The sequence below is a fragment of the Cyclobacterium jeungdonense genome, from assembly GCF_010994275.1.
In the GTDB taxonomy this organism is placed as follows: Bacteria; Bacteroidota; Bacteroidia; order Cytophagales; family Cyclobacteriaceae; genus Cyclobacterium; species Cyclobacterium jeungdonense.
This window is the reverse complement of record NZ_WMCD01000002.1, coordinates 287,876-345,546: the sequence shown is the minus strand read 5'-3', so window position 1 is coordinate 345,546 and position 57,671 is coordinate 287,876. Positions and strand designations below refer to the sequence as shown.

The following is a 57,671-nucleotide window of genomic DNA, read 5'->3' as shown; positions in this document are numbered from 1 at the left end:
GATGTGGTCACTATCAACGCGGAGACCCTGGAAATCAGCTGCAATGTGTCTGAGGAGACCTTTGCAGAGCGAAAGAAATCCTGGGTAAACAAAGATTTAAGCCATTTAAATGGAACGCTAAAAAAATATTCTCAGTTAGTTTCTACGGCATCCGAAGGATGCGTGACTGATAAAAGTTAACGATTATGAATGATTCGCAAATAAGAGGGGCCGAAATTGTCATCAAGTCATTGGTGGCAGAAAATGCCAGGTATATTTTTGGCTACCCGGGAGGTGCTATCATGCCCGTTTACGATGCCCTCTACGATTATATGGATCAAATCCAGCATATTCTGACCCGGCACGAGCAGGGAGCCATCCATGCAGCCCAAGGTTATGCGCGCGTATCTGGCCAGGTAGGTGTTTGTATGGCTACTTCCGGACCTGGGGCCACCAATTTGATTACAGGTATTGCTGACGCGCTGATAGACAGTACCCCGTTGGTTTGTATCACCGGACAGGTGGTCTCTCCGCTTTTGGGTACGGATGCCTTTCAGGAAACCGATGTGGTGGGGATATCCATGCCCGGCACCAAGTGGAACATTCAGGTCAGAAAAGTGGAAGATATAGCACCGGCTATTGCCAAGGGCTTTCATATCGCCAGATCGGGACGGCCGGGACCTGTTTTGATAGATATTACCAAAGATGCGCAAATAGCACTTGGAGAATTTAATTACGTTCCCTGTTTGAACATTCGGTCTTACCGGCCTTATCCGAAAGTAGAGGATCATATCATCGAAAAAGCAGCCGCCCTGATTAGCCAGGCCGAAAGGCCTTACGTACTCTTTGGACAGGGTGTAATTTTAGGAAATGCAGAAAAAGCATTGCATGCCTTTTTGGACAAAACAGGCATACCGGCTGCCTGTACCTTGTTGGGAACAGGGGCACTTCCAGAGAGCCACCCTAATTTTGTAGGAAAGCTGGGAATGCATGGCAACTACGGCCCCAATTTGCTTACAAATCAGTGCGATGTACTTATTGCCATTGGTATGCGTTTTGATGATCGGGTAACCGGGGATGTCAAGCGCTATGCCAAGCAGGCTAAAGTAATTCACCTGGAACTGGATCCAGCCGAGATAGATAAAAATGTAAAATGCGAGCTAGCGGTTTTGGGAGATTGTAAAGTTAGTTTGGAAAAACTTACTGAAAAGGTGGAAAAGGGCAACCATTCTGAGTGGATCATGAAATTCAGAGAGCTCGAGGCGGAGGAAAGGCGGGTAGTAGTGGGGAACGACCTTTCGCCTACTAAGGTAGGTTTGACCATGGGGGAAGTAATCCGGCACATCAACGAATTCAAGGCGGATGATGCCATTCTGGTGACAGATGTAGGTCAGCACCAAATGGTGGCCTGGCGGTATTTTGAATACAAAACTACCCGTACTCAGGTAACTTCCGGAGGACTGGGAACCATGGGTTTTGCCCTTCCGGCTGCTTTGGGTGCTCAGTTGCATGATTACAACCGCCAGGTTGTCTGCGTAGTAGGAGATGGCGGCATCCAAATGACGATCCAGGAATTGGGCACCATCATGCAGACCAAGGCACCAGTAAAAGTGGTGTTGTTGAATAATAATTTCTTAGGAATGGTAAGGCAATGGCAGCAATTGTTCTTTGATAAGCGTTACTCCTTTACCGAGTTAGATAACCCGGATTTTATTAAAATTGCAGAAGCGTATAACTTCAAAGTCCAGAAGGTGGATGAGCGGACGGATCTGAGGCAAGCTGTTGCCGAAATGTTTGTCCACGAAGGGCCTTATTTTCTGGAAGTAGTCGTAGAAAAAGAAGACAACGTGTTTCCAATGATTGCCACGGGAAGTTCAGTAGAAGAAGTAAGACTTAGTTGATTCAAATGAATAAGAGATACACAATTTCTGTTTTTACAGAAAATTTCATTGGTATACTCAGCCGGATTACGCTGATATTTACCCGAAGAGGCATCAATATTGATGGGTTTACGGCATCGGAAAGCCGGGAGGAAGGTATCTACCGGATTAGCATCGTCGTGACCACGAGCGAGGAGCAGATCATACAGTTATCCAAGCAGATAGAGAAAATCATTGATGTGATCAAGGCCTTTTATTACCTGGACGATGAAATGGTTTTTCAGGAGATTGCCCTGTATAAAATCCCCATTGACTCCATTGATTCCGGATTGGAAAAAGTGATCCGTCAACACAATGCCCGGATTATCTCTGCGGAGAAAGATTTTGTGGTTATTGAAATGACAGGCCATAAAGAAGAGACCCAGGAGCTGTTGGAAGTTTTGAAAGATTTTAATGTCTTGGAATTTGTACGCTCGGGCAGAGTGGCTGTGGCCAAACCTATGGAAACGATCGATAAATATTTGTAACCTATTTACATTAAATTTTAATATATAATTATGAAACTGAAGTTCGGTACAGTTGAAGAAAATGTAGTAACAAGGGAAGAATTTCCACTTGAAAAAGCCAAAGAAGTACTAAAAGATGAAGTAATTGCCGTGCTTGGGTACGGAGTACAGGGGCCGGGACAGGCTCTTAATCTCAAAGATAATGGGTTCAACGTCATCGTAGGACAGCGTAAGGGTTCAAAAACCTGGGATAAAGCAGTTGCAGATGGCTGGGTTCCCGGAGAAACCCTTTTTGAGTTGGAAGAAGCCTGCGAGCGAGGTACCATACTTCAGTTTTTGCTTTCGGATGCTGGTCAGATTGCTTTATGGCCAACGGTCAATAAACACCTCAAACCTGGAAAAGCCTTGTATTTCTCTCATGGTTTTGGGATCACTTACAAGGATCAGACGGGAATCATCCCTTCAAAGGATGTAGATGTAATTTTGGTAGCTCCGAAGGGATCAGGAACTTCCTTGAGGAGAATGTTTGTTGAAGGGAGAGGTTTAAATTCATCGTTTGCCATCTATCAGGATGCTACAGGAAAAGCCAGAGACAGGGCTGTGGCCCTTGGAATCGGGGTAGGATCCGGGTATTTGTTCGAAACGGATTTTTATAAAGAAGTAACTTCCGACCTTACGGGTGAAAGAGGAACCTTGATGGGGGCCATTCAGGGAATCTTTGCTGCCCAATACGAGGTGTTGAGGGCCAATGGCCATTCCCCTTCGGAAGCATTTAACGAAACTGTTGAAGAGTTGACCCAAAGCTTGATGCCTTTGGTAGCTGAAAACGGAATGGATTGGATGTATGCTAATTGCTCAACTACAGCCCAGCGTGGAGCCCTTGATTGGTGGAAACCTTTTCGAGACGCAACCAAGCCTGTTTTTGAAGAATTATACAACAGTGTAAAAACCGGAAAGGAAGCTGCTAAGTCTATTGAATCGAACAGTAAGGCTGACTACCGGGTAAAACTGGAGGAAGAGTTGAAAGAACTGAGAGAATCAGAGATGTGGCAGGCAGGGTCTACTGTCCGTAAATTAAGACCAGAAAATAATTAATCAATTTTATGTCAGATAAGCTTTGGATATTTGATACCACCCTTAGGGATGGTGAACAGGTACCGGGATGTCAACTCGATACCCGGGAAAAGATTGTAGTAGCCAAGGCTTTGGAGGCATTGGGAGTTGACATCCTCGAGGCCGGGTTTCCAGTATCCAGCCCCGGGGATTTCAATTCTGTTGTAGCGATTTCCAAGGCGGTAGAAAGACCTACCATCTGTGCCTTATCCAGGGCAGTGGAGAAAGATATTGAAGTGGCTGCAGAGGCCTTGCGTTTTGCCAAGAGAAGTAGGATTCACACCGGTATTGGCGTGTCGGGCTACCATATTCAGCACAAGCTGAGAAGTACGCCGGAAGCTGTTTTGGAAAAAGCCGTTAGGGCCGTAAAATTTGCCCGGAATCTGGTGGAGGAAGTGGAGTTTTATGCAGAGGATGCCGGAAGGGCATCACCGGAATTTCTGGTACAGGTTTTGGAAGCAGTAATTAAGGCCGGTGCCCGGGTGGTAAACATCCCTGACACGACTGGCTATTGCCTTCCGGAGCAGTATGGAAAAATCATCCGGCATCTCAAAGAAAATGTTTCCAATATCGATCAGGCAATCATTGCTACCCATTGTCACAACGACCTTGGCTTGGCTACAGCCAATAGCCTGGCCGGTGTCATGAATGGGGCCAGGCAAGTTGAAGTTACCATGAACGGTATCGGAGAGCGGGCAGGGAACACCTCCTTGGAAGAGGTGGTAATGGCCATCAAAAGCCATCAGGAAATCCCTGTTTACACCGATATTAATACTAAAAAGATTTACGAGACCAGTAGGATTATTTCCAAGTTGATGAATATGCCCATTCAGCCAAATAAAGCGATTGTGGGTAGGAATGCTTTTGCTCACTCCAGCGGCATCCATCAAGACGGTGTGCTTAAAAACAGGGAGAACTATGAAATCATTGATCCCAAAGATGTAGGTGTAGAGGAGTCCTCCATTGTGCTTACAGCCAGAAGTGGCAGGGCCGCACTAAAACACCATTTAAAGTTACTTGGGTTTGAGTTTGAAAAAGAAAAGCTGGACGAAATCTACGAAGACTTTCTGGTATTAGCGGATTCTAAACGAGACATCGGAAGGAAAGACCTGCTCTCTCTTTTGGGTGAACACCTGGAACATTCACCTTTTATTTCCCTCGAAGAAATTTCCTACCAGGGAAAAGAAGGAGAAGAAGCGCATGCAGAGGTTTCCTTGAATATTGGTGACGAAGTAAAGAAGGGGTCCTCCAGCGGAAATGGCCCGGTGGATGCGGTGATTAAGTCCATCAAGCAGCTGATACCCCATGAAGTGATTCTGGATGAGTTTCTGATTCAGGCCATGACCAAAGGCAGTGATGATACATGTAAGGTGCACATGCGTCTGATGCATGAAGGGAAACCGTATCATGGATTTGGTTCCGAAACAGACATTGTTCTGGCCTCAGCGAAAGCCTTTTTAGATGCGTTAAATAAATTACCTGTCAAGGCAACTTGACAAAAACATAACATAATGGAGAAGAAAACATTATTTGATAAGATTTGGGACGCTCACGTGATCAAATCTATCCCAAATGGTCCGGACGTTTTTTTCATTGATAAGCATTTTATCCATGAAGTGACCAGCCCGGTAGCATTTCTTAACCTCGAGAAACGAGGTAATAAAGTCATGTTTCCGGAAAGAACGGTAGCCACTCCCGATCACAATGTGCCTACCATCGATCAGGACAAGACCATCAAAGACCAACTTTCCAGGATGCAGGTAGAAAAGCTCCGCGAAAATTGCGCCAAACATGGTATTGAACTTCATGATTTGGGAACAGATCATCATGGTATTGTGCATGTAATCGGGCCGGAATTAGGAATTACCCAACCCGGAATGACCATCGTATGTGGGGATAGCCACACCTCTACCCATGGAGCCTTTGGGACCATTGCATTTGGGATTGGTACCTCTGAAGTTGAGATGGTTTTTGCCACGCAGTGCATCATGCAGGCAAAAGCCAAGAAGATGCGCATTACGGTAGATGGTGAGCTAGGTCCGGGTGTTTCTTCCAAAGACATTATCCTATATATCATTTCTCAGATTTCTGCCAGCGGAGGTACCGGGTATTTCATTGAATACGCGGGTAGCGCTATTCGTGCCTTAAGTATGGAGGCCAGGATGACCATTTGTAACATGAGCATCGAAATGGGTGCCCGGGGAGGATTGATTGCTCCGGACGAAACCACCTTTGAGTATCTTAATGGAAAGGATTTTGCGCCCAAAGGAGCAGCCTGGGATGAGGCCGTGGCTTATTGGAAAACCCTGAAAACCGATGAAGGGGCAGTGTTTGATCTGGAATATCATTATAACGCAGAGGATATTGAGCCCATGATTACCTACGGGACCAATCCTGGTATGGGTGTAAAGGTGAAGGATCATATTCCTACCACGGAGGGAATGAAGGAAAGTGTAAAGAAATCTTACATCAAATCGCTGGATTACATGGGATTCAAGCCCGGTGAGCCAATGAAGGGTAAGAAGATAGATTATGTGTTTGTTGGAAGCTGTACCAATGGCCGGATAGAAGATCTTCGGGCCGTAGCCAATTTTGTAAAAGGCAAAAAGAAGGCGGACAACATAACCGCATGGATAGTTCCGGGATCCAGGGAAGTAGAAAAGAAAGCCATCGCCGAGGGATTGGTTCAAATTCTGGAAGAAGCGGGCTTTAAATTAAGGCAGCCGGGTTGCTCTGCCTGTTTAGCCATGAACGATGATAAGATTCCTTCGGGTAAGTATGCCGTGTCTACCTCTAACCGTAATTTTGAAGGCAGGCAGGGACCAGGCAGCCGAACGCTTTTGGCTTCGCCCCTAACAGTAGCGGCGGTAGCAATAACGGGCGAAATAACGGACCCCAGGGATTTGATTGAGGAATTAGCTTTAGAAAAATAAGACCATGGCATACGATAAATTTGATATATTGACCAGCAGGGTGGTACCCCTTTCGTCCGAAAATGTGGATACGGATCAGATCATACCGGCCCGATTTTTGAAAGCAACTGAAAGAAAAGGTTTTGGCGATAACTTATTCAGGGATTGGCGGTACGACAGCGAAGGTAATCCAAAGCCGGATTTTGTATTAAATGACCCTACTTATGAAGGAAAAATCCTTTTGGCAGGTAAAAATTTTGGATCCGGATCCAGCAGGGAACATGCCGTTTGGGCAATTTACGATTACGGATTTCGCTGTGTTGTATCCAGTTTTTTTGCAGATATATTTAAAAACAACTGTCTGAATATCGGAGTATTACCGGTGACAGTATCCCCGGAATTTGCGGATGAACTATTTGAAGCTGTGGAGGCGGATCCTGCTACAGAGGTGGAAGTGGATATTAACAAGCAAACGATCACACTGCTATCAACGGGTAAATCAGAGAGTTTCGATATTAACTCATACAAGAAGCAAAACATGAAAAACGGATTTGATGATATTGATTATTTATTAAATCTGAATGATGAGATCCAAGCCTTTGAGGCCAATAGGTAATGTAAGCGTGTTCAGTTGTGAAACACCGAAGGACTGATTAATGGAAAGGGAATGAGTAGAGAAACGAAAATAGAAATCATGGACACCACCCTGAGGGATGGTGAACAAACCTCAGGTGTATCTTTCCTACCTTCGGAAAAGTTACAGATCGCAAAACTTTTATTGGAGGAGTTGCGCGTAGATCGTATAGAAGTGGCATCTGCGAGGGTTTCGGAAGGGGAGCTGGAAGGCGTTAAAAAGATTACTCATTGGGCCTATGAAAAGGGATTTTTGGACAGGGTGGAGGTTCTCGGTTTCGTAGATACGCCAAAATCCGTGGACTGGATCGTAGATGCAGGGGCAAAAGTCATGAATCTGCTCACCAAAGGTTCACTCAATCACCTAACTCATCAGTTGAAAAAAACGCCGGAGACTCATTTCGAAGAAATAGAGGAAGCCATCCGGTATGCTCAGGAAAAAGGAATAGCGGTAAACGTATATCTGGAAGATTGGAGTAATGGAATGAGAAACTCCAGGGAGTATGCCATGTCCATGATCCGGTTTCTATCCAAGTTACCTGTAAAACGCATCATGCTGCCTGACACGCTGGGACTTTTATGCCCGGAAGAAGTGCAGGTGTTTTTGGAGGGAATTTGCAGGGAATTTCCCGATGTTCATTTTGATTTTCACGCCCACAACGATTACGACTTGTCGGTAGCCAATGTGCTGACCGCTGTAAAGGCCGGTGCCCGGGGATTGCATACCACTGTAAATGGCCTGGGTGAAAGGGCAGGAAATGCACCTTTGGAGTCGGTAGTGGCTGTAATTGAAGATTTTACTGATTTTGAATTAAATATCCAGGAAAATAAAATTTACCGGATAAGTAAATTGATTGAGCAATTTGCTGGTTTGCGTATTCCTGCCAATAAACCCGTGGTTGGTGAAAATGTCTTTACTCAAACGGCCGGTGTCCATGCAGATGGGGATAATAAAAAGAATCTTTATTTCAGTGATTTGCTGCCGGAGCGTTTTGGAAGAACGAGAAAATATGCCCTGGGAAAGACCTCCGGTAAGGCCAATATATTGAAAAACCTGGTGGAACTTGGGATATCCCTTGAGCCTGACGAATTGGCCAAAGTGACTCAAAAAATCATCGAGCTTGGTGATAAAAAGGAAAGGGTGACGACAGAAGATTTGCCCTATATTATCTCCGATGTATTGCAAAACAATTCCATCCACAAAGATATCGTGATCGATGGGTACCACATGGTCCATTCCAAAGGATTGAAACCGTCGGTCCAATTGCGTGTAAAAATTTTCCACGAATTTTATGAACAGAATGCTTCCGGCGACGGTCAATACGACTCGTTTATGAAAGCGCTGAAGAAAATATACAAATCTCTGGATAAAGAACTCCCAAAACTAACTGATTTTCAAATCAGCATTCCACCGGGCGGGAAAACAGATGCCTTTGTGGAATGCGTAGTCACCTGGGACCTTGGCGGAAGAATTTTCAAAACCAAGGGGTTGGACAGTGATCAAACGATTGCTGCCATGAAGGCCACTGAAAAAATGTTAAACATCATCGAACAAATCAAGAACAATAACAAAACAGAAAAAAAGAATCCATATGGAAATGAATATAGCCCTATTGCCTGGTGATGGTATCGGCCCTGAAGTCATTGCGCAGGCAGTAAAAGTGGTTCATGCAGTTGGGAAAAAATTTGGACATCAAATTACATTTAAGGAGGCCATTACTGGTGCTGCAGCCATAGACGCGGTGGGTCACCCCTACCCTGAAGAAACGCATCAGGTATGTTTGCAATCAGATGCCGTACTTTTTGGAGCCATAGGCGATCCTAGATTTGACAATGACCCCAGTGCAAAGGTACGCCCGGAGCAAGGCCTGCTGGAAATGAGAAAACGGCTGGGGCTCTTCTCCAATGTACGACCTACGTTTACCTTTCCTTCCCTTGTTCATAAATCGCCCCTCAAGCGAGATAGGATTGAAGGAACAGACCTGGTTTTTCTCCGCGAGCTTACAGGCGGGATTTACTTCGGAGAACCCAGGGGAAGAAACGAACAAGGAACAAAAGCTTTTGACACCTGCATGTATTCGGTGGAAGAAATCGAACGGCTAGCCCGAATGGGGTTTGAATTTGCCCAAAAGCGAAGGAAGTTATTGACTTGTGTGGATAAGGCCAACGTGCTGGCCACTTCCAGGCTATGGAGGGAAACAGTACAGCGATTGGCTCCTGAATATCCCGACGTCAAAGTAGAGTACGAATTTGTAGATGCGGTAGCCATGCGATTAATTCAGTGGCCCAAAGCATATGATGTCTTGATAACGGAAAACCTGTTTGGAGATATCCTTACCGATGAGGCTTCGGTAATCAGTGGCTCTATGGGGTTGATGCCTTCGGCTTCGATTGGTGTTAAAACCAAGCTTTTTGAACCCATTCATGGTTCCTATCCACAGGCAGCAGGTAAAAACATTGCTAATCCATTGGCAACGATATTGTCTGCTTCCATGATGTTTGAGTACGCCTTTGGCTTAATGGATGAAGCAAAAGCCATATCGGATGCGGTGAACTTATCGCTGGAAAAAGGAATGGTGACAGAAGACCTTGCAGATGGCGGCACCTCCTATAAGACTTCCGAAGTAGGGGATTGGGTAGCAGAGCAGGTAGGAATGGCCTGATAGGCTAAAGCTTAGTCCAAAAAACCCGCCTTGGAAAATTTTCCATGGCGGGTTTTTTTATAGGACTTATTTTTTACTTTTTTCCACAAAGATATCAATCAATTCCTGTGTGATTCCACTGGAGGAATAGCCGCCGTCATGGAATAGGTTTTGCATGGTCACCATTCGGGTGAAGTCAGAAAACAAGCTGACTATGTATTCTGCGCACGATTCAGCAGAGGCATTTCCCAGTGGGGAAGCCACATCAGCAAAATCAAAGAAATCGTCAAATCCTCCAATGCCTGACCCGGCAGTGGTTTTGGTTGGAGATTGGGAGATGGTATTGACCCTTACTTTCCTTAGTTTCCCATATCTTAATCCATAGTTTCTGGCAATACTTTCGAGTATGGCTTTTGCTTCGGACATATCGGAATAAAAAGGGAAGGCCCGCTGTGCCGCAATATAGCTCAAACCCACCACAGAGGCCCACTCATTTAAAATGTCCTTTTTCTCGGCTACTTGAAGCATTTTATGAAAAGAGACCGCTGAAACGTCGTACGATTTTTGAACCCATTCGTAATTCAAATCCCCGTAGGCTTTTCCTTTCCGAACATTAGGAGACATCCCAATGGAGTGCAAAAGAAAATCAAAATTTCCTCCAAGGTATTCTTTCGCTTCATCGTAAAGGTTTTCTATATCTTCTACGGAGGTGGCATCGGCAGGAATGATGATGGTATCGCAGGCCGCTGCCAGGTCCTTGATAGCACCCATTCTCATGGCTATGGGAGCATTTGTAAGTACAAATTCTGCCCCTTGTTCTTTTGCCTTTAAAGCCGTTTGCCAGGCGATGGAATTTTCATCAAGGGCACCTGTTATTATTCCTTTCTTTCCTTTTAATAGATTCTCAGGCATATTTTACTTTTGATTTTCTGACTTAAATTAAATATTATTCTATAAAATTAAATAAATTTAGCTGAAACTTTTTGTGTTTTTAATAAATACAGCGAATAATAGCTGCTAATTGGCCAACAATTCCCTGGCATTCTCATAAGCTGTGGCAGAAGGGTTGGATCCCGAAATCATTTTAGCGATTTCCAGGAGCCTTTCCTCCTCATTTAGCAGCTTGATCTTGCTTACCGTCTTTTTGGCACTGTTATCTTTAAACACAAAATAGTGTTTTTCTCCCTTAGCGGCTACCTGAGGGAGGTGACTGATGCAGATAACCTGATGATTTTCAGCTATTTTTTGCATCATTCGCACCATCTGCAAGGCCACTTCTCCAGAGATACCCGAGTCTATTTCGTCGAAAATCAACGTGGGCAAGGCCATTTTATCTGCCATAACATACTTTATGGCAAACATCAATCGTGAAAATTCCCCGCCCGAAGCCACCTGCCCAATAGGTTGGGTGGCGATGCCTTTATTGGCGGAAAATAAAATATCAATTTCGTCTATCCCGGAGGAAGTTGGCGGTATTTCGTTTCTCTGGATTTCTATTTTTGCATTTTCCATTCCAAGCTGGGACAGAAGTACTTGAATTTCCTTGCTGAAACCGCCAAAAATTGCAATTCTCTTTTTGGAAAGTTGAATCCCCGCTGCTTGTAGCTCGTTCTCTGCTTTTTCCAATTCTCCTTTTTGCCGGTTTAGTTCTTCTTCCAGGTGATCTGCCCGAAACACTTTGTCCGCCAGTCCGGAAGCCAATTCCAGAAGCTCACTGTCGGTTTGCACACCGTGTTTTTTTTGAAGTTGGTAGATTTTACTGAGCCGATCTCGGATCCACTCGGATTTTTCCATGTCCACTTCCATGCTTTCCTCTTCGGCTGACAAGCTTTCCATGATGTCCTTCAGCTCGATCAGAATGCTATTAAACCGTTGGGATAAGTCTTCGAAGGGCTTTCCAAACCGGCTCAGGTATTGAAAGTGTTGTTTTGCGGATCCAAGACGTTGAAAGGCCCCCATTTCTTCATTGTCCAGTAATCCCAGTGCTTCAATTGCCCGGGCTTTAATTTCCTCGGCGTGGTTTAGGATTTCTTCCTCTGATTCCAGTCGTGTCTGTTCCCCCTTTTCCAGGTTAAGCGTGGATAACTCCTCCAACTGAAATTGATTATAATCCGATTCCTGCTGCAAGCTTACCATCTCCTGTTCCAGCTCCCGAACTTTTCGTTTCAGTACCTGAAAATTGTTGAATTTTTCTCTAAACAGTTGCAGTTCCTTTTTGCTGTCGGCAAACGCATCTACCAGCGACAATTGGTAGGCAGAAGCCCCGAGAAGTAAATTTTCATGTTGGGAGTGAATGTCCATCAGGGTTTTTCCCAAGATCTTCAAGGTATCTAATTTTACAGGCGTGTCGTTAATAAACGCCCTGGATTTTCCGGATGGGGCGATTTCCCTTCTGATAATGCAGGCCTGCTCGTAATCGAGTTCTTCGTCCTCAAAAAAAGATTGCAGGCCATAATTCTGGATGGCTATGACTCCTTCGATGACACATTTTTTGGTTTCGTCGAAAAGTGATTTCGTATCGGCCCTGTTTCCTAAAAGTAAGCCAACAGCTCCTAGCATGATGGACTTGCCAGCACCCGTTTCCCCGGTAATCATATTCAATCCCGGGCAGGGATTCATTTCCAATTTCTCTATCAAAGCATAGTTTGTTATGCTTAGGTTGGTTAACATGGTGCTTTGGTTTCGTTTAGGAAATCAAAATTAACCAAAAAAACAGGATTATCCTTTCAAAATGTCGTTGTATTTTCGGGCGTTGTTCGGGTCTACCTTTAGCAAAACTTCCACGGCTTCCTGCTTAATATTATCAGGGGCTGTCTTTAATAGTTTGCTTATCTCATCTGATTTGGCATCCATAAAGCTGATAGTGAGGATGCTATTGGGCTGGGCCTGATTTGCTTCCTCTACCATTTTGATCGCCTCGAGAATGTTTTCAAAACCTTCTTCCGGTTTTGTAGTCAAAAAGTCCAAGCCTTTCCGGTGATACAAGTAATAGGCATCGCGTACGGGTACCATCACCTGTGAGTTGTACAATTCATTGGAAAGCCAGTATCGGTTTCTTTTGTCGGAGGGGTTTTGGTTCCAGCCAGGCCTGGCAGATTGCTGTGCATTGGACACAATGTTATTGGCTGTTTCAAAATAGGGGTCTCCTCCCCTCGGAGCAAAAGAGTCATAGTCCAACCCAATAGCAATGTAAGCATAGTAAGACAATAGGGAGGTGATGTTGTTTAAAAATGAATATTGGTTAAACTCCAGTGGTTGAGATTCTACGTATTCAAAGGTCCAGTTCCGATCGGCGAAATTCAACATCAAACTCTCGTAGTTGGAACCGTAGACCGGTCGGACAGTTTGAATCTGAACGGTGGCGGTAAAAAGCCCAACCTGGGGCATGTCATTTATGGTAATCAATAAATTTCCTTTGATTCTTTCTTCCGGCTTGAATTCTTCGTCCGTCCAGTTCCGTCCGTTCAAAAATTGCTCAAAGGAGGATTTCATTTGCTCAAATATATCCCTGTCCTGTGTTCTTGCCCGCTCGCTATTAATCGTAACAGTGAAATTCAACTGTTGAGAGATTCCAGTTTGGGGCATGGAAACCAGTACTAATAAACCAAAAAGAACTAGGTATCGGGACATTTTTTACATTTTAAAGCGCACCTTCTTTAACGGTTATTCTATGATTCTGTTGTTTGAAAAAAGCTTTCTATTTTATCCAGAATAATAGAGGCCAATTCCTCTTTTCTTAATACAGGAGATTTCTGGCTCTTCCCTTTTTTATCAATGAAGGTAACCTGATTGGTGTCTTTTTGAAATCCGGCTTCGGGATCCAGCAGCGAATTCAGTACGATAAAATCGAAGTTTTTAGTTTTTAGTTTTTCTTCTGCACTTCCGAAGCCCTCATCGGTTTCCAGTGCAAAACCCACGTGCACTTGTACGGTTTTTTTTTCCTGACCCAGATTTCGGGCAATGTCCGGGTTTTTTACCAGGGTAAGATTAAGTTTCCCATCCTTTTTTTTTATTTTTTCGGGAGACGGGTTTTCGGGACGGTAATCCGACACTGCTGCTGTAAAAATAGCGATATCTGATTGGGGATGACTTTTTTTTGCTTCCGTAAACATTTCTATCGCAGTAGACACGGGGATCGTTTGTATAGAAGGATGCGTGGGAGCCAGGGAAGTAGGCCCCAAAATAAGCGTAACTATTGCACCTCGTTCGGCTGCTTTCTCGGCAAGGGAAATACCCATTTTTCCACTGGAATGGTTACTGATGTACCGTACCGGGTCCAAGGATTCCCGGGTTGGTCCGGCGGTAATCATTATTTTTTTTCCCTTTAATGAACTACTTGATGGAAGAAAAAAGCTAAAAACTGCCGAGAGGATATCCTCGGGTTCGGGCATTCGTCCTTGCCCACTGAGGCCACTGGCTAATTCCCCGGTGGCGGCTTCCATTACCACATGGCCATACTGTCGTAAGGCAGCAAGGTTTTGACTAACGGCTGGGTGTCGATACATGTCCAGGTCCATAGCCGGAGCTACCAATACCGGACATGTACAGGATAAATAGGTGCAGAGAAGCAAATTATCACTTTGGCCACTGGCCATTTTTGCTAATGTATTGGCTGATAAAGGAGCAATCACCATCAAATCGGCCCAGTTGCCTAGCTCTACATGGTTAGTCCATTCTCCCGTGTTTTTATTAAAAAAATCATGAAATACAGGCCCTTTCGAAAGGGTGGCCAAGGTTAACGGTGAAATAAAAGAAAGGGCAGAAGTTGTCATGATGACCTTTACTTCTGCCCCTTTTTTGATCAATAACCGTATCAGATGCGCCGTTTTGTAGGCAGCAATCCCTCCGGTTACCCCCAATAGAATTCGTTTGCCTGATAGTGGCATTTAGGATTCTGTTTCTTCTTCCGGATACCTGAACATTACCTTGTCTTCCATAAACTCTTCCATCGCCATGGTACTCGGTTTGGGCATTCTTTCGTAAAACTTGGAAATTTCTATCTGTTCCTTGTTTTCAAATACCTCTTCCAGATTATCCACGGTGGAAGCAAATTCGGAAAGTTTGTTGTTAAGTTCCTCCTTCATCGTGGAAGAAATCTGTTTTGCCCTTTGGGAAATCACAAATATGGATTCGTAAAGATTGCCTGATTTTTCGGCTACTTTATCCAGGTCTCTGGTAATGATTGACGGATTAACTGCCATGATTGTTTATTTGATTTAATTTTCTGTGTTTCGTAATGCTTCCGTTGCCTGCTGATTCCTTTCTTCTTCTTCACGTAGCCTTTTAGCCTCTGCAGACCGGGATTCGTATTGCTCTTTTAACCTGTAGTGCGCCTCCAATTCTGTTTTGGTTTCACTCATGAGGTTTTTGACTTTTGAGTCATAACTGCTATCCGGATATTTCTGCGCAAAATCCTGCGCAAATTCGATGGATTGCTTAAGCCGCTCTTCTTTTTTATCGAAAACACTTCTTTCAGCATAGGCATTGCTCACCTCTACTAACTTGAAGGCCAATTCTTCATTGTATTCGCTGTCTGGATAGTCCTTGGCAAAATTCTGAAAGTTTATAATACATGCCCGGTAGAATTCCCCGGGAAAAAGTCCCTCGGTCAGCCGGTAATACATCTTGGATTCTTCATAGGCTTTTTCCTCAAACCTTTTCTGCAGATCATCTATCATGGAAATGGCTCTTTCGTACGAGTCGGATTCCGGATAACGATTCATGAATAGTTGTATCGCATTTACCGCTTCCCTTGAACTTCTTTGGTCCAGATTGTAATCCGGCGAGTCGAGGTATAAGGAATAGGCATGCATAAACAGGGCTTCCTCCGCTAAAGGGGATCGGTTATAGGTATCAAAAAAGGTTTTGAAATAACCGGCAGATTCAATGAAACGCTTTGTACGGAAGTGTGCATACGCATAGTTAAATTCCGCCAACTCCGCTTTTCCACTACCTTTGATTACCGGAAGCACTCTGTCATAGAGAATAATGGACTTATTATACTCTCCTTCATCGTAGTAGCGGTTGGCTGCTTCGTACAACTCGTCCCAATTGGTGCTCTTTTCTAATTTGTAAAACTCGCCACACCCGGTAAACACTAAGGTGAATAGCAACAGAATACTAATATATAATGGGGTTGTTTTCTTCATTTAGCCTGCAAATATAAGGGATTAATAATTGGTTATCAAGGGAGTTTATCCGAGACCAGACAAACCTACCTTTTGACGTAGAGTTTTTTGGTGACAATGTTCTTATTGTCGACGATCAGGGTGTAAAAATAGGTTCCGGGGTTTAGATCGGTTACGGGAATAACCAGTGTTTCCTGAACTGGATCTAAACGGAAATCATAAATGGGGTTACCAATAAAGCTGTTGATAACGACCCTTACGTTGGCATCCGGGTTTTTAATTTTGTAATCCAGCTGGGCCGACCGGACACTCGGGTTCGGATAGATGCTTCCCATATCCACGTCTTTATGACTAACTTGCTCAGATGGATTATCTCCCGTTACATTATACACGCTCTCAATCACAAACGCGTCGCGGGAATTGGAACTATTGAAAAAATGCAGATCAAACGTACCTTTGGTTGGCGTGATACCCAATTCAAACTCTATGTAAAGATCAGTGAAGATTTCTCCAGGTTCCAGGTCTATTTTTATCTGAGAGAGGTCTTCTCTAGGGTCAAAGCATGTCTCACCCAAACAGACCAAGATGTTTTGAGAAGAACCTATGTTTCCTCTAAGATACCTCAGATAATAGGAAGTTATTTCTTCGGATTCATTTTGAAGGATCAGCGATTTTCGCTGTGTGGTATTTACTTTACCATTAAACTCCACTTTCTCACTCAATACACGCACTTGTCTCGCTTCGGCATGCTGCTGAGCGTACAAGGCAAATGTGATTAATAGCGAAAGAAAAATTTTCATGTAAAGTTTAAATCAATAATGACTGCGGTTTCGTTTCATTCCTAGTATATACGGATAAAAATACCAAATTGGTTCCACTTTTCACCTATTTTACGGTTAAAAAATGTTAACCTTTACAAAATTTTTTTTCTTGTCTACCGTTAGAAAATGGTTTTTAAACCAACAGGTTTTCATAAAAATGTTACTTAATAGATAAATAATATTAATTATCTATACGTTTTTGTATTTCATCATCGGAGGGAAACGGTAAAGCTACGTTTGGCTCGTCGAAAAAACTGTACCTGTTTTTTTCCCTTTTTCGGGGTGTTCTCCAGTCGTCAATTAGCTTTTGGTCAGGTCTTTCTTCAGATCGCCAGCTAAAACCCTTCAATTGTGTCTGATCCTCTTCTATGAGGTGGGGCGGGGTAAAAGAGGCTTCAGGTTTGATCGAATGGCTAATTCTGGAAACGGTCCCTTCCTGAAACTCCATGATAATTCGACCGCAAAGCAATTTATTTAGGCCCTTAAAGGTGGTGTCGTTCTCCATTGCAAAATACAACGATTCGCCGTTGCCCTCCACATCCAACAAATCCATGTCTCCATCAACAAAATAGCCTGTCATTTTTCGCCCTTTAATTTGGTTGAAATTAGCCACGGTATCCTGGGTGATCGCAAAAGCGTTGTCAAGCAGCAATGCCTGGTCTATTTCCTGATTTGCTATTATAAACCGGATACTATCCGCTGTTATCTGACTTTTGTTATTCCATAATACGGGGTCTGAGTATAGGTAAACCGTAGAATCGGCATACATATAAGCCATGGAGTCTGCCCGGCCGGCAAGGTCCGACTTGATCATCCGCATATTGGGATAGGCCAGCGTGAACCGGTCCTTCGGAACTTCACTGTCCTGGGAGATCAAGGTGTCAGCAATCATATATAAGGTATCCGCATCAAAATATTTCCTGACCAGTGCTTTTCCATACACTTTCGAATACTGACGTTCCTCCCAATACTTGCCCTCTTCACCAAATACCTCTACATTCCTTTCCTTATTAAAAATGCTCACATTTTCCCTTGCTTCGTAATACTGCTCATTCTCGTCGTAGTACAGGATTTCCCCGGACACGATGCTATTTTCTGACTCCATATCCCCATCGTAGAACCTAAAAATTTTATTTTGAGTATCGTAAAAACTACCTCTTTGGGCATTTAATTTGTTACCTTCTTTCGAAAGTATATTGGTTAGCTTTTCGGTTTCCGCAATCTTTGTTTGCGTATAATATAGAAGGCTTTTGGACTTCATGGTGTAGTCAGGGTTTTCCAAAACCACCTTTTCTGTAAAAGTTATTTTTTCTTGTTGGGTTTCATAGGTCCCTTTTACGCTTGTAAGTGTATTGGTGCTGTCTTTGACCATTCCCGAATTAAAATAGTTGGCCACACCAGTTCCCCGATTGTAGTCTAAAAAGTCGGTGTACAATGTAGTTCCTTCATTTACCAGGACCACGTTATTGCGCAGGCGGGCCATCTGGGTGTCTCCATCATATTCTGCATAAAGACTAGTGACGGTAACCGAATCCTCCTGATTCTCAATTTTGACACTACCGAACAATTTGGCGAGGTTATCCTGAACGTAAAAATGCGCTGAATCACAATAAATAAGAGAGTTTTTATGCTTCATGATCACATCTGTCAGCAAGCGGTCAAAACCCTTTCCTCCCTGCAGTTCATCGGCATGAAGGATTTCCAGCCGGCTTTTTTCTTCCTGACCTTTTACCTGGAGCGTTGCCAACAGGAAGCAAAGTCCCAGTAAAAGTAGTTTGTTTCGTATCATTCGCGTCTAATTCCAGGTCAAAATTAATAGAAAATGGTATTTTTGGGATATGCTAAGGAGATTTATCCAACATGTACGGGAAAATAACATTTTAGATGTCAAAAACCGGTATCTTTTGGCGATTAGTGGGGGAATAGACAGTGTGGTATTAGCTCACCTCATGTATCGGGCAGGGTTTAAGTTTAGTTTCCTTCATTGCAATTTTCAGTTGAGAGGAGAAGAAAGCGATGCGGATGAGGCTTTTGTCCGGCAGTTGGCACAAAGGCTAGGCTGTGCGATCCATGTCAAGTTTTTTGAACCACAAACCTATATGAAAGCCCAGGGTGTGTCTTTGCAAATGGCGGCGAGGGAACTGAGGTACGACTGGTTTGAGCAGATGAACAGGGATAACCAAACAGATGGAGTGGTGGTAGCTCATCATGCCGATGACCAACTTGAAACCATCTTGCTTAATTTATTGCGAGGGACAGGTATTGAGGGCCTGTATGGCATGGCCGAAAGAAGGGGCTGTATCATCCGGCCGCTGTTGCCATTTAGTAGGGCTGCTATTCAAGAGTATCTTAGAAATGAATCTCTGGATTGGAGAGAGGATAGCAGCAACCTAAAAACGATCTACAAACGAAACTTTATCCGCCACGAGCTGTTTCCGCTGCTGGAAAAATTTGATCCCAAAGGACCGGAACTTATGAGTTACAGTTTTGAAAGGGTCAAGGATACCGGGAAGGCTTTTTTTTATTTTTTTGAACAATGGTTGGGCGAGCATGTGGTTCAGGTTTCTTCCTATGAGTATCTGGATTTTAAAAGTTTGGAAGGCGTTCCGGGAAAGACCTCCCTGCTTTTTTACTGGCTACGTCCAAGGGGGTTCGTTTATGCACAGGTGAAGGAAATGGCACAAGTCATGGCCAATCCGGAATCTGGGAAATGTTTTTTTTCTGAGCGCTGGATGGTAAACATTGACAGGGAAAGGTTAATTTTAGGCAAGAAACGATCGGATAAGGTATCCCTGTCCGTTGAGAGTCATGCAATATCTTTCCGAACAGATGATCAAACGGGCTATGAAATTATCCATCTTAAGGAAGGGTGGCAGGTGGACCGGTCTTCAGAAAATGCGCTATTGGACAGGCAATTGCTGGAATATCCCCTACTGATAAGGACCTGGGAGCAAGGGGATAAGTTCAGACCCCTGGGCATGGGGCAGTTCAAAAAAGTAAGTGATTTTCTGATCGATTCGAAGATACCTGTAATTTTGAAAGAACGAGTCCAGGTACTGTGTTCGGCCGGTGAGATAGTGTGGGTGATAGGTCATCGAATAGATGATCGATATAAAGTGACTGAGTCTACCGAAGAAGTAGTGTATTTTAAAAAAAATGACAATGTTTAATCCTTTTAAAAAGAAATACAGCCCTTCTGAGCTGAATCAATTTGCTTTTTTAGGTAAAGCCCGGTTTTTCCAGGAGCTTAGTTTTGATGAATTATCTCGATTTTTACCTGCGATTCATCAAAGAAAATACGAACGAGATGAAGTAGTATTTTTCAGAAATGATCCCAGTCAAGCCCTTTATATCCTGGAAAAAGGGGAAGTCACATTGAACATAGATATTCATAACACCTTTGAAACCATCATTAAATTAAAGGAGGGAGGGCCTTTTGGAGAAAATTCCATGTTGGCAAATTCGAAAAGAATCTACACAGCCATCGTAAGCACCGAGGAGGCCATTTTGTGGGTGATCCCAAATTATGCGATCCTGGACATTTTTAAAAATAACCAAAAAATAAAAGCCAAGATGATGACTGCATTGGCCAACTTTTATAACCAAACCAATCAGCAATTATTCTCTTCCTACCGAAATTCCTATGGGTTTTTTAACCTGGGGCAGATGTTTGAATAATTCGCGATAATCCTTCATAAAAAGCGCATTCTTTAATACCTTAGCGCATATTTTGAGAAATTACAATCTAAACCGATTATAAATAATGACAAAAGTAACCGTAGTTGGAGCTGGAAATGTAGGCGCAACCTGTGCAGATGTTTTAGCTTACCGAGAGATTGCCGAGGAAATTGTTTTAGTGGATATCAAAGAGGGAGTGGCAGAAGGAAAGGCGTTAGATATCTGGCAAAAAGCCCCTATCAATGCATACGATAGCAGAACGATTGGAAGTACCAATGATTATTCCAAAACGGCGGGGTCCGATGTAGTTGTCATTACCTCCGGATTGCCCAGAAAACCTGGGATGACACGGGATGATCTCATTGAGACAAATGCAGGAATTGTAAAAATGGTTACTGAAAATGTGGTCAAGCATTCCCCGGAGGCCATTATTATTATTGTTTCCAATCCCTTGGATGTAATGACCTATCAGGCTCATATTACTTCCAAAAAACCCAAAACAAAAGTAATTGGAATGGCTGGAATACTGGACACCGCAAGGTACAGGGCATTTTTAGCTGAGGAATTGGATATTTCTCCCAAGGAGATTCAGGCCATACTGATGGGGGGACATGGAGATACAATGGTTCCCCTACCAAGATATACTACCGTGGCTGGAATTCCCGTTACCGAACTCATTGCAAAAGATAAATTGGACGCCATCATCGAACGCACCAAATTTGGAGGTGGAGAGCTAGTCAAATTGATGGGTACATCTGCCTGGTATGCACCAGGAGCAGCGGCAGCTCAGATGGTAGAATCCATCGTCAAAAACCAGAAAAGAGTGTTCCCGGTTTGTATCAAACTGGATGGTGAGTATGGAATTGACGATTGTTACCTTGGCGTACCTGTAATTTTGGGTAAAAATGGCATCGAAAAAGTAATTGAACTGGATTTGAATAATGAGGAAAAAGCGCTGTTGGAAGTTTCCAGAACGCATGTCAAGGAAGTTATGGCTGTTCTTGATAAATTAGCTGTAAAATAATTAATAGACATTGTCTGTTTTTTTGAAATCCCAACTTTTTTCCGTTGGGATTTTTTTGTTGTTTTGGGTTAAACATTATTTGTGGTGAGCCAATTAAAAAACCTGCTGGTGGTGGTAGTGATCCTGGTCCTGGGGGTCACTGCATTTCTAATATTTCGAACGGACTATTTTGAAGACCAATGGGATGGTATAGAAATGGTATCACCGAATGCCGTATTTTTATTTGAAACAGAAGATCCCGTTGGTTTCTGGAATTCATTGGTGGGGCAGCCGATATGGGAGAAATTGAATCAGTTACCTGGACTAGAAGAACTAGAATCCCAATTGATTTTTTTAGACAGTGTTTCCGGAAAGCAGGGTAATCTTCAACAGTACCTGAAAAACCAGCGGTTTAGGTTGTCCTTACACCCGCTGGGGAAAGAGGCTTATGGATTTTTGGTGGCCATCGCCTTCGACAACCGGGAATTTATCCGTTTTACTAAAAATCTGGAAAAGAAATTTGAAAATCAGGGAGGGTCTGTTAAAAAAAGAACCTACAGCGGCATTTCACTTTCTGAGGTTGGCCTGGACGAGGGAGAAAATCGGTTTACCTATGCAACCTTTGATAATGTTTTGCTGGGAAGCTACCACTCCTTTCTGGTAGAAGATGCCATACGCTATGCCCAGTCCGAAGGGTTGGCTAGTTTCAAAGCTACTTTTCCGCATTTATTTGATTCTCAAAATGCATTACCGGCAAGTGGCATGTTGCGGGTTTCTGGTCACGGATTGGCGGGCTTTATACAAGACCTTACTACCGGTGATACCGATAAATTTTCTTCAGAGTTGCGTGGAAATGATTTTTCTGCAAACCTAACCCCACAAATTTCCGGGGAAGAAATCTCCTTCAAAGGTGAGCTATATACCAATGGGCGTTTATACGAGGTAGATTTGGTGAACGATGGTGGAAATTCTCAGCTCTTTTCTTCCCTGATCAGTAATCGGGCGGTATCCGTTTCCCGGTATTTATTACCGGAGCCGGCTGATTTTAAATCGATTCCCAATGCCGAATTTTCACCCATTGATGTTATTCAAGCAGAAATAGAGGATAATGCTGCCATCCAGGAATTTCTTCGTGCAATTACTGGCCAGGTGGCGTTGGTTTCAGAGGATGGTCTGCTGGATGACATATCTCAACAGGTGCTTATCGTCCAAGCCGACAATCCGGACAGCGCTTTTGAAAACCTAAAAATATTTGCACTTTCCCAGGTTCAAAATGACACCTCAAAGCTATTCATGGATTACTATCTGGGGAATGAACTGTTTTTACTGGACCTGGAAGATTTCCCAGCTCATGTATTTGGCGGCAATTTTACCGGGTTTTTAAAAAGTTACCTTACGGTGGTGGATGACAAGCTGGTTTTTTCTAACAGTTTGCGAACCCTGAGAAACTTGCTGGAAGACGTCTATCAAGATAATACCTGGGGAAAATCCATTCGCTATCATGACATGTTGAAACAGCGGGAAAGTTCAGCTCCCATCCAATTTTTTCTCAACAATGATCGGTTTTACCCTATATTGACACGAAGCAGCCATCCTTCCTGGAATGCCTTATTTCAAAAGTATTCCGGAGTTTTTGGATCGTTTGATTGGTTGGACATATCGTTTTTTGAAAATGGAAGAATGGAGGCAAATCTTGGAATAGATTTAGAGGATAAGGTTGGCGATAAGAGGCTTATTTTAAGTGAAAGCAGGCGTACGAAATTTGAGAGTCCGCTACTATTTGGACCCGTTGGATTACAAAACTATAATGATAGAAGTACTGATTTTTTAGTTCAGGACGAGGACTTTTTCATTCATTTGCTTACTTATGAGGGGGAAACTATTTTTTCTCAGCGAGTCCCCGGGGAAATCATTTCGGATGTATTTCAGATAGATTATTATAAAAATGGAAAGCTTCAGCTGGTATTTGCCACACGAGACCTGATTTATGCGTTGGATAGGTTTGGGAACCTTCTTCCAGGCTTTCCCATCCATTTTGCAGAGGGCAGGGACATCGAATTTTTAAATGTGTTGGATTACGACAACAACAAGGACTATCGGTTTTTTGTATCGGATCAAGACGGCAACTTATACCTTTATTCGAGAGAAGGGGAGTTGTTTCCTGAATGGGGGCCTAAAATAACCAATCAGGGGAGGCTGTCGAGCCCTCCGGCCCATCACAGAATTCCTGGACTGGGGGATTTTATGGTGGCAATGCATGCCAATGGCAGTTTAGGTTTGTACAATCGCAGAGGTGAATCTAAAACCGGGGTACCGATCATATTGGGAGAAAGTGTATCCACTGCCTATGGGATAGAAGAAGGAATTTCGGAAGGGCTGGCAAAATTGGTTACTATTAACGACGCAGGAGAGGTGGTCAAAATGAATTTTAAGGGAGAACTTACGTATCGAAATCAGCTGCTTCGGCCAGATCGGGATACGCGCTTTGCACTTGTAAACGATCAAACGGAGGGGGGGTTTGTATGGGTAATCAAGGAGTACAATAAAGTAAAGGTGCTGAATTCTCAAGAACGATTACTCTTTGAAATGAGCATACTCTCTGATGAATTGGATTACAGGTATTTTTCTTTTGGTCCGGACAATACCATTTTTGTAGTTTTGGATAGGGTGCAGGAATTTGCATATTTGTACAACCAAAAGGGGGATCTTATAAACCAAAAGCCTATTAATGTAAGTGGAGATCTTTGGATTCGTTTTTCGGGAAGCCGCAACGAATATACCCTTTTAACGGTATATATGAACCAGCTGAATGAATATATAATACCTTTGTAATCCCTAGTCCTCGTCTTTTACAACTATGAAAAAAAGTTTGTTACTTCTTATAAGTTTCTTTTGTGTTCAGCTTTATTTTTGCACTGCCGCTTCCTTTGGACAGGTCTTCGATTCAGAGATTTCCTATCTGCCCGACACCACGGATATTCATGATTACAGCACTCCCTACCATACCACCTACACGTTTTTTTACCATCTGAATGAACAAAACTTCGATCCATCTATCGCAGCGGAGGCGCTGAACATGGATGGAAGCGAAGGGCAAAATGCAGAGGCCCTGGCTGTAATGTTAAAACAGGTATTTGATGGAAATGGCGTTTACGTATATATGAATGATGTGCCCAATACGCCTAACTATCGGGATACAGTGCGTAATGGTAAACAGATTTACGTCTTTGACGAAATTATCCTGCCTGCTGTTTATCTGGAAAAAGTAGGAAATCAGTGGCTATTTTCATCTGCCACGGTACAGAACATTAAATCGCTGCATAAGGAAACCTACCCTTTTGGTACCGATAAATTACTGACCTTATTACCCAAGCTGGGCAGTCAGGTTTATTTCGGTCTTCATCTCTGGCAGCTTTTCGGCTTGTTCTTTTTACTACTAATGGTTTTCATAAGCCATAAGCTGTTTACCTTCCTTGTCGATAGAGGGCTTTATTTTATGCTCGTCAGGTCGGGCTATGGAAAGATTGCTAAAAAATACCTATTACCAGTCGCTCGGATTGTGAGTATTTACCTGATTGTTTTATTCCTTGCCATATTTATACGTGTACTTCAACTCCCCATTTCCATTGTATCCTGGGTGACCATTTTACTTAATGCAGTAAAACCGTTTATAGTGACGGTTATCTTTTACAAACTGGTGGATGTTTTTTCCGGGTACATGGAACGGATGGCGGAGAAGACCCGATCCACATTGGATGATCAGCTGGTGCCTTTAGTGCGGAAAACGCTGAAGGCTTTTGTCATAGTGGTTGGTTCCTTGTTTGTGCTCAAGTATGGCCTGCGAATTGACATCGTCCCCTTTTTGACTGGACTTTCCATCGGAGGCTTGGCTTTTGCATTGGCGGCACAGGATACAATAAAGAATTTTTTTGGATCAGTCATGATCTTCGTAGACAAGCCATTTCAGGTTGGAGACTGGATTACCAGCGGCGATGTGGATGGCACCGTGGAGGAAGTAGGATTCAGGTCTACCCGGGTGCGGACATTTAGAAATTCGCTGATGTATATTCCAAACGGTAAAATTGCAGATGCCACGGTAGATAATCACGGCCTTCGGAAATACCGACGGTTTTACAGTACCATTACCATTACCTACGATACCCCTCCGGAACTGGTGGAAGTATTTTTGGAAGGTCTGCGAAGAATAGTTCAGAATCATCCCAAAACCAGAAAAGACTATTACAATATCTACCTGAACAACCTTTCTGCCTACAGCCTGGATATCATGTTCTATGTGTTTTTTGAAGTGCCCAGCTGGCCCGAAGAACTTAAAGCCAGGGAAGATTTAATTTTAGCCGCCATCCGATTGGCCAATAAACTGGAAGTGCGCTTTGCATTCCCTACGCAAACGCTGCACATGGAGAGCTTTCCTGAAAAACAGGGGTTTACGCCTGTTTATGAAGGCGAAAAGGGAGGTTATCAAAAAAAACTGGATCAGTTTATTAAAGGGGAAATAAACGGAGAACAGCCTTCCTAGAAAATGATAATCAGATAGAACAGCTGTTTAAACGATCAGCACTTCGACTCCCTTATCTTCCAAAACCTGTACATAATGTTGGGGAAGGGACTGGTCCACAATTATGGTATCGATGTCTTCGATGTTGGCTATTTTTCCAAAACTCTTTTTTCCGAATTTACTACTGTCTGCTAAAACAATGGTCTTTTGAACCGATCCGATCATGATGTGGTTTAGGTGAGCCTCCATCATGTTGGAGGTGGTCAGGCCGAATTCAGAATCAATGCCGTCCACACTAATGAAAAGTTTGCTGCAGGCAAAATCCCTGATCATGGACGCAGCAAAATGACCGACTACCGAACTGCTGCTTTTTCGAACTACCCCTCCCAATTGAACAATTTCAACTTTCGGATAATCCAGTAGTGTCATACTTACGTTCAAAGCTCCTGTAAGTACGGTTAAAGGCAGTTCTTTTGGAATGGCGCGTGCAAATGCGAGCACCGTAGTGCCCGAGCCTATGATGATGGCATCTTTTTCTTTTAACAGTTCGATGGCTTTTCGGGCGATGGCCCTTTTTTGGTCTACCTGTACCAGTTGTTTTTCATAGACGGGTTTGTCATTTACATAAGGTGCTACCGGCGTAGCGCTGCCATGAGACCGAAATAGCAACCCTTTATCCTCTAGGATCTTCAGGTCTTTCCGAACCGTCACCATGGTCACATTCATTTCTTTGCTCAGGGCAGCTACGCTTACGTAACCGGCTTGATCCAACTTGTCCAGAATGTATTTATGTCTCTCCGCTATTACCATATTGAAGCTATTTCTCATTAAAGATATAAAAAATATTTCTTTTTGTTTCTTTTTGTTTCCTTTTGACTTACTTTAGTAAGGTAAAAGGTAGGTAATGAAAAGAAAAGATAATTTATCCAGGGTTGAAAATGCTGCTAAAGCGGAAGATATATGGGATTTGGTGGTCATAGGAGGCGGTGCTTCCGGATTAGGAGTGGCGCTGGATGCCTTGTCTCGAGGCCTGACAGTTTTATTATTGGAAAAATCTGATTTTGCCAAAGGTACTTCCAGTAGGAGCACCAAACTGGTGCATGGAGGGGTCCGATATTTGGCTCAGGGAGAGTTGGGGTTGGTATTGGAAGCGCTGAAAGAGAGGGGCAGACTATTAAAAAATGCACCCCACCTTACGGTCAACCAGTCATTTGTAATTCCCTTATATACATTTCTGGATCGTTGGAAATATTCCATAGGGCTGAAAATATATGACTGGATGGCAGGAAGCCTGCGATTGGGAAAGTCCAGCTTTGTGTCAAAGGAAGAAACCTTAAAAAAACTCCCCAGAATTCGAAAAAAGGGATTGAGAGGGGGTATTGTCTACCAAGACGGACAGTTTGATGATGCCAGGCTTGCCTTGATGGTAGCCCGTACCTGCAATGATATGGGGGGCTGCATGGTGAATTACGCCAAAGTAAACGAATTGAGCAAAGATGAAAAAGGAAAAATCGAAGGGCTGACATTCCGGGACGTAATCGAAAAGAAAAGTTATCAGGTAAAAGCCCGCACTGTGATCAACGCGACGGGAGTTTTTGCAGATAAAATACTCCAGATGGATCAGCCCGGAACTCCGAAAATGATACAGCCCAGTCAGGGAGTTCATCTGGTAATGGATAGCTCTTTTTTGGGGGCAACAGATGCGTTGATGATTCCGGAAACTTCAGATGGAAGGGTCCTTTTTGCGGTACCCTGGCAGGGAAAGCTAGTCGTCGGTACTACGGACACGTTGAGAAAAAAGCCGAAAATGGAACCCCAGCCCCTTTCCTCGGAAATTGATTTTATTTTAGAAACGGCCGGACAGTATTTGGAAAAGGCCCCTACCCGGGATGACGTCCTTTCGGTATTTGCTGGTTTAAGGCCTTTGGCAGCACCCAAGGAAGGCAGTACAAAGACCAAGGAAATATCCAGAAGCCATAAAGTTATCGTTTCCGATAGCCAATTGATCACGATTACCGGAGGAAAATGGACGACGTTTCGCAAAATGGGAGAAGATACGGTAGACGCACATTACAAAATGCATGCATTGAAAGCTGTGGAAAGCAAGTCAGCCGACAAGCGATTGCACGGTTATACCGATACATTGGTGAAGGGCCACCTGCAGTTATATGGTTCCGAAGCAAAGGAGATACGACATCTACAGGATACAAATCCAGAATGGTCCAAGCCCATCCACGAGAATTATCCCTATACTGGTGCGGAAGTTATTTGGGCTGTACGTGAAGAAATGGCACAGAAGATAGAAGATTTTCTTTCGAGAAGGTGCCGGATTTTACTGCTGGACGCGAAGGCTGCATTGCATATGGCGCCGAAAGTTGCTGCCCTTATGGCATCGGAGCTGGGAAAAGATGAGGCTTGGATCATGTCAGAACTCGAAGAATTTTATAAATTAGCCAAGAAATATTTAATTCATAAATAAACCCAATGAACCAAAATAACCAATATTTGATGGCGATGGATCAGGGAACTACCAGTTCCAGAGCCATCATTTTTAATAAAAAGGGACAGATTATAGCCTCTGCTCAAAAGGATTTCGAGCAGCTATTCCCACAATCGGGATGGGTAGAGCATGATCCCAGAGAGATATGGACTTCACAGGCTTCGGTAGCGACAGAGGCCATCACCCGGGCGAATATTAGTGCCCATCAGATCGCAGGTATCGGTATCACCAATCAAAGGGAAACCACTATCTTATGGGATAGAGCGTCAGGAGAACCCATTTTTAATGCCATTGTATGGCAAGACCGGCGAACAGCTGCCTTTTGCAATTCCCTGAAGGAACAGGGCTATGCCGATAAGGTACGGGATAAAACCGGATTGATCATTGATGCCTACTTTTCGGGAACGAAAATAAAATGGATTTTGGACCATGTAGAAGGGGCAAGAGAAAGGGCAAAAAAGGGGGAGATTTGTTTTGGTACGGTGGATAGCTGGCTGGTTTGGAAAATGACCGGTGGGAAAGAGCACATTACCGATATTACCAATGCCAGCAGAACAATGATTTTCAATATTCATGATAAAGCCTGGGATGATGAATTATTGGAGCTTTTGGATATACCCAAAGCTATTTTGCCTGAAGTGAAATCCAGCAGTGAAGTATATGGCACCACATCCGGAGATCTGTTGTCTGCAAAGATCCCTATTGCCGGAATAGCAGGTGATCAGCAGGCCGCTTTGTTTGGTCAATTATGTACCGAACCGGGAATGGCAAAAACTACCTATGGAACCGGGTGTTTCTTGGTAATGAATACGGGAGAAAAACCCGTTAAATCCAACAATCAATTGCTGACTACCATTGCCTGGCAAGTGGGAGATCAGGTGCAATACGCGCTGGAAGGGAGCGTGTTTATAGGTGGGGCAGCTATTCAATGGCTAAGGGACGGCATTTCCGTTTTAAAGGACGCAAAAGACAGTGAGGAAATGGCTAAAACCCTTCCTGATAACGGAGGCGTCTACTTTGTGCCTGCGCTCACGGGATTGGGAGCACCCTATTGGGACCAGGATGCCAGGGGTGCCTTTTTTGGAATTACCCGAGGCACCACCCGGGCACATATGGTGAGGGCTGGATTGGAAGCCATTGCCTATCAGGTGTACGATGTACTAAAGGCTATGGAAAAAGATGCGGGAGAGGATGCCAAAGAAATGCGTGTAGATGGGGGTGCTACCGCCAACGATTTCTTAATGCAGTTTCAGGCAGATCTTACTCAATGTGCCATAAAAAGACCGGAAATTATCGAAACTACTGCCCTGGGAGCGGCTTATCTCGCAGGATTGGCGGTCGGATATTGGAAGGATATGGAAGAAATCAAAACCCTGTGGAAGGCAGATGAATCGTTTTCACCCAAACAGGATAAAGCGTCTATGGAAAAAAACCTTGAATACTGGCACAAAGCGGTAGGAAGATCTCTCAACTGGTTAACGGACTGAAAGTATGAACGTATTTGTAGCTGAATTTGTCGGAACATCCCTGCTTTTAGCCATGGGCTCAGGTGTTGTAGCCAACGTCGTTTTAAATAAAACCAAGGGATTTGATTCCGGGTGGATCGTAATCACCACGGCGTGGGCGTTGGGTGTTTTTATAGGAGTTGTGGTGGCAGGTCCCTACAGCGGTGCCCATTTGAATCCCGCAGTTAGTATTGGGTTGGCAATAGCAGGTGATTTTGAATGGAACCTGGTACCCAAATATGTATTGGCGCAGGTCCTGGGAGCCATGTTTGGTTCTGGCATCGCCTGGCTGGTTTATAAAGATCATTTTGATGCCACGGAAGATCCTGGATTGAAGTTTGCTCCTTTTGGTACAGTACCGGCTATTCGGAATTTGCCCTCCAATCTGTTATCGGAAATCATTGGCACCTCAGTGTTGATCATTGTGATCCTTTATTCTACTGGCCCTGTTTTACAGGACGGCCGCAATATTCCAATCGGACTAGGCTCGCTGGGTGCGCTCCCGGTAGCCTTTTTAGTATGGGTAATTGGTTTATCGTTGGGCGGTACTACGGGGTATGCGATCAATCCCGCTCGGGATCTGGGGCCCAGAATCATGCACCAATTGTTACCCATAAAAGGGAAAGGAGGTTCGGATTGGGCTTATAGCTGGGTCCCGATAGTGGGTCCAATATTGGGAGCAGCCGTTGCAGCGGGAATTTACCTGCTATTGGGAGTAGGGGGAATGGTTTGAAGTTAATAGCTTCTCCCTAATATCTGAATCCGATGAGAATCCAGCTTAATAAAGATAAAAAGGAGTAAGGTAAAGGACCAGAGAGAAGAGCCTCCATAACTAAAAAAAGGTAGGGGAATACCAACCACTGGAAACAAGCCAATGGTCATGGCAATGTTGATGGAAAAATGAAAGAACAAAAGACTCAATACACAGTAGCCATAAATTCTTGAAAAGCGGGTTTTCTGCCTCTCTGCCAGGAACACAAGTCTGAGTAGCAAGGCAACGAACAAGGAAATCATGACCAGGCTCCCTATCCAGCCAAACTCTTCTCCAAGCGTACAGAAAATGAAATCCGTATGTTGTTCCGGAACAAAATCGAATTTCGTTTGGGTTCCCTCCAGATATCCTTTGCCAAGCAATCCTCCCGAACCAATGGCAATTTTTGATTGGGTGACATTCCAGCCCACCCCCAGTGGATCTACATCCGGGTCGAAGAGCACCATGATTCGGTTTTGTTGATGGGGAGGTAATTTTTCTACCACCCTGTCCAGACTATAGGCATAACCGACCATCAAAATACCCAGAAAGAAAATACCTAACAGGTTTTTCCAGGACTTTTTACTGGCAAGCACCAGTAGAATTACTACCACAGCCAATCCTCCAAAAAGGTACCAGTTATTATTTATTGCCAGGGTGAGTACGGAAAGGCCAATAAGGCCCAGTGAAAAAATATAGTATTTTTGAGGCATTCCCTCCCGGTATAGCATGATGAAAAATGCGCTGTAGACCATCGCAGTGCCCGTATCTGGCTGGAGCATGATCAACGCAACTGGAAGGAGAATGATGCCCAGCGCCTTGGCCTGATGACTCAATTTACCCAGATCAAACGTGGGGTTTTCCATGAGTTTCGCAAGAGCCAGGGCCGTTGCAAACTTAGTAAATTCGGCTGGTTGGAGCCGAAAAATACCCAATTCAAACCAAGCCCGCTGCCCGTTTATCTCTTTTCCAATAAATGGTGTTAAAAATAAAATCACAATAAAAACCAGGTATAATACCAAGCTTAGGTTCTGAAAAAGCCGGTAATCCGCCACCATTATCAGGGTAATTAATACCACCGCAGTCCCTATCCAAATTAACTGTTTTCCTGAATTGATGGAAAAGTCAAAAATAGAGGTACCGATTTGCCCGTCGTAGACTGCTGCATAAATATTCAGCCAACCTACCAATACCAGGGCGAAATACAGGGCAATGGTTACCCAGTCTATTTTGTGAAAATATGTGTCTTTCTGTCTCAATTAATAAATGAATTCACCCTTTAACACGTACTCTTCCAGTTGTGGTCTGTTTATTTCCCGGGTGAGATATTTCTCAATAAGCAAACTGGCGGTGCTTGCCGCAGCCCGGCCTCCCCATCCGGCATTTTCCACATATACGGCAATCGCAATTTTAGGATCTTCTTTTGGAGCAAAGGCGATGAAGACGGAATGGTCCTCTCCTGCAGGATTTTGGGCAGTGCCGGTTTTTCCTGCGATGGCGATGTCCTTCATTATGGCTCTTGCTGCAGTTCCCGATAACGCGGCGGCCATGGCATCCTGAACCATGTTAAAATGCACCGAATCAATTCCCGTGTACTGTTTGGTTTTGAATTTCTCCGGGATCCTGGAAGGATCTCCATTAATGGCTTTAATTAAATGAGGGGTATAGTAATATCCCTTATTAGCAAATATTGCAGCCAGATTTGCCATTTGAAGGGGAGTTACCAGCATCTCGCCTTGCCCGATAGAGAGGGAATAAATGGTGGAATATTTCCAACGACCTTCACCATAAATCCGGTCATATAGCTGGCTGGAGGGGATGGAACCGCCCTTTTCCCCATGCAAATCGACTCCAAGGTCGGAACCTAAGCCGAATCTCATCACCGACTCCCTCCATTTATCCAATCCTATCTGCGTGTCCGTGTAGGTGTTTTGAGATATTTCGCGATTGATTATTTGTCGAAATGCCTGGTGATAGTAGGGGTTGCAGGAATTGCGGATAGCCCCGAAGAGGTTTACAGGACTTGGGTGGTTGTGGCAATTTACCAATGATCTGTTACACGCAAAGGTGGTATTTGGCGTTAGAATTCCCTCCTGCAATCCGATCAGGGACTGGACAATTTTGAAAATGGAACCCGGAGGATACATGGCCATGATAGGCCTGTTAAACAACGGTTTTTCTGGGTCAAGATTCAACATTTGATAATTTTCACCAAATTTTGCTCCAGTGAGAATATTAGGGTCGTAAACTGGGGCAGAAATCATGGTCAAAATTTCTCCTGATTTTGGCTCGATGGCTACCACCGAACCGCGTTTTCCGGTCATGAGTTTTTCACCGTATACCTGTAGCTCCAGGTCCAGCGTAGCCTGGAGGTTTTCCCCAGGTATGGATAGGGTGTCCAGATCCCCATTTTTAAAGGCACCCTTATCGATTCCCCTGACGTTTACTAACTTGTATTTAGCACCTTTTTTTCCCCGTAGTTCCGGTTCGTAATAGGATTCAACACCACTTAAACCTACGTAGTCTCCCTGGCTGTAATACCCGGCACTATCCCGCGCCAGTTGAGGAGCGTTGATTTCTCCGATGTAGCCAAGGGCATTAGATGCTGCAGATTGTGGGTAGGCCCGTACGGACCGTGTCATCACAAATAGTCCTTTATAATCAATTAGAAAGTCTTGAATCCGGGCAAATTCTTCATTGGAAATTTGCTTGATCAAAGGGGAGGGTTTTACCCAGGAATAATTTTTAGCGGCCGTAAAATTGGCTACCAATGACTGTTTTTCAATACTAAAAAGCTCGCAAAACCGGGTGGTATCCTCCAAATGAAATTCTCTGGGTATCACCATCAAATCAAAAACCGGATCGTTAAAAACCAGTAGTGAATTGTTTCGGTCATACACCAGGCCTCTGTAAGGATGGTCAACTACGCGTTGGATGGCATTTCTTTCCGCTTTCCTCAGGTAACTGTCGTCGGTGACCTGAATCAAAAATAACTTCCCCAAAAGTACGAACGCTATCAGTCCAATAGTGACTGCTACTACCAACGACCTGCCTGTATACATTTAAATTACCCTTTCTTTTTTATAAAACACTGCTTGCACGATGGTACCTACTATAAAGGTAAATGCCGTGCTGCTCACTACTCTTATAACGAGTGGTAAGTACAGTTCTGTTCCTAAACTATCGATATAAAAAAATAATAGATGATGTAAGAGTAAAAGCGGCAGGCTATAAAACACAAACCAGCCTATGCCCATGTTCAAGAAGGTAGGAGGGACATTGTCATCATATCCTCCCGTTGGAGTGTTTACCTTTATCCAGGGATTTCGGATAAAACCTAAAAATACGGCACTGGCAGCATGCATTCCCAGACTATCGTAAAACAGGTCGATCAAAAGACCCATAAAAAATCCAATGAGCATTAAGGGGATGGTAGGTATTTCGTGTGGAAGGCTTAAAATAAAAAAGGCGTAGAGGAAGCAAAAGGCGTATCCGAACAATACCAAGTCCTTCAAGATGAAAATCTGAACCAGAAAGTATACTATAAAACTAAAGCTGTATTTAAAGATTTTACCTGCGCTCATCGTTGTGGATTCATACTTTCTGTTTCCAAACTATCCAACTCCTCCCGAAGATCATTTTCTACCAGGTAAACAAAGTTCAATTTGCTAAAATCAGCGCTCAAACTGACGGTAATGTCCAGGTAGTTGGTTTCATTTCCAGGATTGGCTTCTTTGATCTTTCCTATGGAAATCCCTTCGGGAAAAACCGCATTGTACCCGGAGGTGACGATCTCCTGTCCGGGAACTACTTCTACATGGCGCGGGACATACAGTAGTTTGGCCTCGTCCGATTTCCTTCCATCCCATTTGGTTGACCCGATAACTTCCGTGTCTTTGATTTTAGAGGAAATCAAAAGGTCCGTGTGCAATAGAGATATCACGGAAGAAAAGTGATTGCTGGTACCTTTCACCCTGCCAATCACTCCTTGCTCATTAAAAACGCCCATCCCTTCCTTGATTCCATGAAGGGAACCCTTATTTAAAGTCAGGTAATTTTGACTTTGATGTATGCTATTATTGATCACCCTGGCCGACCAGAATTCAAAAGAATTGGCCAGCGTACTGTCTATTTTCAATTCCGACGAATCCCTAACTGGACTTAATTCATCCAGGCGGTTGAGTAAAGAAGCGTTTTTTTCCGCCAGTGATTGGTTCACTGAATACAAGGAAAAATAAGACATGAAATCGGTTTTAACCGACAGGACACTTCCGGTCAGCTTATTGCTGCTGTTAAAAAAAACCGCTCCCTGAGGTGAATTGTGGGTAAAAACGATCCCTACTGCCAACAACTCCAGGACAAGAAAAAGAATGAGTGCCCTTAGTCTATATAAAAATAAAAATATTTGCTGCATTCTATTTTTACGTCATGAGTACTGTTCTGAAATTATTGATGTTTTTTAATGCATTTCCTGTGCCTCTGACCACAGCTCTAAGTGGGTCTTCGGCAATGTGAATCGGCAATTTTGTCTTTTGATGCAACCGTCGATCCAAGCCTTTTAGTAGTGCACCTCCGCCGGTAAGGTGAATGCCATTATCGTAAATGTCAGCGGATAGTTCGGGAGGCGCGATTTCCAGTGCTTTAAGAACCGCTTCCTCGATTTTGGACACCGATTTATCCAGCGCAAAGGCTATTTCAGAATAAGAAACCTTGATCACTTTTGGAATGCCTGTCATCAAGTCCCTGCCCCGAATTTCATAATCTTCCGGAGCGTCATCTAACTCCGTCAGTGCCGAACCTATAGCAATTTTTACCTTCTCCGCAGACCTTTCCCCAATCAATAAGTTATGCTGCCGTCTCATGTAATCTAAAATGTCTTTGGTGAAGGTGTCCCCTGCCACCCGGATAGATTGGTCCGCAACAATTCCCGACAAAGCGATTAAGGCAATTTCCGTGGTTCCACCACCTATATCTACGATCATGGACCCCATGGGTTTTTCAATATCTATTCCGATACCTATGGCAGCAGCGATGGGTTCGTAAATCATGTATACTTCTTTACCCCCGGCATGTTCTGCAGAATCCCTTACTGCTCTTTTTTCTACCTCTGTAATTCCGGAAGGGATGCAGATGACCATTCGATGCGATTGTGGAAACATACCTTTGTTATGACCTGGAATCATTTTTATCAGACCTCGTATCATCTGCTCAGCAGCATAAAAGTCGGCAATTACCCCGTCTTTAAGCGGGCGAATGGTTTTGATGTTTTCATGCGTTTTTTCATGCATGTTCATGGCTTCTCGGCCCACTGCCAACACTTTATTATTGGTTTTATCTATGGCGATAATGGACGGTTCGTCCACCACAATTTTTTCTTTATGAATAATAAGCGTATTGGCTGTCCCCAAATCAATGGCAATGTCACTGGAAAAAAAGTCAAATAATCCCATCTTGGTCTTTTCTAAATTTAATGATTGTTGTTCCTTTAAAGGTAGCATATTTCAGCCCTTTAAAAGAACGGGTGCCTGCAAAAATAGTATCTTATTTCGGATTTATTCCTTTATGCCTTCCCCTATTTATTCTTAGTTGCTTCGAAACCAAAAAAAGCCCGGAACCAAGTACATATGCTTCCGGAATTTCTCTGTATCATTTTAACTATAGTTTACGCAATCTATCGAAGGCCACCACAAATTAGTGTTTGAAGTGTCTGACGCCTGTCATCACCATACTCATGCCGTGGTCGTCACAGTATTTAATACTATCCTTGTCTTTTATAGATCCTCCAGGCTGAACTACTGCCCGGATACCTGCCTGGTCCGCAATCTCAACGCAATCAGGAAAAGGAAAGAAGGCATCCGATGCCATCACTGCATCCTTCAGATCAAATCCAAAAGACCTGGCTTTTTCGATTGCCTGTTTCAAAGCATCCACCCGACTGGTTTGTCCTACTCCGCTGGAAAATAACTGATCTTTGTTACTCAAAACGATGGTATTGGATTTGGTATGCTTGCAAATTTTCAATGAAAAAACCAATGCATCCATTTCATCTTCTGTGGGAGCTTTTTCAGTGGCCAGCTGAAATTCTGATTTACTTTCTGTTTTCAAATCCTTGTCCTGCTGCACGTAACCATTTAATAAGGTCTTTACCTGATCGGTTCCTGTCAATTTTATTTTTTGCTTTAAAAGAATGCGGTTTTTTTTCCCCTTTAATACCTTCAAAGCATCTTCTTCAAAATCTGGAGCAATCAACACTTCGAAAAACAAGCTATGCATGGCTTCTGCAGCCGCTAAGTCTACCGTTTTGTTGGTAATCAAAACGCCACCAAACGCGGAAAGGGTATCTGCGGCAAACGCCTTTTCATACGCTTCTTTTACATTTTGACCTAGTGCCACACCACAGGCATTGGTATGCTTTAGGATGGCAAAGGCGGTTTCACCTGTAAATTCTTCGATCAGTGCCACGGCTGCATCTACATCCACCAGGTTGTTGTAAGATAACTCTTTGCCATTTAACTGCTCAAATAAGCCTTCCAGATTTCCATAAAAACGGGCTTTTTGGTGTGGGTTTTCCCCATAGCGTAATTCCTTGGATTTTTCTTCACTAATTTTCAGCACAGGGATGCTTTCTTCCCGATTGAAGTAATTAAAAATCTGGGTGTCATAGTGTGAGGAAACATGAAATGCCCGAGCCGCAAAATACCGACGATCCTTACCTGTGAGCGACCCGTTCTGGGATTTTAGTTTTTCTTCCAATTCACCGTATTGATCCCGGGAAGCAATGATGGTCACATCTTGAAAGTTCTTGGCTGCTGCTCGGATCAGGGCGATGCCCCCGATGTCGATCTTTTCGATGATGGCCGATTCAGTTGCTCCGGATGCAACCGTTTCTTCAAAGGGGTAAAGGTCTACAATGACAAGGTCAATTGCGGGAATAGCGTATTCTTCTGCCTGGGCCAGATCTTCTTCATTGGCTCTGCGGTGTAGGATTCCTCCAAAAATCTTGGGATGAAGGGTTTTGACCCTGCCACCAAATATTGAGGGATACCCCGTTAAGTCTTCGACGGGAGTTACTTCGGCTCCCTGGTCCTGGATGAATTTTTGCGTGCCTCCGGTAGAATAAATTTTGACACCATATTCCTTCAAAAGGCCAATAATGGGTTCGAGGTTATCTTTATAATAAACAGATATAAGCGCAGATTTTATTTTTTTTTCAGCCATTAGGTGTGTTATTTTTTTTGTTTTCCATTTTTGGTAGCCGATGCATTTGCCTGACCCCAATAAACTGGAAATATCATTGGTGATTGTGATTTGAAATTTCTTTTAAGGAGGCAAAGGTAGGAAAATCAGGGCATTAAATCAGGCTTTCGATCACATTTGGATAGTATTTGTGTTCCAGAAAATGGACTTTATCTGCGATCTGTTCGGGACTGTCCTTTTTATCAATGGGAACAGCCGCTTGAAAAATAATCTTTCCCTCATCGTAATTTTCATTCACTAAATGGATGGTAATTCCGGTTTCCTCATCCCCAGCATTTTTAACTGCCTGGTGAACACGCATTCCATACATTCCTTTACCCCCATAATTGGGGAGGAGCGCAGGATGTATGTTAACTATTTGGTCGGGAAATGCTCGAACCAAACCCAGGGGAAGTTGAAGCAAAAACCCTGCAAGTATTACAAAATCGACCTTGTTTTTTTTCAACGCCGCTGTTACTACCCCATTTTCCAAGTCAGATTTGGAAAAAATAAACGTTGGGACATTGAATTTTTTCGCTCTTTCCAGTACCAGCGCATCTTTTTTGTTGGAAGCTACCAATACAACTTCTCCTTTGGTGGAGGATTGGAAGTATTCCATGATTTTTTGGGCGTTGGTTCCGCTTCCTGAAGCGAGAATGGCAAGGTTTTTCAAAATCTAATTAGTTTAAATAAGTTGTGAAATGATATAAAAAAGAAAGTCAAAATCGTACGGGAACCTGTAAGGGCTTATTCTACAGGAAAATGTACAGCCACTTCCGGATGCATGGTGTAAAATCGAAATTTCGTACCATCAGGAACCAGGATGCCGCTGGACTTATTATCCCCCATGATGGGATTTTGGGAATATTTGGTCCATTGAACCAGATCTTTGGACACGGCTACATTCATGGTCCAGTCACTCCAGTCTTCCAGGGAAGTGCCGTGGTAATATGCGTAATAATTATCTTTGTATTTTATTACCTGGTTTACCGCTACCCCGTATTGATCATAGGTCTCGGGGCCCATGTGGATCACGGGATCATCCTGTACGTTGGTCCAGGTTTTCAGGTCCTCTGAGGTGGCCAGCCAAATTCCCTGATCATTCCGTTCGTAAAATAAGTACCAGATTCCGTTTTCTACCCAGACGGTAGGGGTGCCGTAAGGGCCTTCACTCAGTGGAGATCCATCCTGCTGGCGAATATCCAGGTTTCCTTGGTTTTCCCAGTGGATTTTGTCTGTAGATGTCAGCATTTTGGCTATGTCGTTTTTCCCCTCTGCAAACATGTAATAACGTCCTTCATGTTCCCATACCATCATGTCCTCTACCCAACTTTCCTTGAAAATAGGGTTTTCCTCGAACCGGTTCCAATGAATCCCATCTTCAGAACGAGCATATCCCAGCTTGAGGATGGTATTCTCCTCGTAATCTTCAAATCCCGTGTACCACATGTGATATCCGTCTGCTTCTTTTAAAATAAAACCCCGTTCCCTAATCCGGCGATCCCAGGTATTTTCCCCGGTACCACTGAAGATAGGGTTTTCGGGATGGGGAGTGAATTCGATTATTTCTTTGGGAAAAGGTAAATTATCCTCGGTTTCACTACTTTTTTTAGAAGTGGAATTAGGCTGGCAAGCTCCGATCAGGGAACAAACCAAAAGTGCCAGGAACTGAATCAAAATGTTTTTCATATCTCAATATAGCGCAATTAATAGAAAAAATTAAAGAAAGCCCATGCTAAGAATCCCGGTAAGCATAAGGATTTTTGACAAGGTGCTCAGTTCGGTGAAATGAGATTTCCGGTCTGCTTTGTATATTTTCACCATAAAAAGACAAAAGAATACACTCAACAAACTGAAATAAACAAACAACAAGGGTTCGTTAATTTTAAATGTGACAAAAAGAATCGCCCCGACGAAAAGTACAGCAATGAAAAAGATTATTTGTTTGGTTTTTCTGAAGCCTAATACGATGGGCAAGGTGCGGCAACCGTGTTTCCGATCCCCATTCCGATCTTCGATGTCCTTTAGTATTTCTCGTATTAGGTTTATAAAAAAGGCAAATAAGGCATAGGTAAGGACCAACAGCTCCGACTTTTGGTAATAAAGGCCTACAATCCAAATGGCTAAACCGGTAAGAGAGGCCACTGTAAGATTGCCTATAAAGGGCAGTCGTTTAAGCGAATTGCTGTAGAGCCAAAGTAGGAAGGCTGCCAGAAAGGTAATGGCACCAATTTTTGGATGGACTAGCATGCCCAAAGAAATTCCAACCAGATTCATGACTGTGTGCAGGATCATGACCATTCTACGTTTCATTCCCTTTCCGATTACAACAGCCTTGGGCCGATTTACATAATCTATTTTTACATCGTAATAATCATTGATCATATACCCTGAACCGGTGAGAATCACTGTGGAGGTGATGAGCAGGTACAAATGATAGTCCAGCAAAATGAATTCCCCAGAACGGGTAGTGCCCACCAGAAAAAAGGCGGTCATTAATTGCGCAAAAGCAACCATGAGCAGGTTTTCCGGACGAATGATTTTCACAAACGCACTGAAGGTAAAAGCCGGAGAAGCCTGTTTATTTTTCATAGTGCAAAATAACGACAATGGTAGCAATAAGGATAATATTTCCCTGGAAAAAAAACACACCGCCTGTCATAAGAAAAAGGTGGTAATCAATAAGCTATCCTAATGACTGTCAAGGATATCCTGGGACACCACCTGGTATATTTCTGCCCATTGTTCGTTTGTTGCTAAAAAACGAAGGTGATTTTCCAGGGTGTCGAAATCCCCCCGCATGGCAGGCCCTGTTTGGGATGCTCTAGCCCCCATTTGAAGGGATTTGTTGATTTGCTCAATGATCAGTGGTTTTAACATCTCAAAGTCCAGGCCCTGCTGACTCATTAAAGACTCGGCCACTAATAGCATATGGTTGGTGAAATTTGAAGCGAAAACGGCCGCAACGTGAATGGCACGCCGCTCAGAGGAGGGGACAAGGTAATAGGGTGAAGAAAGGCTTCGGCATAGGATCTTGAGTTTCTTTATTGTTTCGAATTCATCTGCTTCCAATAAAAAGGGCACCTCCTCAAAACCAATGTCTCTGCCTTTGCTTAAACTCTGGAGCGGATAGAGGATACCCGTAAAATCAGCTGAGCTTTGTGCCAAAATATCTAGCGGCAGGACACCGCTTGTGTGTAGCAGCGTGCTGTTTTCTGGGAGTAATATAGCCTCTGCAATGTCTGCAACGGCTTGATCACTCACGGCGAGGATATAGATTCGTGCCGAACTTTCGGTGAAATCCAGCACGTCGCTTGCCTCCGTGCCATAAAGTCGGGAAGAAAGTTTTTCAGCGGCAGCTAAATTTCTCCCATAGATTTCTGTAATGACATGGCCCGCGTTTTCCAGTGCTGAAGAAAGGTGATAGGCTACATTTCCAGTACCAATAATTGCAATCGTGAATTTCATACCTGAAAATTAAAAAAAATAACCCCTAATTCACATCAGGGGTTAGGTAAATTCCGAAAGACCGGTAGTTATTCAAGACCCTTTCTCTTCATTTTCTGAAACTCATCAAATCTTCTGAAAATGGCAACGCTAAATCCGATTAGCATCACGATGGTGCCCAACCAAAGGACATTGATCATGGGTTTAACAGCCGCTTTCATCACTACATAGTCTTTTTGATAGGTACTTATTTTAAAGACGAACTTATTATCTTCCGGTACGATATTTTCTACCTCGACTTTAATTCCCAGGTCATTATCAATATCCGGGATCTTACCCACCTGATTCCCTCGGATCAGAAAAACAGGAGCCAGCTTTTTCTCCACATCGTAATCCAATATGGTAAGGTTGGCTTTAACAGCAACATCTCCCTCCTCCAAAGGTACCCCATCCAATTCATTGACCACTTCAGCTCCTTCAAATCGGGTGACAAAATCGTTAATGAAAAATTGATCTCCCGGAGCAGCATTCACTGATTCCGCCTCTTTCCATTCGGGTTCCTCGTAATCGTTTATTGCAGAGACGTGAGTATACAGGTCCCGGGTCAGGTATCTCTTAGAATCCGGGGAGGAAATCAATCCCATGGTAGGATTGGGCTGCGACATGGGGTAAAGCGTGAACTTTAATTCATCTTCTTTATAATATTCTACTTTAAAATAAGAATTTTCTTGTAGAACAAGATTTACAGTATCTCCCTTTGGATGGTATAGTTCTTCATTAACCCCGATATCTTCCAGTGCCACTGCCTCGTTTATTGCACCCGTAGCCTCTAGCGCATCTGCTTTTACATAGCCGGGAACTCCGGTTACCTTTTTATACCTTCCCCTGTAGATGACTTCGTACTCTTTCATTTGCAAGGGTTTGTTGATCCAAAGCAAGACGTTCTCTTTGTTCAGCTCATCCTCCCAATCTTTTTTATACGTCAGACCGGACATGTTGATGGAGATGGTGTCCGAATAGCCGGAAGAAAACATCACCCCTATCAGCACCATCCCCAACCCAATATGAGCCAGGGAACCTCCGGAAAGCTTGAATGTTTTCTTTCTTATAAGTTTGATAAGGATGGTACTGTTAGCAACGATGGTAAAGGCTCCTGCCAGAACGATCACGATGTAAGTGACGTCATAAACTTTCCCTATGGTGATGATCAATGCTGCCAGCACCATAGAAATGATATAGGGAGTGACCAGGGAATTTTTTAGATCCTTTTTATCCATCTTGTTCCACCAGAAAAACTGACCGATCCCTGTCAGTAGTGCCAGGGCCACGGCAAACCAAAGCTGAAACTTGGTGTAAAATCCAATCTGATCTGCTGGGGGAGCCAGATTTGAAAGGCCTCCAAAACTTTCGATCAACGCATTGTAAACTGGAATAGAAGTTGGAATAATTACCTGAAATGCCATTAAACCCAGGGTAGTGGCACCGATAAATATCCAGAATTCCCTGGAATAAACAGAAGCCTCTTTTTCAGAGGTAGGAATGTATTTCCATTCCCTGACTGCCAGAAAAACAGCTACTGCCAAAAAGAAGAGCATGTAAATCAGCAGCTGTCCCGAGAGACCGAGATCAGTAAATGAATGCACCGATGAATCGCCCAATACACCACTTCTTACGAGAAACGTAGCATATAATACCAAAATAAACGAACTGATAACCAACACCATGGACGTTTTCAAAGCGGTAGTACTCTTTTTGAAAGTAATCATGGTATGGATAGCTGCCACCATAATAAGCCAAGGTACATACACCGCATTTTCTACCGGGTCCCAGTTCCAATAACCTCCAAAATTAAGCGTTACATAGGCCCAATAGGCTCCCATGATTATCCCCATTCCGAGGATCATGGCAGAGAAGATGGCCCAGGGCAAAGCGGGCCGAATCCATTCGGAGTATTTTTTTAATCCAAGTCCCGCCATCAAAAAGGCAAAAGGGATTAGGGTAGAAGCATATCCTAAAAACAGCGTAGGCGGATGGATGACCATCCAGATGTTTTGAAGTAGTGGATTTAAGCCGGTTCCATCTTCAGGTACGAATTCGGGGTTGATCTGGAAAATGGGTGCATCGGAAACATCTCGAAGCAACATGAAAGGGGAACTGCCGATTTTGATATCTCCTATCACTACTCCTAAAATCATGGAAACCAAAAAAGCCTGCACCAGCATAAATACCAGCATTACCGGGCCTTCCCAAAACCTGTTGGTGTGTATGACCACCAGTCCCAATACCACATTCCAGAAAATCCAAAGAATGAAAGCTCCTTCCTGACCTTCCCAGAAGCTGGATATCATGTAATGAACGGGTAGGCCTATCGAAGAATGGGAATAGGCATAAAAATATTCAAAACGGTGGCTATAGATAATTTCGAATAAGGAAAATGCGATAGCCACTGACGCGATTCCATGAATGTAGAAAGTGATCCGGCTAAAGTTTCTCCAGGAAGGTTTTTCCAGTTCGCTGGCACGGGTAAAATAATAATAGGAAATAGCGGAAATCAACGCACTGACAAAAGCCAGGATTACCATGAAATGGCCCAGATTACCCATAAAGGTATTCATCATATTCTACTTTAATTTAGGGTGTGTTAATTCCTGATGTTTCAGGATGAGGCAGTTTTGACATCAGTCTCCTGATATTTGGAAGGGCATTTCATAAGAATTTTGTCTGCAACAAACATTTCTTCGGTTTTGTAAGTACCAATCACCACTACCTGTTCAGATCGGATAAAATCTGCAGGAACGGGTTCATTATAATACACCTGTTGCTCTATTCCTTCATTGTCTACCATTACAAAAGTGAACGAAGTTTTATCTTGTCCCACTTCAATGCCTACAACTTTGCCTTTGGGATCTTTCTTTAGCTGACCTACTACGTGAATGGCCTCCGTATTGCCGTTTATTGCCATTGATTTGGCAGTGGAGAAACTTTCATAGGTACTGGCGTCGCCAATGGAGGTAATGATGATGATGATGGCCACCCCAATGATTCCCAGGCCGATAATATGTCCTCTTTTCATGTGTTAATCGTTAAATTTTTTCTCCAGCCCGCTGATTTTGCGATCCGTCTGTATGACATAAACCAGAATTCCCCCCAAAACAATTCCAATTATGGCTACTAAAACGTAGATTTTTCCTTCCGAACGCATGCCATCAGCCATTTGGACTGTTGAATTTTGATAATCTTCCGCCGTAATGTCGATTTTATCCTGAGCTTTTCCGGTAAAGCTAATTAATAAAAGGAGGATGAAAATGATTTTTTTCATGTGTTTATAATTGTCTTTAAGCGGCCATATGGAATCTCGCATGCTTTATAATCATCCCTCTGTGTGTCGCCTCCATCATGCTCGATTTCATGTTACTGGTTAATCAATTTGTCTTCTAATTTTCTTTCCAAACGTCTGAAACGAACCCGGAGCGTACTGATCCAGGTACCCAAGAGAGTCCAGCCGATGATGGCGGGATAAAATACCGTTCGGAGATTGCTATCCATGTCGTAAGCATTAAACCCAGGGTTTCCGCCGTTCCCTGGGTGAAGGCTATCTGTTAATCGGGGTAAAATGAAAATGAGGGGGATAAATGCTGCAAAAGCAAAAATACTGTAGACAGCACTTATTCTAGCCCGCTGATACACATCTGTCAATGAATTTCGTAAAACCAGGTATGCAAAGTACATCAGCAAGCCAATAGCCGATGCATTAAGCTTGGGATCATTCGTCCAGTAATCTCCCCAGGTAAATTTAGCCCAAATCATCCCGGTGCTAATTCCCACCACACCGAAAAGGATGGCCGTATTGGTGAATTCTACTGCCATGTCATCGTGAACTAAATCGCCTGACCGAAGGTGCAGAATCCCATAATATACGGCAACAATCAGCATCAGCAGCATGCCAAACCACATAGTCACGTGGAAAAACAAGGCCCGGATGGTTTCATTTAAAATCGGCAACCTGGGCACATCTATTAACAAACCTGCAATTATCGTATAGGCAAGGAGCATTATGGCCAGTATTTTCCACCAATAAGTTTTCATTTACAATTATTTTTAGGAATCGCTCTTTTCCTGTTCCTTCGGCGTAACTAAACGACCTTCTCCGGCCAGAAATAAAATTTCAGATTGGGAAATTAAGCCCGGAGAATGGAAGAAATCTTCCCGTCAATTCAGTGGCAAAAATAAGTGTTTCTAAGCGATTTATTCACAATTGTTGGGTTTATTTGCTCACCGGTCGAGAGCTGGTAAAAAGTAGGTATTACCTACGGCAAATGGTGTCTCAACTCCGCCAAAGGTAGGGAAAAAGAATGTAGGAACTGACGGCTACAATGGCATTAATGGCCAATAGTGTAAGTATTTTTTCTGCATTGATCTCCCTATCCAGGCCATCGATCGCATTTTTTGAAACCTGAATGGCCATAAGGAGAATGGGGATCAGCACTGGAAAGCTTAAAATGGCCATCAAGGTGCCGTTGTTGCTGGTTTTGGAAGCAATGGCCGAAACCATTGTCAGGGAGGCAGAAAAACCCATCGCTCCTAAAAATAGGTTGAGCAGAAAAAGGGGTTGATCAGCTACCGGATTTCCAAAAACGATCCCAAAAACCCCATACCCTAACAAAGCTAAAAGCAGGGTAAGCAGGGTGTTATAAATGGTCTTGGAAAGGATGATCGCTTCCGGGGATGCGATCATGTAGTAATACAACTGCCTGCCCTGATGCTCTTGCACAAAACTTTTAGCCACTGCATTTACGGAAGAAAATAAAATAATGATCCAATAGAGGGCATTCCATACTGGTACTCCCAGATTCCCCTTACCGGCACCCATACTAAGGTAGGTGATAAAAACCGCGCTGATCACGTATAGCAGAATCCCGTTGATGGCGTACTTTTGTCGCCACTCCAGTACTGCTTCTTTTCTGACCAATAGGACTATTTCCTTCCACATACTGCGGCAAATATAGGCAGAGGGATATTATTGTCAGCGAAAATAGGATTAATTTATCCCATTGACCTCTGGGGATTAGCCTTAATCAATGGAAGGAGGGTATTTCTGGTAGGGTATCTTGTTTATTGTGATAACCGAAATCTGGAGAAATTGAATTGGCAAACCAAATTTGTATTTTTGTTATGGAAGGTAAAATGACAAGTGAGATGAAACCAAGGCGAGACTTCATGAAAAAGATTATTTTAGGAACGGCAGCAAGTCTGACTCCAATTTATGGGCTGCAGGCCTGGAACAAATTGAAGGTATCAATTGGAGAAAAGTCCTTTGTGCCGGTAATGTTGACACCCTACAATAAGGATAAATCGGTGGACTATAAAGGGTTGGAATCCCTGACAGATTATTACCTGGCAGCCGGAGCCAGGGGTTTGTTTGCCAATTGCCTCAGCAGCGAAATGTACGACCTGAGCCCGGAAGAACGATTGAAAGTGACGGAAACAGTAGTTAAGCGGGTCAATGGGCGCTTTCCAGTGGTCGCTACGGGTTCATTTGGAGAAGATACTTACGAGAAGGCGACGTTTTCCAAAAAATTGGCTGATACGGGAGTGGATGCGGTCATTATGATTACTTCCCATTTTGCTGCCCCTGAAGAGTCGGATGAAACCATGATTCGCAACCTGGAATCTTATCTGAACCAAACCAATTCCCTGGCCTTGGGGACCTACGAGTGCCCCAGTCCATACAAACGGGTTTTGTCCCTGGAAGTGCTTGATTTTCTTTTGGGTACCGGGCGGCTGGTTTACCACAAAGACACCACAGAAGACATCGAACATATTCGTAAAAAGCTTCGCCTGTCTCAGCGTTCTGACCTTGGCCTTTACAATGCTCATATCGGGAGCGCTGTCGCCTCTCTACGGGCAGGAGGAGCAGGGTTATCCCCTATTGCAGGCAATTATTACCCCGAAGTAATTGCCTGGGTTTGCCAACATGCCGAAAATCCCGAGAAAAAAGCGGAAGTGGATTGGCTTCAGGAAAAGTTGAAGGCAATGGAATCCAGAATTACCGTCAATTACCAGCTATCTTCCCGGTATTTTCTGAATAAATCCGGTATGAACCTGGAACTTACCAGCCGAAGGTCAAACTCCTCTCTAACTCAGGGCCAGCAACAACAAATTGATCAGGGATACCGCGAAGTTCAGGAATGGAAAGAACAACTGGGTATTTAACGCCAGTTAATTACAAGGAAACCCATTTTCAAACATTACGAAATCCATTCAAATCCAAGGTAAGGGACCAATACCTTAGGCATTTTTATTCCCCGCTCACTTTGATTGTTCTCCAGGAGAGCGGCTACTATCCTGGGTAATGCCAAGGCACTCCCATTTAGTGTATGGGCCAACACCGTTTTTCGGTCTTGATTTTTGAAACGCAGTTTTAATCGGTTGGACTGATACGTTTCAAAATTACTTACCGAACTTACTTCCAGCCACCTTTCCTGCCCGGCAGAAAAAACTTCCATGTCGTAGGTTAGGGCTGAAGTGAAGCCCATATCTCCTCCGCAAAGCCGCAGCACCCGGTAGGGAAGCTTCAGTTTCTGCAGCAGCTGCTGTACGTGAAGGCTCATTTCCTCCAGAGTAGGGTAAGATTTGTCAGGGTGGGTTATCTGGACGATTTCGACTTTGTCAAATTGATGCAGTCTGTTAAGACCTCGTACATGCGCGCCCCAATTACCTGCTTCTCTTCTGAAACAAGGGGTAAACCCCGCATTCTTTTTAGGTAAATCAGCTTCGGCAAGCACCTCGTTTCGGTACATATTGGTGATAGGGACCTCCGCGGTAGGGATCAGGTAGAGCCCGTCTTCGGAGGCCATGTACATTTGGCCTTCCTTGTCCGGTAATTGACCTGTGGCATACCCACTTTCCTCATTAATCATAATAGGAGGCTGGACCTCATGGTAACCCGCTTTTTCCGCTTCATCTAGGAAAAAGTTCACAAGGGCCCGCTGTAATTTGGCTCCCTTTCCTTTGTAAACCGGAAACCCAGCTCCTGTGATTTTAACACCCAGCTCAAAATCGACGATATCGTATTTTTTAATCAATTCCCAATGCGGGAATTTTTGTGTGGGGCTTAATTCGGGGATTTGTCCATCTTGTAATACGACTTCATTGTCTTCAGCGGATTTGCCTGCAGGCACCGATTCGTGCGGTATATTCGGTATGGAGTAGAGTATTTGCGTCAGGGAGTTTTCGCAGCTACTGTATTGCTCCTCCAACGCTTTAACCTGAGATTTTATAGCAGCCGTTTGTTCTTTGATGGTTTCTGCTTCTTCTCTTTTCCCACTTTTCATTAATTGCCCAATTTGCTTTGCGAGGGCATTGGATTCGGCCTGTAGGGAATCTCTTTCTACCTGCGTTTGCTTCCGTTTATCATCCATATCCATCACCTGCTGAAGCAAGGCATCCGGATTTGGAATGTTTCTTTTTCTTAATCCTTCGCAGGCACGCTCGAAATTTTCTCTTATTTCATTTACCTGAAGCATAGGTGGAGGGCTTTTTTCAGTTTAAAATTCAGGCTGCAAAGATAAGGAATATGTTTCGTGCAATAGGTATTTTACAGATAATTTGGAATACCTGATTGGCAAAATTGTGTGAATTGACTATCTTCAAGCTTTATCTTATATCAACTCTTAATTTAATATATGAAAGCCAAGGTTTTTGCTGTTATATTTTGTTTTATTTCCATTTCGTCGGTTCTGGCTCAGCAGGACCCCTTACGGATCATCATGATCGGTGCGCATCCGGATGATTGTGATATAAAAGGTGGAGGAACCGCCTCTTTATATGTAGCCATGGGCCATAAGGTGAAATTTGTTTCGGTGACCAATGGGGATGCGGGTCACATGGAAGAAGGGGGAGGGATGCTCGCCAAAAGACGTATTGCCGAAACTCAGGAAGTAGCCAGAAGGATGGGGGTGGAGTACGATGTACTCGACAATCACGATGGAGAATTGTTGCCAACTCTGGAAATCCGCCTTCAGATAATCCGGAAAATCCGGGAGTGGAATGCAGATGTGGTCATTGCGCCCCGTCCCAACGATTACCATCCCGATCACCGATATACCGGTGTGCTGGTTCAGGATGCTGCTTATATGGTTGGGGTACCCAATGTGGCCCCTGATACGCCGCCATTAAAGAAAAATCCGGTCTTTCTCTATTTTCAAGACCATTTTCAAAAACCCAATCCTTTTGAACCGCACGTTGCTGTGGACATCAGTCCCGTAATCGATAAAAAGATCAACGGCATGGACGCTCACGAATCTCAGTTTTATGAGTGGTTGCCTTGGATTGGCGGCTATGCAGATGAAGTTCCCGAGGGGAAAGAGGAAAGAAAGGAATGGTTAAAAGGAAAACGATTTGGCAGCATTTCCCCTGCTGTAAGAGTAAGCCTTGGAAAGTGGTATGGAGCAGACAGGGCTGAGGATGTTCAATATGCGGAGGCATTTGAAGTATGTGAATACGGTAGCCAACCGTCAGAGGAAGATCTGAAAAGGCTTTTTCCTATGCTAGGTAAGTGAGTTTTTTACTTCAATCAGCTTATTGGTAGCTGAATCGATTTACCCTAAAAACAGTAAATTTAATGAAATCGACCATGACGAGAACGCCACTCGAAGGGACAATTATTAAGTATGCGCATTATCCCGAGTCAGCTTCGGGACAGGCTATCCCGCAATTCGATACGGGACAAGTTGTGACCAATCAAAGAAAATTATAAACACATGAAGGGAAAGAATATTTTGGTAACTGGCGGTGCCAGTGGTATTGGACTAGCTATCGTTAAAAAATTTGCTGCCGCCGGAGGTAAGGTTTACATACTGGATTTTAATGAAGAAAATGGTCAAAAAGTAACCACAGGGTTAAAGGCAGAAGGATTGAAGGTAGAATTCAGAAAAATGGATGTGGCAGTCCGGCAAGAAGTGCAGCAAGTAGTGGATAGTATCGACGGGAATATTGATGTGTTGGTAAACAATGCAGGTGTCTCCCATATCGGCAACTTGGAAACTACAGAAGAAGCGGACCTTGATCGATTGTATGCCGTCAATATAAAAGGAGTATTTCACTGTTCCAAAGCAGTGATCGGCAGAATGAAATCCCAAGGAGGAGGAGTGATCATTAACATGGCCTCTGTGGCGGCTACTATGGGGATACCAGATCGATTTGCCTATTCGATGACGAAAGGGGCCGTGCTTAACATGACGCTGACCATTGCTCGGGATTACGTAAAGGATAACATTCGGTGCAATGCCATTTCACCTGCCCGGATTCATACACCCTTTGTGGATGATTATCTGGCAAAAACCTATCCAGGAAAGGAAGAAGAAGTGTTTGAACAACTGGCAGCTACGCAGCCGGTGGGAAGGATGGGAAGTCCGGAAGAGGTGGCCAACATGGCCTTTTTTCTAGCTTCCGATGAAGCGGCCTTTCTTACAGGCGCAGATTACCTGGTAGATGGTGGTTTTTGTAAATTAAAAATGTAATAACTATAAATAGAAGTAACCCATGAAATTAATTCGTTTTGGAAAAGTAGGGAATGAAAAACCGGGTGTTGTCACCGAATCCGGGAAAATGCTAGACTGTTCTGCCTATGGAGCCGACTGGACTGCCGCTTTTTTAGGTGAAACAAGCCGTTTGGAGGATTTTAAAAAGTGGTTGGCATCGAATGGCGACTCATGTCCGGAGGTAAGTGCCTCTGAAAGGTTAGGTTCGCCTGTTCCTTATCCATCTAAAATCATGTGCGTTGGGTTGAACTACTCCCTACATGCCAAAGAAAGTGGCATGGAAGTGCCCAAGCAACCGGTATTATTTATGAAAGCTACTTCGGCACTGTCTGGTCCTTTCGATCCCATTGTCATTCCAAAAAATTCAAACGCTACTGATTGGGAGGTGGAATTGGCTATTGTCATCGGTAAGAAAGCGAGCTACGTATCGGAGGAAGAGGCTATGGGCCATGTTTTCGGATACGTGCTACACAACGATGTCAGTGAAAGGGAGTTTCAATTGCAGCATGGGGGGCAGTGGGTGAAAGGCAAGAGCTGTGACACCTTTGCTCCTTTAGGCCCTTATCTGGTAACAAAGGACGAAATCAAGGATCCTCATCAGTTGCGGTTATGGCTAAAGGTAAACGGGGAAATCATGCAAGATAGCAATACCTCTGATTTGGTATTTAATGTACCTCAACTAGTTAGTTATATCAGCCAGTACATGAGTCTGCTACCGGGAGACATTATCAGTACCGGAACTCCTGCCGGAGTGGGAATGGGTTTAAAACCACCCAGATACCTCAAAGCCGGCGATGAAGTGGAGCTGGGTATTGAAGGGTTGGGTGTTTCCAGGCAGCGGGTGGAGGCTATGTAGGGAGAACTCCTTAAGACCAAATCATAAAAAGAGAGAAGGTAATATCAAATTGCCTTCTCGTTTACATTTTATTCGTCGACGTTATCGAAATATACTTTTAAATGGACGCTCATTTTTTCCCTGAAACTTGAAGGAGTCCCTTCTTTCAACTCATTCAATAAATCCCGATGTATGACGGCATTTTTAACTTCGGTTTTCCCAATGATTTGTCCGCTATGGACTAAGTTAAATATCGGATGTAGCATTTTCTGAAAGCGCAACAGCGTTTGGTTGCCGGAAATTTCGTAGAGCATGGAATGGAATTCCGCATCATACCTGTTTTTTAAAAACCGATCCTTGGTATTTTCTTCTTTTTCCACTAACGATTCCAATTTTAGGATGCTTTCCCGGGTTTTGCGGATAAAAAGTAGGTCAGCAATCCCCATTTCCAGTACAAGACGCAATTCAAAGATGTCCTGAAGCGTAGCACTGTCTAGCAACATGGGATTGAGCACACGTTCAAAACTCCCCAAAATATCCGGCTGGGTCAAAATGATGCCCCTGTTCCTTTTGGATTCTATCAAGCCCAGGGTCCTAAGTCTGGATAATGCTTCCCTTAGAGCCGTTCGGCTAACGCCCATGGATTCGGCCAGTTCTGCTTCCTTTGGGATGGCATCCCCGGGTTGTAAATTGGCTTCGGTAAAATACTCCCTAAGATTCAGTTCTACCTTGTCCACCAACGATAAAGATTGGTCGATTACCGGCTTAGGTTTAACGTTTAATGCTTTCACAAGCGGTAGTTTAAAATGAAATTCAGGGGCAAATATAATAAGTATTATTAAAATAATTTTTTAAAAGATTCCTACAAAATCATCTAAGCGAGTTTTAAACTCGCTAAAAACTAACAAAATATTGAAAAATCATGATTTAATTTAAGTTTTTATAGACTTGCATATTTGGTAATTATTGATCAAATTTAGATAAGTAATACATAATATTAAGTTGCCTTTTCCATGCAGAAGACTTGGGGTTTGTTGATTCATGTTCTGTTCGTTTTTACGCCGTTTGGGAACAATCCTCTGGAATTATTTAATAATGGCGAATGGGAAGCTAGAGGCGGATCCATCCAGCAACCCTTGTATTACCCTTACCTATGCAACAGTAAAACAGGACCTATTTCATTTCCTGTAAAGATAGATAAATCTCCTACGAATGAAGCCGTGGTAATTAATGACGGGGGAACCCTTAAGATCTTTTATATCAATCGGCCTGGAAATGCGGATAGCGTAATGGTTTTGAGAAAGACCAAAACTGGATGGGGGGAACCTGAGGGGGCTTTTCAGTTGCCGGGACAGGCATATTATGCACTGCAAGTGGTGAAATCCGAAAACGAGAACCTGGTTTGTGTTTTTCATCTTTTTGGAGAAGGAGACCAGGGGTATAGAGGAAGGCACCTTGATCTTTGGGTAAACCGGCGGGTAAACAATAAGTGGGGCACTCCTTTTAAAATTCTTGAAGGGTATGTAGGTTCCATCCGGGGGCTACAAAAACTCAAATCGGGAAGACTGTTGCTTTCTGTTGGCAAGGCGGTAACGGAAAGAGAAGCGAAACCAAGTAAAAATGAAATAGATTTTGGCTGGAATTCCATCCATACCATGTATTCTGACGATGGTGGAGCGTCATGGGTATCTTCCTCAGATGAACTTAAAATTGAAATTGACAATAGTAAAGTAACGCGGTATGGTGCTATAGAGCCTGAAATAATTGAAAGGCAAGATGGGTCCGTCTGGATGTTGATACGGACCACGCATGGCAGGTTGTATCAATCCATTTCTTGGGACCAAGGCGAGACCTGGGCAGATCCTGAAGCAACGGAATTTATTTCGTCTGATTCACCTGCCTGCCTGCTACGCTTAAAGGATGGAAGGATGGTAATTTTTTGGAACAGTTGTCAGCGTTGGGATAATCCGCAATCTTATGCAATCGGGGGAAGGGAAGTGTTGCATGCTGCTATCAGTTCCGATGATGGCCTGAGCTGGGAAGGTTTCCGGGAAGTGGCTCAATCACCTGAGCTTGAAACCAGTCAGGGAGATAGGGGTACGGCCTATCCATCAGCCGAAGAAATGGAAAACGGTAACATTTTACTGGTGACTGGTCAGGGGAAAGGAAAAGGAATCTATGAAATCGACCCAAATTGGCTGGAAGCTAAAACTCAGAATTTTGTAATTAATGATTTTGGAGATTTAAATCAGGTAAATGGCACGCAGGTTCAAGGGGTTGAACAATTGGTTTTCGGGGTTCATTATCCGAAATTGAATTCAACGGGTGAATGGGTAACAAATTTCCCTATGGCGACCGAGGGGATCCTAAAAGTGGAAATATTTCCAGGGAAGGATTTTGAGAGTGTGACGTTTGCATTGACAGACCATTTTTCTATTTCTGCTGACAGTATGGCGTCTTGTCATGCCGTTTTTAGCTATAAAGTCCAAAAGTCCGAAATAGAGCATCATTTAAGTGGAAATTCAGATTTGAAATTTGAACTGAAATGGCGGCTTGGAAATTCTGGCGAAAGTAAATTGGAAGTATCGGTAAATAATAGAACCATCGGAATCATTAAAATGAGAAGATATCCTGAGATAGGATTGAATTACCTGAGGATAGGCATGCAGGCAGCTGGCAGCACACGGCCTAGGGTAAGATCGATTGCCTTTGAAAAAAATAATGAATGAGATTTTGATGGATTTAATAATTGTTTATATTTGAATAAATAATACATATTATAAAAAAGGTAATTAACTTATTTATATGTAAATATAGTTTTAAATGGGTTGTTTATTAATATAAATACTACAAATATGCAAAAAAATGGTACTGGTTTCTTGAGAAGATTGTTCTCTACGGCTTTCCTGGTTATGCTAATAGGGCTGGGACAAGGATGGGGACAGTCCCGTATTGTAAATGGAACAGTGACGTCAGAAGAGGGGAATGCGACTATTCCCGGAGTCAACATCCTTGTAGTGGGGACCAACGTCGGTGCGGTAACCGATTTGGAAGGCAACTTCTCTTTGACGATTCCTGGAGATGATCCAGTTTTGCAGTTTTCGGCGATAGGATTTGCTACAGAGGAAATAAGAGTAGGCAATCAAACTACCATTAATGTGCAACTTTCCACGGATGTGGGAGCTTTGGAAGAAATCATTGTGGTGGGATATGGAGAGCAATCCAGAGAGAAGCTGACCACAGCGGTAAGTACGTTGGACACCAAGGTACTTGAAAATGTACCCTTGGGTAACGCAGCTACCGCTTTGCAGGGCACGGTTTCGGGAGTCAGGGTACAAACCCTAAGTGGGCAACCCGGTGCCGCTCCCAGAATAATTGTCAGAGGTGGAACATCTATTAACAATCCCAATGGTGCGCAGCCGCTTTATGTTGTAGATGGAGTGATTCGAGATGATATCCAAGGCATTAACCCCATGGACATTGAGTCCATGCAAGTTTTGAAAGATGCGGCTTCTACGGCTATTTATGGTGCTCGTGCCTCGAATGGTGTGGTAATATTGACTACTAAAAGTGGTAAGGCAGGTGCCACGAAGGTCACATACCGGTACACCATTGGTACTTCCCAATTACGAGAGAAATACGACCTTTTGTCGGCAAGGGATTATATTTATTATTCCAGATTAGGATTAGCGGCCACCGGCATAAAATCTCCATCAAGGCTTGCCCAGCTTGATGGTGCGTTTGGATATGGCATAGGAAATGACCTTACCAATAACACCGCCTATACGACGCAGTATCTGACACCTGAAAATGAATATAAGCTAAACGAGGGATGGGAGAGCATGCCTGATCCTGTTGATCCCTCAAAAACCATCATTTTTGACAATGTAGATTGGCAAGATGTGTTGTTCAGAACAGCAGTCACCCATGATCATTACCTGAACTTATCCGGTGGTTCGGAAGACGCCACCTTTAACATTGGTTTAGGTTATGCTGACATGGATGGAACCGCGATTACCACGAATTATAAACGATTTACGGCGAACATGAATGGTAGGCTGAAAGTAAGTGATAAACTCTTCGTATTCGCAGGCCTGAATTTTACCAGATCGTCAGATAATTTGGTATATAGCGAAAATAACTTGTTTGAAAGGTCCATCGCCACCCCTCCGACCGCCAAATATACGTTTGAAGACGGGACGCTGTCGCCGGGAGTCAACCGTTCTTTGGGAAATCCGGCTTACCATCTAAGCAGAAGTAATAATGATAATACCTTAACCCTTATGACCTTAAGTGGAGGAGTAAATTGGGAACTTGCACCAGGTCTAAGTTTTGAGCCTTCGGCTTCGCTGTTTTCCAGGACAAATACTGCCAATACCTTTTTAATGTCTTATCTCAACTCGCCCATTCAACTGGTGGAGGACCGGAATGCGACCGGAAGTCAGGAAAACTGGGAACAAATTCAGGTGGACGCTGTCTTTAATTATGAAAAGAGTTTCGGTGAATTGCATAACCTTAATGCCACCCTCGGATACTCACTATACCAAAGAGACAATTATCGTCTTTTCGCAGAGGGTAGGGGGGCAGCCACAGATCTCATCCCTACTTTAAATGCCTCTGGAGAGCCTGTTCAGGTTTCCAGTAGCAAAGGAAAGCAATTGATTCTGGGGTATTTTGGTCGTGCAAACTATGACTTTGATAATAAATACCTGGTTTCGGTAAGTGCCCGGTACGACGGCGCATCAAATTTGGGTTCCGAATACAAATGGGGCTTTTTTCCGGGTATTTCTGCGGGATGGAACCTGCATAACGAATCATTCTGGAACCAGCCCGGGGGGATTGATAAGTTAAAGTTAAGGGCAAGTTACGGACTCAATGGTAACCTTGGTAATCTAGGGGATTTTCAGTCACAAGGAGCTTACAGCGTAGGGTCCATTTATCAGGGAAATGCGGCGGTAGAGTACACGACCATTGCCAACCCCAACCTAAAATGGGAAGAATCCAGAACATTTGACGTTGGCTTCGACGCAAGTCTGTTTGACAATAAAATCACCCTGCTCTTTGACTATTACCAACGAGTAACTTCCAACCTTATCACTACTTTGGCGATGCCGAAGCTGACGGGATTTACCAGTATTTTGACTAATCTGGGAAGTTTGGAGAACCGAGGGGTAGAAATTGAGGTCAACTTAAATCTCGTTGAAACAAAAGACTGGATGTGGAACATTGGTTTCAATACTTCTTTTGTAAAAAATAAAATATTGGAATTGCCTGAGAATGACAATGAGAACAACAGAATTGGCGGGCATTTGGTATACGACCGGGCCGCTGGGGATTATGTTTGGAAAGGTGGTTTGCAGGAAGGCGGGCAAATTGGAGAATTATTCGGTTACCAATACCAGGGAATTTTCCCCACAGACCAGGCAGCAGCTGAAGCTCCCGCCGATATGATCATGTCCGGACCAGACCGCACACGGTTTGGTGGTGATGTTGATTGGCTGGATGTAGACGACAATGGCGTAATTGATACCCGGGACAGGGTATATATGGGGAATATCTTCCCAAAATGGACCGGTGGTTTTTCTAATAATGTGAATTATAAGGGGATCAACCTTTATTTAAGGATGGACTATACCACGGGGCATACCATTTATAATTATGTGAGGGCAAACCTGGATGGTCAGTTTGTGGGAAATACCAATATGAGTTCAAATATCTTAAGGTCTTGGGAAAATCAGGGGGATGTTACAGATGTACCTAAATTTTATTGGGCAGACCAGATAGCCCAGAGTAACTATTGGCGAGGTGATCCCAGAAATATCGATAACGGCAGAGGTAGTTCTGTAAATTATGAAAGAGGAGATTTTCTGGCCCTGAGAGAGCTTACCTTAAGCTATAATTACATGGCCGATTGGTACCGGAAGATTGGGATTGGAGGTATTAGGGTAAATCTCACAGGTAATAACCTCTACTATTTCACTGATTTTAGTGGCCTTTCACCGGAAGAAGGAGGGGCTAACAGAGGACGTTTTCCGGTTCCCCGG

General features: G+C 43.6%; 49 protein-coding genes (2 of these 49 running past the window's edge). 23 read left to right on the top strand and 26 right to left on the bottom strand.

Annotation, left to right across the window (positions count from 1 at the left end):
- The 9 genes in view from ilvD to leuB are tightly spaced (at most 51 nt apart) and all read left to right on the top strand, a layout consistent with a single transcriptional unit that may run on beyond the window.
- Positions 1-180, top strand: partial view of a dihydroxy-acid dehydratase gene (gene ilvD / locus GKS34_RS06525; RefSeq protein WP_163384004.1) — the 3' end only. The gene continues 1,503 nt to the left of window position 1, outside the view; the window shows 180 of its 1,683 coding nt (coding positions 1,504-1,683); its start codon lies off the left edge, out of view; its stop codon occupies positions 178-180.
- A 5-nt stretch (positions 181-185) separates the two neighbouring features.
- Positions 186-1,880 (top strand): biosynthetic-type acetolactate synthase large subunit, encoded by a 1,695-nt coding sequence (gene ilvB / locus GKS34_RS06520; protein ID WP_163384003.1) that lies wholly within the window; start codon positions 186-188, stop codon positions 1,878-1,880.
- 5 nt (positions 1,881-1,885) lie between these two features.
- Positions 1,886-2,386, top strand: a complete 501-nt coding sequence (gene ilvN / locus GKS34_RS06515; protein ID WP_162341432.1) for an acetolactate synthase small subunit — start codon at positions 1,886-1,888, stop codon at positions 2,384-2,386.
- Between the two features lie 30 nt (positions 2,387-2,416).
- A complete protein-coding gene (gene ilvC / locus GKS34_RS06510; protein ID WP_163384002.1) occupies positions 2,417-3,460 on the top strand; it encodes a ketol-acid reductoisomerase in 1,044 nt (347 codons plus the stop codon).
- 8 nt (positions 3,461-3,468) lie between these two features.
- Positions 3,469-4,974 (top strand): 2-isopropylmalate synthase, encoded by a 1,506-nt coding sequence (locus GKS34_RS06505; protein ID WP_163384001.1) that lies wholly within the window; start codon positions 3,469-3,471, stop codon positions 4,972-4,974.
- Between the two features lie 15 nt (positions 4,975-4,989).
- Positions 4,990-6,411, top strand: coding sequence for a 3-isopropylmalate dehydratase large subunit (leuC, locus tag GKS34_RS06500; protein ID WP_163384000.1), 1,422 nt, complete (start codon positions 4,990-4,992; stop codon positions 6,409-6,411).
- A 4-nt stretch (positions 6,412-6,415) separates the two neighbouring features.
- Positions 6,416-7,006: a 3-isopropylmalate dehydratase small subunit gene (gene leuD, locus GKS34_RS06495; RefSeq protein ID WP_163383999.1), complete on the top strand. Its 591-nt coding sequence runs from the start codon at positions 6,416-6,418 to the stop codon at positions 7,004-7,006.
- 51 nt (positions 7,007-7,057) lie between these two features.
- The gene (locus GKS34_RS06490) at positions 7,058-8,647 is read left to right on the top strand and encodes a hydroxymethylglutaryl-CoA lyase-like TIM-barrel protein (RefSeq protein ID WP_163383998.1); all 1,590 of its coding nucleotides are present in this window, start codon (positions 7,058-7,060) and stop codon (positions 8,645-8,647) included.
- Positions 8,616-9,686, top strand: coding sequence for a 3-isopropylmalate dehydrogenase (gene leuB, locus GKS34_RS06485; RefSeq protein WP_163383997.1), 1,071 nt, complete (start codon positions 8,616-8,618; stop codon positions 9,684-9,686). The genes GKS34_RS06490 and leuB overlap by 32 nt, the downstream gene beginning before the upstream one ends.
- Positions 9,687-9,752: 66 nt before the next feature.
- Here leuB and GKS34_RS06480 read toward each other — a convergent pair whose 3' ends face one another.
- The 8 genes from GKS34_RS06480 to GKS34_RS06445 all read right to left on the bottom strand — a co-directional run bounded on the left by GKS34_RS06480 (position 9,753) and on the right by GKS34_RS06445 (position 18,403).
- Complete coding sequence (locus tag GKS34_RS06480; protein ID WP_163383996.1) at positions 9,753-10,577, bottom strand: enoyl-ACP reductase FabI; 825 nt, start codon at positions 10,575-10,577, stop codon at positions 9,753-9,755.
- A gap of 105 nt (positions 10,578-10,682) precedes the next feature.
- Entirely contained in the window at positions 10,683-12,335 is a 1,653-nt protein-coding gene (gene recN / locus GKS34_RS06475) for a DNA repair protein RecN (RefSeq protein ID WP_163383995.1), read from the bottom strand.
- 48 nt (positions 12,336-12,383) lie between these two features.
- Positions 12,384-13,295: a type IX secretion system protein PorD gene (gene porD, locus GKS34_RS06470; protein ID WP_163383994.1), complete on the bottom strand. Its 912-nt coding sequence runs from the start codon at positions 13,293-13,295 to the stop codon at positions 12,384-12,386.
- A gap of 38 nt (positions 13,296-13,333) precedes the next feature.
- Complete coding sequence (gene coaBC / locus GKS34_RS06465) at positions 13,334-14,551, bottom strand: bifunctional phosphopantothenoylcysteine decarboxylase/phosphopantothenate--cysteine ligase CoaBC (protein ID WP_163383993.1); 1,218 nt, start codon at positions 14,549-14,551, stop codon at positions 13,334-13,336.
- Positions 14,552-14,866, bottom strand: a complete 315-nt coding sequence (locus tag GKS34_RS06460) for a DNA-directed RNA polymerase subunit omega (RefSeq protein ID WP_163383992.1) — start codon at positions 14,864-14,866, stop codon at positions 14,552-14,554.
- 15 nt (positions 14,867-14,881) lie between these two features.
- Complete coding sequence (locus GKS34_RS06455; RefSeq protein ID WP_163383991.1) at positions 14,882-15,814, bottom strand: outer membrane protein assembly factor BamD; 933 nt, start codon at positions 15,812-15,814, stop codon at positions 14,882-14,884.
- 65 nt (positions 15,815-15,879) lie between these two features.
- Positions 15,880-16,593 carry a T9SS type A sorting domain-containing protein gene (locus tag GKS34_RS06450; RefSeq protein WP_163383990.1) on the bottom strand — a complete coding sequence of 238 codons (714 nt, stop codon included), beginning with the start codon at positions 16,591-16,593 and terminating at the stop codon, positions 15,880-15,882.
- A 202-nt stretch (positions 16,594-16,795) separates the two neighbouring features.
- Entirely contained in the window at positions 16,796-18,403 is a 1,608-nt protein-coding gene (locus GKS34_RS06445; protein ID WP_163383989.1) for an OstA-like protein, read from the bottom strand.
- 49 nt (positions 18,404-18,452) lie between these two features.
- Between GKS34_RS06445 and tilS the strand changes: the two genes are divergently transcribed.
- The 5 genes from tilS to GKS34_RS06420 all read left to right on the top strand — a co-directional run bounded on the left by tilS (position 18,453) and on the right by GKS34_RS06420 (position 25,832).
- Positions 18,453-19,784 carry a tRNA lysidine(34) synthetase TilS gene (gene tilS, locus GKS34_RS06440; protein WP_163383988.1) on the top strand — a complete coding sequence of 444 codons (1,332 nt, stop codon included), beginning with the start codon at positions 18,453-18,455 and terminating at the stop codon, positions 19,782-19,784.
- On the top strand, positions 19,777-20,292 hold the full coding sequence (locus GKS34_RS06435; RefSeq protein WP_163383987.1) for a Crp/Fnr family transcriptional regulator: 516 nt from the start codon (positions 19,777-19,779) through the stop codon (positions 20,290-20,292). Before tilS ends, GKS34_RS06435 begins: the two co-directional genes overlap by 8 nt.
- Before the next feature lie 85 nt (positions 20,293-20,377).
- The gene (gene mdh / locus GKS34_RS06430; RefSeq protein ID WP_163383986.1) at positions 20,378-21,316 is read left to right on the top strand and encodes a malate dehydrogenase; all 939 of its coding nucleotides are present in this window, start codon (positions 20,378-20,380) and stop codon (positions 21,314-21,316) included.
- Between the two features lie 84 nt (positions 21,317-21,400).
- Entirely contained in the window at positions 21,401-24,127 is a 2,727-nt protein-coding gene (locus tag GKS34_RS06425) for a hypothetical protein (RefSeq protein WP_163383985.1), read from the top strand.
- A 25-nt stretch (positions 24,128-24,152) separates the two neighbouring features.
- Positions 24,153-25,832 carry a mechanosensitive ion channel family protein gene (locus tag GKS34_RS06420; RefSeq protein ID WP_163383984.1) on the top strand — a complete coding sequence of 560 codons (1,680 nt, stop codon included), beginning with the start codon at positions 24,153-24,155 and terminating at the stop codon, positions 25,830-25,832.
- 27 nt (positions 25,833-25,859) lie between these two features.
- On the opposite strand, the gene GKS34_RS06415 is transcribed toward GKS34_RS06420, so the two are convergent.
- Complete coding sequence (locus tag GKS34_RS06415; RefSeq protein ID WP_163384204.1) at positions 25,860-26,621, bottom strand: DeoR/GlpR family DNA-binding transcription regulator; 762 nt, start codon at positions 26,619-26,621, stop codon at positions 25,860-25,862.
- A gap of 94 nt (positions 26,622-26,715) precedes the next feature.
- Between GKS34_RS06415 and GKS34_RS06410 the strand changes: the two genes are divergently transcribed.
- Genes GKS34_RS06410 through GKS34_RS06400 form a run of 3 tightly spaced genes read left to right on the top strand, consistent with a single transcriptional unit; the run spans position 26,716 to position 30,549 of the window.
- Positions 26,716-28,290 carry a glycerol-3-phosphate dehydrogenase/oxidase gene (locus tag GKS34_RS06410; RefSeq protein ID WP_163383983.1) on the top strand — a complete coding sequence of 525 codons (1,575 nt, stop codon included), beginning with the start codon at positions 26,716-26,718 and terminating at the stop codon, positions 28,288-28,290.
- A 5-nt stretch (positions 28,291-28,295) separates the two neighbouring features.
- Positions 28,296-29,798: a glycerol kinase GlpK gene (glpK, locus tag GKS34_RS06405; RefSeq protein WP_163383982.1), complete on the top strand. Its 1,503-nt coding sequence runs from the start codon at positions 28,296-28,298 to the stop codon at positions 29,796-29,798.
- A gap of 4 nt (positions 29,799-29,802) precedes the next feature.
- Entirely contained in the window at positions 29,803-30,549 is a 747-nt protein-coding gene (locus tag GKS34_RS06400) for an MIP/aquaporin family protein (protein ID WP_163383981.1), read from the top strand.
- 2 nt (positions 30,550-30,551) lie between these two features.
- On the opposite strand, the gene rodA is transcribed toward GKS34_RS06400, so the two are convergent.
- From rodA to GKS34_RS06325, 15 genes are all read right to left on the bottom strand, one after another.
- On the bottom strand, positions 30,552-31,826 hold the full coding sequence (gene rodA / locus GKS34_RS06395; RefSeq protein WP_163383980.1) for a rod shape-determining protein RodA: 1,275 nt from the start codon (positions 31,824-31,826) through the stop codon (positions 30,552-30,554).
- Positions 31,827-33,629, bottom strand: a complete 1,803-nt coding sequence (gene mrdA / locus GKS34_RS06390; RefSeq protein WP_163383979.1) for a penicillin-binding protein 2 — start codon at positions 33,627-33,629, stop codon at positions 31,827-31,829.
- Positions 33,630-34,151 carry a rod shape-determining protein MreD gene (locus GKS34_RS06385; RefSeq protein WP_163383978.1) on the bottom strand — a complete coding sequence of 174 codons (522 nt, stop codon included), beginning with the start codon at positions 34,149-34,151 and terminating at the stop codon, positions 33,630-33,632. It abuts the gene before it with no gap.
- Entirely contained in the window at positions 34,148-34,981 is an 834-nt protein-coding gene (gene mreC, locus GKS34_RS06380; protein WP_163383977.1) for a rod shape-determining protein MreC, read from the bottom strand. Before mreC ends, GKS34_RS06385 begins: the two co-directional genes overlap by 4 nt.
- A gap of 7 nt (positions 34,982-34,988) precedes the next feature.
- Complete coding sequence (locus GKS34_RS06375) at positions 34,989-36,017, bottom strand: rod shape-determining protein (protein WP_092172517.1); 1,029 nt, start codon at positions 36,015-36,017, stop codon at positions 34,989-34,991.
- 241 nt (positions 36,018-36,258) lie between these two features.
- A complete protein-coding gene (purH, locus tag GKS34_RS06370; protein ID WP_163383976.1) occupies positions 36,259-37,785 on the bottom strand; it encodes a bifunctional phosphoribosylaminoimidazolecarboxamide formyltransferase/IMP cyclohydrolase in 1,527 nt (508 codons plus the stop codon).
- 133 nt (positions 37,786-37,918) lie between these two features.
- The gene (gene purN, locus GKS34_RS06365) at positions 37,919-38,476 is read right to left on the bottom strand and encodes a phosphoribosylglycinamide formyltransferase (RefSeq protein WP_163383975.1); all 558 of its coding nucleotides are present in this window, start codon (positions 38,474-38,476) and stop codon (positions 37,919-37,921) included.
- Between the two features lie 74 nt (positions 38,477-38,550).
- On the bottom strand, positions 38,551-39,492 hold the full coding sequence (locus GKS34_RS06360; RefSeq protein WP_163383974.1) for a glycoside hydrolase family protein: 942 nt from the start codon (positions 39,490-39,492) through the stop codon (positions 38,551-38,553).
- Between the two features lie 30 nt (positions 39,493-39,522).
- Complete coding sequence (locus GKS34_RS06355; protein ID WP_163383973.1) at positions 39,523-40,395, bottom strand: geranylgeranylglycerol-phosphate geranylgeranyltransferase; 873 nt, start codon at positions 40,393-40,395, stop codon at positions 39,523-39,525.
- A gap of 99 nt (positions 40,396-40,494) precedes the next feature.
- Positions 40,495-41,271, bottom strand: coding sequence for a Rossmann-like and DUF2520 domain-containing protein (locus GKS34_RS06350; RefSeq protein ID WP_163383972.1), 777 nt, complete (start codon positions 41,269-41,271; stop codon positions 40,495-40,497).
- A gap of 68 nt (positions 41,272-41,339) precedes the next feature.
- A complete protein-coding gene (ccsA, locus tag GKS34_RS06345) occupies positions 41,340-43,868 on the bottom strand; it encodes a cytochrome c biogenesis protein CcsA (protein ID WP_163383971.1) in 2,529 nt (842 codons plus the stop codon).
- Between the two features lie 38 nt (positions 43,869-43,906).
- Entirely contained in the window at positions 43,907-44,323 is a 417-nt protein-coding gene (locus tag GKS34_RS06340; protein WP_163383970.1) for a cytochrome c maturation protein CcmE domain-containing protein, read from the bottom strand.
- Between the two features lie 3 nt (positions 44,324-44,326).
- The gene (locus tag GKS34_RS06335; protein ID WP_163383969.1) at positions 44,327-44,569 is read right to left on the bottom strand and encodes a CcmD family protein; all 243 of its coding nucleotides are present in this window, start codon (positions 44,567-44,569) and stop codon (positions 44,327-44,329) included.
- A 92-nt stretch (positions 44,570-44,661) separates the two neighbouring features.
- Positions 44,662-45,336, bottom strand: coding sequence for a cytochrome c biogenesis protein CcsA (gene ccsA / locus GKS34_RS06330; RefSeq protein ID WP_163383968.1), 675 nt, complete (start codon positions 45,334-45,336; stop codon positions 44,662-44,664).
- A 238-nt stretch (positions 45,337-45,574) separates the two neighbouring features.
- The gene (locus GKS34_RS06325) at positions 45,575-46,240 is read right to left on the bottom strand and encodes a heme exporter protein CcmB (RefSeq protein ID WP_163383967.1); all 666 of its coding nucleotides are present in this window, start codon (positions 46,238-46,240) and stop codon (positions 45,575-45,577) included.
- A 227-nt stretch (positions 46,241-46,467) separates the two neighbouring features.
- On the opposite strand from GKS34_RS06325, the gene GKS34_RS06320 reads away from it, so the two are divergent.
- The gene (locus GKS34_RS06320; RefSeq protein ID WP_240459213.1) at positions 46,468-47,463 is read left to right on the top strand and encodes a dihydrodipicolinate synthase family protein; all 996 of its coding nucleotides are present in this window, start codon (positions 46,468-46,470) and stop codon (positions 47,461-47,463) included.
- Between the two features lie 35 nt (positions 47,464-47,498).
- On the opposite strand, the gene serS is transcribed toward GKS34_RS06320, so the two are convergent.
- A complete protein-coding gene (serS, locus tag GKS34_RS06315; protein WP_163383965.1) occupies positions 47,499-48,776 on the bottom strand; it encodes a serine--tRNA ligase in 1,278 nt (425 codons plus the stop codon).
- Positions 48,777-48,935: 159 nt separating this feature from the next.
- Here serS and GKS34_RS06310 point away from each other — a divergent pair, with 159 nt between their 5' ends.
- The 3 genes from GKS34_RS06310 to GKS34_RS06300 all read left to right on the top strand — a co-directional run bounded on the left by GKS34_RS06310 (position 48,936) and on the right by GKS34_RS06300 (position 51,648).
- Entirely contained in the window at positions 48,936-49,811 is an 876-nt protein-coding gene (locus GKS34_RS06310; RefSeq protein WP_163383964.1) for a PIG-L deacetylase family protein, read from the top strand.
- Between the two features lie 201 nt (positions 49,812-50,012).
- Complete coding sequence (locus GKS34_RS06305; RefSeq protein WP_163383963.1) at positions 50,013-50,771, top strand: SDR family NAD(P)-dependent oxidoreductase; 759 nt, start codon at positions 50,013-50,015, stop codon at positions 50,769-50,771.
- A 22-nt stretch (positions 50,772-50,793) separates the two neighbouring features.
- Entirely contained in the window at positions 50,794-51,648 is an 855-nt protein-coding gene (locus GKS34_RS06300; protein WP_163383962.1) for a fumarylacetoacetate hydrolase family protein, read from the top strand.
- 68 nt (positions 51,649-51,716) lie between these two features.
- Here the strand turns inward: GKS34_RS06300 and GKS34_RS06295 are convergent, their stop codons facing one another.
- Positions 51,717-52,418 carry a FadR/GntR family transcriptional regulator gene (locus GKS34_RS06295; protein WP_163383961.1) on the bottom strand — a complete coding sequence of 234 codons (702 nt, stop codon included), beginning with the start codon at positions 52,416-52,418 and terminating at the stop codon, positions 51,717-51,719.
- 222 nt (positions 52,419-52,640) lie between these two features.
- Between GKS34_RS06295 and GKS34_RS06290 the strand changes: the two genes are divergently transcribed.
- On the top strand, positions 52,641-54,356 hold the full coding sequence (locus GKS34_RS06290; protein WP_163383960.1) for a sialidase family protein: 1,716 nt from the start codon (positions 52,641-52,643) through the stop codon (positions 54,354-54,356).
- A 126-nt stretch (positions 54,357-54,482) separates the two neighbouring features.
- Positions 54,483-57,671, top strand: the 5' portion of a protein-coding gene (locus tag GKS34_RS06285) for a SusC/RagA family TonB-linked outer membrane protein (protein ID WP_163383959.1). 33 nt of this gene lie beyond the right edge of the window; the window shows 3,189 of its 3,222 coding nt (coding positions 1-3,189); the start codon lies at positions 54,483-54,485; its stop codon lies beyond the right edge, outside the window.

Coding starts and splice junctions, on each gene's coding strand:
- leuC (WP_163384000.1), top strand. CDS start 4,990: ATGGAGAAGAAAACATTATTTGATAAGATTTGGGACGCTCACGTGATC.
- ilvC (WP_163384002.1), top strand. CDS start 2,417: ATGAAACTGAAGTTCGGTACAGTTGAAGAAAATGTAGTAACAAGGGAA.
- porD (WP_163383994.1), bottom strand. CDS start 13,295: ATGTCCCGATACCTAGTTCTTTTTGGTTTATTAGTACTGGTTTCCATG.
- mrdA (WP_163383979.1), bottom strand. CDS start 33,629: ATGTATACAGGCAGGTCGTTGGTAGTAGCAGTCACTATTGGACTGATA.
- GKS34_RS06455 (WP_163383991.1), bottom strand. CDS start 15,814: ATGAAGAAAACAACCCCATTATATATTAGTATTCTGTTGCTATTCACC.
- GKS34_RS06310 (WP_163383964.1), top strand. CDS start 48,936: ATGAAAGCCAAGGTTTTTGCTGTTATATTTTGTTTTATTTCCATTTCG.
- ccsA (WP_163383968.1), bottom strand. CDS start 45,336: ATGAAAACTTATTGGTGGAAAATACTGGCCATAATGCTCCTTGCCTAT.
- GKS34_RS06385 (WP_163383978.1), bottom strand. CDS start 34,151: ATGAGCGCAGGTAAAATCTTTAAATACAGCTTTAGTTTTATAGTATAC.
- GKS34_RS06415 (WP_163384204.1), bottom strand. CDS start 26,621: ATGGTAATAGCGGAGAGACATAAATACATTCTGGACAAGTTGGATCAA.
- GKS34_RS06325 (WP_163383967.1), bottom strand. CDS start 46,240: ATGTGGAAGGAAATAGTCCTATTGGTCAGAAAAGAAGCAGTACTGGAG.
- GKS34_RS06420 (WP_163383984.1), top strand. CDS start 24,153: ATGAAAAAAAGTTTGTTACTTCTTATAAGTTTCTTTTGTGTTCAGCTT.
- GKS34_RS06305 (WP_163383963.1), top strand. CDS start 50,013: ATGAAGGGAAAGAATATTTTGGTAACTGGCGGTGCCAGTGGTATTGGA.
- recN (WP_163383995.1), bottom strand. CDS start 12,335: ATGTTAACCAACCTAAGCATAACAAACTATGCTTTGATAGAGAAATTG.
- GKS34_RS06335 (WP_163383969.1), bottom strand. CDS start 44,569: ATGAAAAAAATCATTTTCATCCTCCTTTTATTAATTAGCTTTACCGGA.
- mreC (WP_163383977.1), bottom strand. CDS start 34,981: ATGCAGCAAATATTTTTATTTTTATATAGACTAAGGGCACTCATTCTT.
- leuB (WP_163383997.1), top strand. CDS start 8,616: ATGGAAATGAATATAGCCCTATTGCCTGGTGATGGTATCGGCCCTGAA.
- serS (WP_163383965.1), bottom strand. CDS start 48,776: ATGCTTCAGGTAAATGAAATAAGAGAAAATTTCGAGCGTGCCTGCGAA.
- ccsA (WP_163383971.1), bottom strand. CDS start 43,868: ATGATGAATACCTTTATGGGTAATCTGGGCCATTTCATGGTAATCCTG.
- GKS34_RS06480 (WP_163383996.1), bottom strand. CDS start 10,577: ATGCCTGAGAATCTATTAAAAGGAAAGAAAGGAATAATAACAGGTGCC.
- GKS34_RS06505 (WP_163384001.1), top strand. CDS start 3,469: ATGTCAGATAAGCTTTGGATATTTGATACCACCCTTAGGGATGGTGAA.
- GKS34_RS06340 (WP_163383970.1), bottom strand. CDS start 44,323: ATGAAAAGAGGACATATTATCGGCCTGGGAATCATTGGGGTGGCCATC.
- glpK (WP_163383982.1), top strand. CDS start 28,296: ATGAACCAAAATAACCAATATTTGATGGCGATGGATCAGGGAACTACC.
- GKS34_RS06360 (WP_163383974.1), bottom strand. CDS start 39,492: ATGAAAAACATTTTGATTCAGTTCCTGGCACTTTTGGTTTGTTCCCTG.
- GKS34_RS06375 (WP_092172517.1), bottom strand. CDS start 36,017: ATGGGATTATTTGACTTTTTTTCCAGTGACATTGCCATTGATTTGGGG.
- GKS34_RS06435 (WP_163383987.1), top strand. CDS start 19,777: ATGTTTAATCCTTTTAAAAAGAAATACAGCCCTTCTGAGCTGAATCAA.
- ilvB (WP_163384003.1), top strand. CDS start 186: ATGAATGATTCGCAAATAAGAGGGGCCGAAATTGTCATCAAGTCATTG.
- GKS34_RS06355 (WP_163383973.1), bottom strand. CDS start 40,395: ATGAAAAATAAACAGGCTTCTCCGGCTTTTACCTTCAGTGCGTTTGTG.
- coaBC (WP_163383993.1), bottom strand. CDS start 14,551: ATGCCACTATCAGGCAAACGAATTCTATTGGGGGTAACCGGAGGGATT.
- GKS34_RS06410 (WP_163383983.1), top strand. CDS start 26,716: ATGAAAAGAAAAGATAATTTATCCAGGGTTGAAAATGCTGCTAAAGCG.
- GKS34_RS06350 (WP_163383972.1), bottom strand. CDS start 41,271: ATGAAATTCACGATTGCAATTATTGGTACTGGAAATGTAGCCTATCAC.
- GKS34_RS06300 (WP_163383962.1), top strand. CDS start 50,794: ATGAAATTAATTCGTTTTGGAAAAGTAGGGAATGAAAAACCGGGTGTT.
- purH (WP_163383976.1), bottom strand. CDS start 37,785: ATGGCTGAAAAAAAAATAAAATCTGCGCTTATATCTGTTTATTATAAA.
- ilvN (WP_162341432.1), top strand. CDS start 1,886: ATGAATAAGAGATACACAATTTCTGTTTTTACAGAAAATTTCATTGGT.
- tilS (WP_163383988.1), top strand. CDS start 18,453: ATGCTAAGGAGATTTATCCAACATGTACGGGAAAATAACATTTTAGAT.
- GKS34_RS06400 (WP_163383981.1), top strand. CDS start 29,803: ATGAACGTATTTGTAGCTGAATTTGTCGGAACATCCCTGCTTTTAGCC.
- GKS34_RS06490 (WP_163383998.1), top strand. CDS start 7,058: ATGAGTAGAGAAACGAAAATAGAAATCATGGACACCACCCTGAGGGAT.
- GKS34_RS06450 (WP_163383990.1), bottom strand. CDS start 16,593: ATGAAAATTTTTCTTTCGCTATTAATCACATTTGCCTTGTACGCTCAG.
- GKS34_RS06445 (WP_163383989.1), bottom strand. CDS start 18,403: ATGATACGAAACAAACTACTTTTACTGGGACTTTGCTTCCTGTTGGCA.
- GKS34_RS06460 (WP_163383992.1), bottom strand. CDS start 14,866: ATGGCAGTTAATCCGTCAATCATTACCAGAGACCTGGATAAAGTAGCC.
- GKS34_RS06290 (WP_163383960.1), top strand. CDS start 52,641: ATGCAGAAGACTTGGGGTTTGTTGATTCATGTTCTGTTCGTTTTTACG.
- GKS34_RS06320 (WP_240459213.1), top strand. CDS start 46,468: ATGAAAAAGATTATTTTAGGAACGGCAGCAAGTCTGACTCCAATTTAT.
- leuD (WP_163383999.1), top strand. CDS start 6,416: ATGGCATACGATAAATTTGATATATTGACCAGCAGGGTGGTACCCCTT.
- mdh (WP_163383986.1), top strand. CDS start 20,378: ATGACAAAAGTAACCGTAGTTGGAGCTGGAAATGTAGGCGCAACCTGT.